The sequence below is a fragment of the Streptomyces sp. CNH287 genome (genome assembly GCF_000424825.1).
This window is the reverse complement of sequence record NZ_AUKQ01000022.1, coordinates 1-54,545: the sequence shown is the minus strand read 5'-3', so window position 1 is coordinate 54,545 and position 54,545 is coordinate 1. Positions and strand designations below refer to the sequence as shown.

At 71.9% G+C, this 54,545-nt stretch carries 57 protein-coding genes, 1 rRNA gene and 1 pseudogene (1 of these 59 running past the window's edge); 32 read left to right on the top strand and 27 right to left on the bottom strand.

The window, feature by feature from the left end; all coding sequences use genetic code 11:
- Together H299_RS0121270 and abc-f are read right to left on the bottom strand one after the other, a co-directional pair.
- Positions 1–368 carry the beginning of a Vgb family protein gene (locus H299_RS0121270; protein WP_486587357.1) on the bottom strand. 577 nt of this gene lie to the left of the window's left edge, so only the first 368 of its 945 coding nucleotides appear in the window; it begins with the start codon at positions 366–368; the stop codon falls past the left edge of the window.
- On the bottom strand, positions 365–2,062 hold the full coding sequence (abc-f, locus tag H299_RS35390; RefSeq protein ID WP_051262687.1) for a ribosomal protection-like ABC-F family protein: 1,698 nt from the start codon (positions 2,060–2,062) through the stop codon (positions 365–367). Before abc-f ends, H299_RS0121270 begins: the two co-directional genes overlap by 4 nt.
- Positions 2,063–2,183: 121 nt before the next feature.
- Between abc-f and H299_RS35385 the strand changes: the two genes are divergently transcribed.
- The 4 genes from H299_RS35385 to H299_RS0121245 all read left to right on the top strand — a co-directional run bounded on the left by H299_RS35385 (position 2,184) and on the right by H299_RS0121245 (position 5,651).
- Positions 2,184–2,852: a TetR/AcrR family transcriptional regulator gene (locus tag H299_RS35385; RefSeq protein ID WP_051262686.1), complete on the top strand. Its 669-nt coding sequence runs from the start codon at positions 2,184–2,186 to the stop codon at positions 2,850–2,852.
- A gap of 175 nt (positions 2,853–3,027) precedes the next feature.
- A complete protein-coding gene (locus H299_RS0121255) occupies positions 3,028–3,585 on the top strand; it encodes a hypothetical protein (RefSeq protein ID WP_027750054.1) in 558 nt (185 codons plus the stop codon).
- 177 nt (positions 3,586–3,762) lie between these two features.
- Positions 3,763–5,052, top strand: coding sequence for a DUF6745 domain-containing protein (locus H299_RS35380; RefSeq protein ID WP_486587356.1), 1,290 nt, complete (start codon positions 3,763–3,765; stop codon positions 5,050–5,052).
- A gap of 95 nt (positions 5,053–5,147) precedes the next feature.
- The gene (locus H299_RS0121245; RefSeq protein ID WP_199782478.1) at positions 5,148–5,651 is read left to right on the top strand and encodes a hypothetical protein; all 504 of its coding nucleotides are present in this window, start codon (positions 5,148–5,150) and stop codon (positions 5,649–5,651) included.
- Positions 5,652–5,721: 70 nt separating this feature from the next.
- Here H299_RS0121245 and H299_RS0121240 read toward each other — a convergent pair whose 3' ends face one another.
- A complete protein-coding gene (locus H299_RS0121240) occupies positions 5,722–6,225 on the bottom strand; it encodes a YfbM family protein (protein WP_027750052.1) in 504 nt (167 codons plus the stop codon).
- Positions 6,226–6,428: 203 nt separating this feature from the next.
- Here H299_RS0121240 and H299_RS0121235 point away from each other — a divergent pair, with 203 nt between their 5' ends.
- Positions 6,429–7,058, top strand: a complete 630-nt coding sequence (locus H299_RS0121235) for a TIGR03086 family metal-binding protein (protein WP_027750051.1) — start codon at positions 6,429–6,431, stop codon at positions 7,056–7,058.
- A 19-nt stretch (positions 7,059–7,077) separates the two neighbouring features.
- Here H299_RS0121235 and H299_RS0121230 read toward each other — a convergent pair whose 3' ends face one another.
- Complete coding sequence (locus tag H299_RS0121230; RefSeq protein WP_027750050.1) at positions 7,078–7,971, bottom strand: hypothetical protein; 894 nt, start codon at positions 7,969–7,971, stop codon at positions 7,078–7,080.
- Positions 7,972–8,034: 63 nt separating this feature from the next.
- Here H299_RS0121230 and H299_RS35375 point away from each other — a divergent pair, with 63 nt between their 5' ends.
- On the top strand, positions 8,035–8,343 hold the full coding sequence (locus H299_RS35375; RefSeq protein WP_486587355.1) for a GNAT family N-acetyltransferase: 309 nt from the start codon (positions 8,035–8,037) through the stop codon (positions 8,341–8,343).
- On the opposite strand, the gene H299_RS0121220 is transcribed toward H299_RS35375, so the two are convergent.
- Positions 8,324–9,049 (bottom strand): alpha/beta hydrolase, encoded by a 726-nt coding sequence (locus H299_RS0121220; RefSeq protein WP_027750049.1) that lies wholly within the window; start codon positions 9,047–9,049, stop codon positions 8,324–8,326. The genes H299_RS35375 and H299_RS0121220 overlap by 20 nt on opposite strands.
- Before the next feature lie 79 nt (positions 9,050–9,128).
- Entirely contained in the window at positions 9,129–10,016 is an 888-nt protein-coding gene (locus H299_RS0121215; protein ID WP_027750048.1) for an imine reductase family protein, read from the bottom strand.
- Positions 10,017–10,074: 58 nt separating this feature from the next.
- Here H299_RS0121215 and H299_RS0121210 point away from each other — a divergent pair, with 58 nt between their 5' ends.
- Positions 10,075–10,425 (top strand): winged helix-turn-helix transcriptional regulator, encoded by a 351-nt coding sequence (locus tag H299_RS0121210; RefSeq protein ID WP_027750047.1) that lies wholly within the window; start codon positions 10,075–10,077, stop codon positions 10,423–10,425.
- Between the two features lie 123 nt (positions 10,426–10,548).
- On the opposite strand, the gene H299_RS0121205 is transcribed toward H299_RS0121210, so the two are convergent.
- The 7 genes from H299_RS0121205 to H299_RS0121175 all read right to left on the bottom strand — a co-directional run bounded on the left by H299_RS0121205 (position 10,549) and on the right by H299_RS0121175 (position 16,612).
- Entirely contained in the window at positions 10,549–11,481 is a 933-nt protein-coding gene (locus H299_RS0121205; RefSeq protein ID WP_027750046.1) for an RNA polymerase sigma-70 factor, read from the bottom strand.
- Complete coding sequence (locus H299_RS0121200) at positions 11,478–12,410, bottom strand: NAD-dependent epimerase/dehydratase family protein (protein ID WP_027750045.1); 933 nt, start codon at positions 12,408–12,410, stop codon at positions 11,478–11,480. The genes H299_RS0121205 and H299_RS0121200 overlap by 4 nt, the downstream gene beginning before the upstream one ends.
- A gap of 163 nt (positions 12,411–12,573) precedes the next feature.
- The gene (locus tag H299_RS0121195; RefSeq protein WP_027750044.1) at positions 12,574–13,167 is read right to left on the bottom strand and encodes a DinB family protein; all 594 of its coding nucleotides are present in this window, start codon (positions 13,165–13,167) and stop codon (positions 12,574–12,576) included.
- A gap of 64 nt (positions 13,168–13,231) precedes the next feature.
- Positions 13,232–13,456: a hypothetical protein gene (locus tag H299_RS0121190; protein WP_027750043.1), complete on the bottom strand. Its 225-nt coding sequence runs from the start codon at positions 13,454–13,456 to the stop codon at positions 13,232–13,234.
- Positions 13,457–13,624: 168 nt separating this feature from the next.
- Positions 13,625–14,473, bottom strand: coding sequence for an NAD(P)H-binding protein (locus H299_RS35370; protein ID WP_486587360.1), 849 nt, complete (start codon positions 14,471–14,473; stop codon positions 13,625–13,627).
- 219 nt (positions 14,474–14,692) lie between these two features.
- Positions 14,693–15,067, bottom strand: coding sequence for a hypothetical protein (locus H299_RS0121180; RefSeq protein WP_027750042.1), 375 nt, complete (start codon positions 15,065–15,067; stop codon positions 14,693–14,695).
- A 450-nt stretch (positions 15,068–15,517) separates the two neighbouring features.
- On the bottom strand, positions 15,518–16,612 hold the full coding sequence (locus H299_RS0121175) for a protein kinase family protein (protein ID WP_486587354.1): 1,095 nt from the start codon (positions 16,610–16,612) through the stop codon (positions 15,518–15,520).
- A gap of 151 nt (positions 16,613–16,763) precedes the next feature.
- On the opposite strand from H299_RS0121175, the pseudogene H299_RS35365 reads away from it, so the two are divergent.
- Positions 16,764–17,099: pseudogene (locus tag H299_RS35365) on the top strand (Rossmann-fold NAD(P)-binding domain-containing protein); the annotation flags it as partial.
- Here the strand turns inward: H299_RS35365 and H299_RS0121165 are convergent.
- Positions 17,063–17,971, bottom strand: a complete 909-nt coding sequence (locus H299_RS0121165; protein ID WP_027750040.1) for an aminoglycoside phosphotransferase family protein — start codon at positions 17,969–17,971, stop codon at positions 17,063–17,065. The pseudogene H299_RS35365 and the gene H299_RS0121165 sit on opposite strands and share 37 nt — an antisense overlap.
- 287 nt (positions 17,972–18,258) lie before the next feature.
- Here H299_RS0121165 and H299_RS35360 point away from each other — a divergent pair, with 287 nt between their 5' ends.
- The 3 genes from H299_RS35360 to H299_RS0121150 all read left to right on the top strand — a co-directional run bounded on the left by H299_RS35360 (position 18,259) and on the right by H299_RS0121150 (position 19,964).
- Positions 18,259–18,714, top strand: a complete 456-nt coding sequence (locus tag H299_RS35360; protein ID WP_078512914.1) for a helix-turn-helix domain-containing protein — start codon at positions 18,259–18,261, stop codon at positions 18,712–18,714.
- Positions 18,715–18,778: 64 nt separating this feature from the next.
- Positions 18,779–19,525, top strand: a complete 747-nt coding sequence (locus H299_RS0121155; protein WP_027750039.1) for a hypothetical protein — start codon at positions 18,779–18,781, stop codon at positions 19,523–19,525.
- Positions 19,526–19,628: 103 nt separating this feature from the next.
- The gene (locus tag H299_RS0121150; protein WP_027750038.1) at positions 19,629–19,964 is read left to right on the top strand and encodes a DUF2516 family protein; all 336 of its coding nucleotides are present in this window, start codon (positions 19,629–19,631) and stop codon (positions 19,962–19,964) included.
- A gap of 51 nt (positions 19,965–20,015) precedes the next feature.
- On the opposite strand, the gene H299_RS0121145 is transcribed toward H299_RS0121150, so the two are convergent.
- Positions 20,016–21,290 carry a fused response regulator/phosphatase gene (locus H299_RS0121145; protein WP_027750037.1) on the bottom strand — a complete coding sequence of 425 codons (1,275 nt, stop codon included), beginning with the start codon at positions 21,288–21,290 and terminating at the stop codon, positions 20,016–20,018.
- A 678-nt stretch (positions 21,291–21,968) separates the two neighbouring features.
- The gene (locus H299_RS0121135; protein WP_027750036.1) at positions 21,969–23,036 is read right to left on the bottom strand and encodes a C40 family peptidase; all 1,068 of its coding nucleotides are present in this window, start codon (positions 23,034–23,036) and stop codon (positions 21,969–21,971) included.
- 532 nt (positions 23,037–23,568) lie between these two features.
- On the opposite strand from H299_RS0121135, the gene pstS reads away from it, so the two are divergent.
- The 4 genes from pstS (at position 23,569) to pstB (ending at position 27,854) form a co-directional block, all read left to right on the top strand.
- Positions 23,569–24,696, top strand: a complete 1,128-nt coding sequence (pstS, locus tag H299_RS0121130; protein ID WP_027750035.1) for a phosphate ABC transporter substrate-binding protein PstS — start codon at positions 23,569–23,571, stop codon at positions 24,694–24,696.
- Between the two features lie 226 nt (positions 24,697–24,922).
- On the top strand, positions 24,923–25,936 hold the full coding sequence (pstC, locus tag H299_RS0121125; RefSeq protein ID WP_027750034.1) for a phosphate ABC transporter permease subunit PstC: 1,014 nt from the start codon (positions 24,923–24,925) through the stop codon (positions 25,934–25,936).
- Positions 25,933–27,015 carry a phosphate ABC transporter permease PstA gene (gene pstA / locus H299_RS0121120; RefSeq protein WP_027750033.1) on the top strand — a complete coding sequence of 361 codons (1,083 nt, stop codon included), beginning with the start codon at positions 25,933–25,935 and terminating at the stop codon, positions 27,013–27,015. Before pstC ends, pstA begins: the two co-directional genes overlap by 4 nt.
- Positions 27,016–27,077: 62 nt before the next feature.
- Positions 27,078–27,854 (top strand): phosphate ABC transporter ATP-binding protein PstB, encoded by a 777-nt coding sequence (pstB, locus tag H299_RS0121115; RefSeq protein ID WP_027750032.1) that lies wholly within the window; start codon positions 27,078–27,080, stop codon positions 27,852–27,854.
- A gap of 180 nt (positions 27,855–28,034) precedes the next feature.
- Here the strand turns inward: pstB and H299_RS0121110 are convergent, their stop codons facing one another.
- Complete coding sequence (locus H299_RS0121110; RefSeq protein WP_027750031.1) at positions 28,035–29,027, bottom strand: inorganic phosphate transporter; 993 nt, start codon at positions 29,025–29,027, stop codon at positions 28,035–28,037.
- A gap of 6 nt (positions 29,028–29,033) precedes the next feature.
- Complete coding sequence (locus tag H299_RS0121105; RefSeq protein ID WP_027750030.1) at positions 29,034–29,654, bottom strand: DUF47 family protein; 621 nt, start codon at positions 29,652–29,654, stop codon at positions 29,034–29,036.
- Positions 29,655–29,869: 215 nt separating this feature from the next.
- On the opposite strand from H299_RS0121105, the gene H299_RS0121100 reads away from it, so the two are divergent.
- Positions 29,870–30,238 carry a metal-sensitive transcriptional regulator gene (locus H299_RS0121100; RefSeq protein ID WP_078512913.1) on the top strand — a complete coding sequence of 123 codons (369 nt, stop codon included), beginning with the start codon at positions 29,870–29,872 and terminating at the stop codon, positions 30,236–30,238.
- 631 nt (positions 30,239–30,869) lie between these two features.
- On the opposite strand, the gene H299_RS35355 is transcribed toward H299_RS0121100, so the two are convergent.
- The 3 genes from H299_RS35355 to H299_RS0121085 form a co-directional block, all read right to left on the bottom strand.
- Positions 30,870–31,109 (bottom strand): hypothetical protein, encoded by a 240-nt coding sequence (locus H299_RS35355; protein ID WP_051262691.1) that lies wholly within the window; start codon positions 31,107–31,109, stop codon positions 30,870–30,872.
- A gap of 798 nt (positions 31,110–31,907) precedes the next feature.
- Positions 31,908–32,642: a phosphatase PAP2 family protein gene (locus H299_RS0121090; RefSeq protein WP_027750028.1), complete on the bottom strand. Its 735-nt coding sequence runs from the start codon at positions 32,640–32,642 to the stop codon at positions 31,908–31,910.
- Between the two features lie 298 nt (positions 32,643–32,940).
- The gene (locus H299_RS0121085) at positions 32,941–33,918 is read right to left on the bottom strand and encodes an NlpC/P60 family protein (RefSeq protein ID WP_027750027.1); all 978 of its coding nucleotides are present in this window, start codon (positions 33,916–33,918) and stop codon (positions 32,941–32,943) included.
- A gap of 120 nt (positions 33,919–34,038) precedes the next feature.
- On the opposite strand from H299_RS0121085, the gene H299_RS0121080 reads away from it, so the two are divergent.
- The 5 genes from H299_RS0121080 to H299_RS0121060 all read left to right on the top strand — a co-directional run bounded on the left by H299_RS0121080 (position 34,039) and on the right by H299_RS0121060 (position 36,722).
- Positions 34,039–34,347: a hypothetical protein gene (locus H299_RS0121080; RefSeq protein ID WP_027750026.1), complete on the top strand. Its 309-nt coding sequence runs from the start codon at positions 34,039–34,041 to the stop codon at positions 34,345–34,347.
- Positions 34,348–34,533: 186 nt separating this feature from the next.
- Positions 34,534–35,067 carry a hypothetical protein gene (locus H299_RS0121075; RefSeq protein ID WP_027750025.1) on the top strand — a complete coding sequence of 178 codons (534 nt, stop codon included), beginning with the start codon at positions 34,534–34,536 and terminating at the stop codon, positions 35,065–35,067.
- Positions 35,068–35,190: 123 nt separating this feature from the next.
- Complete coding sequence (locus tag H299_RS0121070) at positions 35,191–36,006, top strand: maleylpyruvate isomerase family mycothiol-dependent enzyme (protein ID WP_027750024.1); 816 nt, start codon at positions 35,191–35,193, stop codon at positions 36,004–36,006.
- A gap of 63 nt (positions 36,007–36,069) precedes the next feature.
- Entirely contained in the window at positions 36,070–36,294 is a 225-nt protein-coding gene (locus H299_RS0121065) for a DUF397 domain-containing protein (RefSeq protein WP_027750023.1), read from the top strand.
- Positions 36,295–36,407: 113 nt separating this feature from the next.
- Positions 36,408–36,722 (top strand): hypothetical protein, encoded by a 315-nt coding sequence (locus tag H299_RS0121060; protein ID WP_027750022.1) that lies wholly within the window; start codon positions 36,408–36,410, stop codon positions 36,720–36,722.
- Between the two features lie 74 nt (positions 36,723–36,796).
- On the opposite strand, the gene H299_RS0121055 is transcribed toward H299_RS0121060, so the two are convergent.
- From H299_RS0121055 to H299_RS35345, 3 genes are all read right to left on the bottom strand, one after another.
- A complete protein-coding gene (locus H299_RS0121055; protein ID WP_027750021.1) occupies positions 36,797–37,714 on the bottom strand; it encodes a GNAT family N-acetyltransferase in 918 nt (305 codons plus the stop codon).
- A gap of 200 nt (positions 37,715–37,914) precedes the next feature.
- A complete protein-coding gene (locus H299_RS35350; RefSeq protein WP_037759902.1) occupies positions 37,915–38,439 on the bottom strand; it encodes a hypothetical protein in 525 nt (174 codons plus the stop codon).
- Between the two features lie 157 nt (positions 38,440–38,596).
- Entirely contained in the window at positions 38,597–39,577 is a 981-nt protein-coding gene (locus H299_RS35345) for a class I SAM-dependent methyltransferase (RefSeq protein ID WP_078512911.1), read from the bottom strand.
- A gap of 124 nt (positions 39,578–39,701) precedes the next feature.
- On the opposite strand from H299_RS35345, the gene H299_RS0121040 reads away from it, so the two are divergent.
- Both H299_RS0121040 and H299_RS35340 read left to right on the top strand, forming a co-directional pair.
- Positions 39,702–40,133 carry a pentapeptide repeat-containing protein gene (locus H299_RS0121040; RefSeq protein ID WP_027750020.1) on the top strand — a complete coding sequence of 144 codons (432 nt, stop codon included), beginning with the start codon at positions 39,702–39,704 and terminating at the stop codon, positions 40,131–40,133.
- 425 nt (positions 40,134–40,558) lie between these two features.
- On the top strand, positions 40,559–41,188 hold the full coding sequence (locus tag H299_RS35340; RefSeq protein WP_051262683.1) for a TetR/AcrR family transcriptional regulator: 630 nt from the start codon (positions 40,559–40,561) through the stop codon (positions 41,186–41,188).
- 46 nt (positions 41,189–41,234) lie between these two features.
- Here the strand turns inward: H299_RS35340 and H299_RS0121030 are convergent, their stop codons facing one another.
- Complete coding sequence (locus H299_RS0121030) at positions 41,235–41,876, bottom strand: hypothetical protein (protein WP_027750019.1); 642 nt, start codon at positions 41,874–41,876, stop codon at positions 41,235–41,237.
- A gap of 278 nt (positions 41,877–42,154) precedes the next feature.
- On the opposite strand from H299_RS0121030, the gene H299_RS0121025 reads away from it, so the two are divergent.
- The 5 genes from H299_RS0121025 (at position 42,155) to H299_RS0121005 (ending at position 49,366) form a co-directional block, all read left to right on the top strand.
- On the top strand, positions 42,155–43,051 hold the full coding sequence (locus H299_RS0121025; RefSeq protein WP_027750018.1) for a membrane protein: 897 nt from the start codon (positions 42,155–42,157) through the stop codon (positions 43,049–43,051).
- Entirely contained in the window at positions 43,041–44,369 is a 1,329-nt protein-coding gene (locus H299_RS0121020) for a hypothetical protein (protein ID WP_037759901.1), read from the top strand. The genes H299_RS0121025 and H299_RS0121020 overlap by 11 nt, the downstream gene beginning before the upstream one ends.
- Positions 44,366–45,952: an SCO6880 family protein gene (locus tag H299_RS0121015; protein WP_027750016.1), complete on the top strand. Its 1,587-nt coding sequence runs from the start codon at positions 44,366–44,368 to the stop codon at positions 45,950–45,952. The genes H299_RS0121020 and H299_RS0121015 overlap by 4 nt, the downstream gene beginning before the upstream one ends.
- A 67-nt stretch (positions 45,953–46,019) precedes the next feature.
- On the top strand, positions 46,020–47,477 hold the full coding sequence (locus H299_RS0121010; protein WP_027750015.1) for an ATP-binding protein: 1,458 nt from the start codon (positions 46,020–46,022) through the stop codon (positions 47,475–47,477).
- 2 nt (positions 47,478–47,479) lie between these two features.
- Complete coding sequence (locus tag H299_RS0121005; protein ID WP_027750014.1) at positions 47,480–49,366, top strand: hypothetical protein; 1,887 nt, start codon at positions 47,480–47,482, stop codon at positions 49,364–49,366.
- Positions 49,367–49,540: 174 nt separating this feature from the next.
- Here the strand turns inward: H299_RS0121005 and H299_RS35335 are convergent, their stop codons facing one another.
- The gene (locus H299_RS35335) at positions 49,541–50,116 is read right to left on the bottom strand and encodes a GNAT family N-acetyltransferase (RefSeq protein WP_051262682.1); all 576 of its coding nucleotides are present in this window, start codon (positions 50,114–50,116) and stop codon (positions 49,541–49,543) included.
- A 190-nt stretch (positions 50,117–50,306) separates the two neighbouring features.
- On the opposite strand from H299_RS35335, the gene H299_RS35330 reads away from it, so the two are divergent.
- The 4 genes from H299_RS35330 to H299_RS0120980 are packed head-to-tail and all read left to right on the top strand — an operon-like array spanning position 50,307 to position 54,164.
- Positions 50,307–51,278, top strand: a complete 972-nt coding sequence (locus H299_RS35330; protein WP_051262681.1) for an ATP-binding cassette domain-containing protein — start codon at positions 50,307–50,309, stop codon at positions 51,276–51,278.
- On the top strand, positions 51,275–52,093 hold the full coding sequence (locus H299_RS0120990) for an ABC transporter permease (protein ID WP_027750013.1): 819 nt from the start codon (positions 51,275–51,277) through the stop codon (positions 52,091–52,093). The genes H299_RS35330 and H299_RS0120990 overlap by 4 nt, the downstream gene beginning before the upstream one ends.
- A gap of 27 nt (positions 52,094–52,120) precedes the next feature.
- Positions 52,121–53,476, top strand: a complete 1,356-nt coding sequence (locus H299_RS35325; RefSeq protein ID WP_486587353.1) for a sensor histidine kinase — start codon at positions 52,121–52,123, stop codon at positions 53,474–53,476.
- 4 nt (positions 53,477–53,480) lie between these two features.
- The gene (locus H299_RS0120980) at positions 53,481–54,164 is read left to right on the top strand and encodes a response regulator transcription factor (protein WP_027750012.1); all 684 of its coding nucleotides are present in this window, start codon (positions 53,481–53,483) and stop codon (positions 54,162–54,164) included.
- Positions 54,165–54,237: 73 nt separating this feature from the next.
- Here the strand turns inward: H299_RS0120980 and rrf are convergent.
- A 5S ribosomal RNA gene (gene rrf / locus H299_RS0120975) occupies positions 54,238–54,354 on the bottom strand.
- Positions 54,355–54,545 lie beyond the last annotated feature (191 nt).

Genomic DNA, 54,545 nt, shown 5'->3' with positions numbered 1-54,545 from the left:
GCGATCCCGTACGGGCCGCACTCCGCCGTCGGCAGGGCGTACGACGTGGCGCGCCCGTCGGTGGTGATGCGGCCGATCCGGTGGTCACGGAACCGGGTGAACCACAGCGCGCCGTCCGGACCGTGCGCCAGGAGCGACGGGCCGCAGTCCGGAATGTCGAGCGGGTGGCGGTCGAGGCGCCCGTCCGGGGCGAGGCGGGCGATCTCCCCGGCGTGGACGAGCGTGATCCACAGGGCGCCGTCCGGCGCGGCGGCGAGCGCGTACGGGCCCGCACCGGCGGGGGCGACGGGGTGCAGCGTGCACCGGGGCTCCGCCGGGGGCGGGCCGGGCGGGGGCGGGGTCTGCGGGGGCGGGGTCTGCGCGGTCATCGGGCACTCTCCTCTTGTACGTCACTGCGGTCTCCCCCGGTGTCCGGCGGCGGCTCCGACCCCGGCCACGGCCCCGGCAGCGCGTGGTGCGCGCCCCGCCACCGCTCCCGCAGCCTGCGATCATGGCTGACGACGACGAGCGTCCCGTCGTACGCCGCGAGCGCCGCCTCCAACTCCTCGACCAGCGCGGGCGAGAGGTGGTTGGTCGGCTCGTCCAGCAGCAGGACGTCCGCCGGTTCGCTGAGCAGCCGGGCCAGCGCGAGGCGCTGCCGCTGCCCGGTGGACAGCTTCCCGACCTGCACATCCAGCCGTTCGGGCCCGAACAGCCCCAGCGCCAGCAGCCGTTCGGCCTGCGCCGCCTCGTCCGCCAGGCCGCCGCGGCCCCGCGCGTACGCCTCCAGCAGCGTGTCCTGCGGGCGCGGGACCGGGGACTCCTGCGGCAGGTATCCGACCCGGCCGCGTACGGCGAACCACCCGCTGTCGGGCGGGAGTTCACCGGCCAGGACGCGCAACAGGGTGGACTTCCCCGCGCCGTTCGGCCCGGTGACCAGCAGCCGGTCACCCGAGGCGAGGCGCAGGCCCGTCGGCGCGAGGCGGCCGACGACGGTGACGCCGTCGGCCTCCAGCGCCCCGGCCCCGGCGGCGCGCGCGGCACGCGGCGGCGGAGGGGTGAAGCGCAGCGGCTCGGGCGGCTCCGGCACCGGGTCCGCCAGCAGCCGGCGCAGCCGCTCCTCGGCGTTGCGCACCCGGCCGGCGAGGGACTGCTGCACCCTGCCGCCCGCCCGGTCGTACGCCATCTTGTTGCCGTCCTTCATCGCCCGCCCCGGCGCGACCCGCCGCGCGGTGGTGGCGGCGGCCTCGCGCAGCCGCCCGAGGTCCGCCTGCCACTGGGCGTGCGCCTGGACCCAGCGCTGCCGGGCGGCGGACTTCTCGGTGAGATAGCCCGCGTAGCCGTTGCCGTAACGGGCGACGGTGCGGCGGTCGGCGTCCACCTCCAGCAGGCTGGTGGCGGTGCGCTCCAGGAAGACGCGGTCGTGGGAGACGGCGACGGTGGTGCCGCGCCGGGTGCGCAGGTGGTCTTCCAGCCAGGTCAGCGCGTGGTCGTCCAGGTGGTTGGTCGGCTCGTCCAGCAGCAGCACCTCGGGGCTTGCGGAGAGGAGCGCGGCCAGCCGCAGCCGGACCTGCTCGCCCCCGGAGAGCCCGCCCACCGCGCGGTCGCGGCGCAGCGAGGTGAGGCCGAGCCCGTGCAGGGCGCGCTCGACGCGGGCGTCGGCGTCGTAGCCGCCGCGCAGCTCGAAGACCGTCAGCAGGTCGCCGTACTCGGTGAGGAGGCGGGCGTGCGCGCGGTCGGCCGAGGCGCTCGCGGCGATGGCCGCCTCCAGGCGGCGCAGCCTGCTCTCGACGGCGCGCAGTTCGCTCAGCGCGTGGTCGATGACCTGCTGGATGGTCAGCCGCGGCGGCAGCGGCTCGTCCTGCGCGAGGTAGCCGAAGCCGCCCTCGGCGCTGCGGACGATCTCGCCCCGGTCGGGCTGCTCACGCCCGGCGAACAGTCGCAGCAGGGTGGTCTTGCCGGAGCCGTTCTCGCCGACGATTCCGGTGCGTTCGCCCGCGCCGACGGAGCAGCTGACGCCGTCGAGGACGACGCGGCCGTCAAAGGACTTGGTGACGTGGAGTGCGGTGAGCTGAGTAGGCAAGGGGATGCTCCGAGGCATTCGGGGAGGGAGCGGCCACGAGGGGCCGCGGGGCCGGGCGAATGCTGCGGAAGAGCATCAAGGGTCTCCACTATTGCGACGTCAGTTGCGTTAACATCTTGGCATGACGCCGCATTCCAGGTCAACGGAGATTCCGGCACCGCCTGCGGCCCCGGCCCCGGCCACCGCTCCGGCCCCCGCCACCGCCCGCAGGCCAGGGGGCCGCAGCGCCCGCATCCGCGCACAGGTGCTGGCGGCCGTGCGCGCGCAGCTCGTGGAGCGCGGGTACGACGAGCTGACCGTCGACACCGTCGCCGCCCGCGCGGGCGTGCACCGCACGACGGTCTACCGGCGCTGGCGCGACGTCGGCGGACTGCTCGCCGACGTCCTCGACGCCGCGGCCGACGACGGCTGGCAGCCCCCGGACACCGGCACCCTGGCAGAGGACCTGACCGCGCTGAACCACGAGATCCGCACGTTTCTCACCGACGGTCCGTCGCTCACCACCGCCCTGATCGCCGCCTCCTTCCGCTCCGCCGAGGCCGCCCGCGCCCTGACCCGTTTCTGGGAGGACCGCTACGCGCGCTGCGAGGCCGTCGTCAGCCGGGCCGTATCGCGCGGGGAGATCCCGGCGGGTACGGACGCGCGGCGGCTGCTGGTCGCCGCCACGGCACCGCTCTACCACCACCTCGTGCTGCTCCGTACGCCGGGCGACCCGGCACCGCTGGCCGGACAGGCGGCGCACGACGCGGCGGTGGCGGCAGCGGCGGGCGCGTTCGCCACGGCGCCCTGACGCGGATGCCCTGACGAGGGCGCCCTGACGGGGAAGAAGCCCTGGTGGCGCGGCCTGCCGTACACCGGGTGCGACCACGGGATGAACACCGGCGTACGGGAGTCAGACCGGCGGCGTACGCGGGCGCGACCGCTGGCTGACGACCGGTGCCCGCCGTCCCGGAACGCTGGTGACCATGAAGACGAACACCGCTCCGTCCCCCGTCTCTCCCCCCGGAACCCTCCACCCGGTGCCGAGATGGGCGGAGAGAACCGCCCACCTGATCCCGATCCTCCTGCTGCCCCAGTGCCTGTGGCGGCTGCCGTTCGCCCTCAACTTCGACATGGGCATGGAGGGCCCCGCACAGATGCCCGCCTGGTGGATCGGCGTGCCCTACATCCTGGCGCTCAGCCTGATCACCGAGGCCCTGGCACTCCTGTGTTTCGGCCTGGTCCGGCACTGGGGCGAGGTCGCCCCGGCGTGGCTGCCCATGATCGGCGGCAGGCCGATCCCGCCGTATGCGGCGCTCATCCCCGCGACCCTCGGCGGCCTTGGCGCCACCGCGTTCTGGGCGCCCCACTGGCTTGCCTGGGTGAACCTGGCCCCCGACGGCGTCGGTTTCGACAACGGCTGGTGGGAGGCGCTGGCGACGGTGTGCATCACGCCGGGGACGTTCTTCGGACCCCTGGTGCTGGCGCTCACCTACGCCTACTGGGTCCGCCGCTGCCGCCCCGCCGGCCGCCAGGAGCGCTGACCTGGCCGGAGGGCACGCGGCGGCGCCGTACCGGACACCCGGGACAGCGCCGCACGGCAAGCGCCCTGCCCCGCAACCTCCTTGCCTCCCAAGGACCTTGCGCATCCCGGCCGGGCCGTGCCACGATCCGTGCATGACCTATGGAAAGGCGGACACCGCCACCCTCCGGTGAGCCCGGTGATCCCTTCGCGCGTGCCGAGCGAGCCGCGCCCCCTCCACGACGACCCTCCCCGTACACCGGAAGCACGCGTCCGGCACGCCCGCGTCCTGCGCGACGAGTGGCTGGCGTACGGCCTCGCCGCCCGCCCCGCGGACCGGCCCGCGGCAGAGGCCGCCGTCACCGCCCTGTACGCCCTGGTCGGCGCCCCCGCGCCGGAGTTCCTCTGGGTGCCCTCCCCGGCCGCCGCACAGGCGGCCCGGCTGGAGAGACCACCCGGCGGCGGCCCGCGCGAGGACCAGCCCCCGCCGTTGCGGGCCTGGTCGGCACCGGCCAAGGGCGCCGACTGGCCCCTGGCCGCCCGGCTGGCCTCCCTCCAGTCGGACCTGCGCGTCCGCCTGAGCGCCCGCATCAGCTACCGCCACGCCACCTGGAACCCGTCCGCCGTCGGCCTCGGCCAGGCGCGCGTCCTGGAGCCCGAGGAGGCGCTCGCGGCCGGTGCCCAGTTGCACAGCGTGCTCAGGGCCGCGGTGCACGAACCGCTCAGCGCGACGCTGCTCGACGCGGTCTGCGCCCCGCTGCGTACGGGCCTGCTGGGCGCGTCCGCCCCCGGCACCGACCGGCCGCCGCCCGGCCGCACCTGGTACGGGCAGCACGAGGCCCACTGGATCGCCCACTACGACGTGCACTCCCGTACCGGCGCCACCACCTACCTGCCCGACGACGACCGCCAACTCGCCCTGTGGGCCTGCCTCGCCCGCTCGACCGGCTGGTGGTGGCCGGACGAACACCGCTGCGTGATGGCCGAGCGGCCGACCGAGGTGCACACCGAACCACTCGGCTCGGGGCCGCATGGCACGGTACGGCTGCATCACCCCAGCCGCCCCGCCGTCCGCTACGCCGACGGCACCGCGCTGCACGTCCTGCACGGGACTCCCGTACCGGACTGGGTGGTCGACGAGCCGACGGTGGCGCGCATCCACCGTGAGACCAACGTGGAAGTGCGCCGCTGCGCGATCGAGCACATCGGCTGGGACAGGTACGTCGAGGAGTCCGGGCTGCAACTCGTCGCCGACGCCGCCGATCCGGGCAACCCCGGCTCGGCGCTGCGGCTCTACCACCTGCCGCGCCAGGTCTGGGGAAGGCCCGCACGCGTCCTGCTCGTCGTCAACGGCTCGGTGGAGCCGGACGGGCGGCGCCGACGCTACGGGCTGAGCGTCCCCGCCGACCTCGACGACCCGGTCTCGGCCGCGGGCTGGTCGTACGGCCTCACCGGCAGCCAGTACGCCCGGCTCGCCCGCCGCACCTGAACCCGCGGGGGCGCGCCCCTGCGCCCGTACCGGCCAGACCCCTCACCTGCCAGACCCCTCGCTCGCCAGACCTTCACACACCAGAGGTGACCTCCATGAGCATGACCCTGCCCGCACCCGCTTCCGCGCCCCTTTCCGCGCCCGCCGACCTCACCCTCGCCCAACTCACCGCCCGTACCGGCCTCGACGTCCTCGGCCATCTGGAGCGCGAGGTGACGATCCCCGTCGTCGACGGGCTCCAGGCACAGGGCGACCTGATCGTCATCCCCTGCGCGCTCCTCGACCAGGTCAGCGAGGCGCCGCACGCGCACTGGCGGTACGTCCCCGCCGCGGGCGTCGAACTGCTGCGCAGCGCCGCGGGCGGCAACCCGCACACGCTGGCCGCCGACCCCCGCACCTGCCGGTGGACCACCGGTGTGTACGACCGCCAGGGGCTCGCCCTCGGCATGATCGACACCACCGCGGTCGCCTACCTCATCCACCCCGAACACGGCGGCACCGGCATCGCACCCGGCCGCTACGTCGTCCGGCGGCAGCGCGAGCGCACCAACACGGGGCCCGGCCGCCTCCGCAGCGACAGCCGCCTGATAGCCGACTGACCGGCGGCGCCGGGCCCCCGGGGACCCGGCGCCCTGCCCGGTTTGGACGCAGACCGCTGGGCCGTGCCGGTCAGTCGAGCCAGATGAGCATCGCTTCGCCGTCCCGCGCCGCCGCCGCGAAGAAGGGGGTCAGCGACTCGTAGTAGTCCCGTACGTAATCCAGGGACTCGCCGCGCTCCCAGATGATGCTCGGATAGACGTCCGCACGGAACAGCTCCTCCGGCCCGACGCCCTCCACCAGGCTGGCGCCGGAGACCTGGGCGAACGCCTCGGCGGCCACCTTCACCCGCTCCGGCGTCAGATAGCGGGGCGGCCCGTAGCCCCAGTCCTCGGCGCCGGGCAGCGCCTCCTCCCCGTGCACCACGTCGACGGGGAAGGCCACCCGGCGCAGCAGGAAGCCCAGGGCGTCCCACGCCTTGTCGGTGTCCAGCAGGCGCGCCTCGGACGGGTCCGGCTGCTCGTCCGGCTCCGCGTCGATCAGCTCGTCGACAAACGCCTGCGCCCACTCCGGATCGTCGATGGCCCGGTCCAGCTCGGCCGAGGTCACTCGCGCGTACTCTCCGATCATGCTCATGGGCGGGATGTTATGGGGGAGCACTGACATCGGCCCACTTTCCGCCGAACCGGCCGGAGGCGGAGACCTCGCTGCCGACGCTGCCCCGCACGGCACCCCGACGGCCGCCGATGAGTTTCGGCGGCCGGAACGGTCTGCCTTCATGAGGCTGAGGACCCGCGCGTACGCGGGTACCCGGGTACGCGACGAACGGAAGGCACACCATGAACGACCAGCCCGCTCCGACCGCCCCGCTCGACCTGGGACCCGCCGCCGGGCGGGTGGCCCGGCTGCTGGACGGGGTGACCGACGACCAGCTGGCCGCGCCGACGCCCTGTCCGGAGTACGCCGTACATGCCCTGCTCAGCCACCTGCTCGGCCTGAGCGTCGCCTTCCGCGACGCGGGCCGGAAGGCGCTCGGCCCGACCACGTCCACCGCGCCGGAGGGGGCGCCGCCCGCGCTGCCCGCCGACTGGCGGCTCCTGCTGCCGCGCCGGCTCGACGAGGTGGCCGACGCCTGGCGCGCACCGGCGGCCTGGGAGGGCACCACTCAGGCGGGCGGGGTCACCCTGCCGGGCGAGGTGGCGGGCCGCGTCGCGCTGAACGAGATCGTGCTGCACGGCTGGGACCTCGCGCGCGCCACGGAGCAGCCGTACGAGGCCGACGAGGCGAGCGTGCACGAGCTGATCGCCTTCCTGACCCCGCCGGACGACGCGTCGACGGACGAGCCGGCGCCGGACGACGCGCCGGACAGCATCTTCGGCCCGCCGGTCCCCGTCCCGGGCGACGCCCCGCCCCTCGACCGCCTCGTCGGCCTGTCCGGCCGCGACCCCCACTGGCCGCACCCTCACTGAGGGGTGCTCGCGGGTGCCCTCAGCTCACCTCGTCGAAGAGGGCGTCCACGCCGGAGACGTGGAAGGCAGCGTCCAGCCAGCGCCCCAGGGTGTCCAGGTCGCTGCACGAGGTGACCCGTTCCCGCGCCTCCGGAGCCACCGGAATCCCCCGGTTCTCCAGCACGCGCAGCACCATCTGCGCCCGCTCCTGTACCCGTCCCCGGGCCTCGCCCTCCTGGAACGTCTCCTCGATCACCGTGCCCCGACCGGGGAAGTAGGTGCGTGGGCTCATCAAGCTCCTCCAGATCTCTCTCGCCCTGGTTTCACCAAGGCCGATCTCCAGCAGTTCCGAGTAGTACGCGACGGATTCGGGGTCGGCCACTCCCAGCGCCTGAGCCAATGCCTCCAGTATGGCCGGAATCTCCCGGTCCCGGCCATGAGTCATGGCGGAAAAGGTCGCCAGTGCCAAGTCCTCCGCGGCTTCCCCGGGATCAGTGATCACCGGCACGTTCCCCGGGCCCAGAACCAGGGGCCACACGCACAGCGACGTCCAGCCCTCCGTCCCGAGCCGGAACGGTCCGGACGCCCACGCGGCGGTGGCCTCGTCCTGGCACACCACCAGCAGCAATGCCGGACAGTCGTACTTGGCCTTCAGATACGACAGGTAGTACGCCCAACTGCCCGCCTTCCCCGGATCGCGGCGCCCCTGGGCCTCGATGGCGAGAAGAAAGCTGTCGCTGCCGTCGCTGGGCTCGATCCGCAGCACGCTGTCCACCCGCCGCTCCAGCGGCCGGATCTCCGTGGTGTCCGCAGTGAGCACTTCGACGGCAGCCTTGGCCGGGAGCGGGACTCCCAGAAGCCGGAACACGGGCGCGAGCAGTTGGGGGCGGTCCTGAAAGATCCGGTGCGCTGCCTCGTGTCGCGATGTGACCATGCGGTCACGCTAGATCCAGAGCTGGGACGGATCGGGCCTGCTGCCGACGATTCGCCCATCCGGGTGAAGCGGAGCGGGGGCGGCAGCGGCAGTGCCGCGCGGGCGGAAATGCCGGTGTGGGCGCCCGGCGGCGACAACGAGTCGACGGCCACCGTGATCGCCCGAGTGCTCCCGCCCCATCGCGGTCAGGGCTTCGGCGGACACCTCTACGACCGGGGACTCGCCCAGGCGCGAAAGTGGGCCCCGACTCGGTCGAGACCGTCGTCCAATCCGGCCGGGCTGCGCTTCGCGCTGGGGCGCGGCTTCGTCGAGGTCGGGAGGCATCTGCTGCCGGGCGGCGCCGTGCCCTGGATCACGCTGCGACTCCCCTGAGCCGCGTCAGAATCCGCGCCAGTTCGCGCGGCTGGGAGAACATCGGCCAGTGGCCGGTGTCCATCTCCACCAGGTCCCAGCGCTCGCCGGGCAGCAGGGCGGCCACGGCGGCGGGCGGCTCGGCGCCGTCGAGCAGGCACTTGACGTACGTCGCCGGAAGCTCGCCGAGCGGGCCCGCCAGCACGGCGGGCTCCGTCAGCGCGGCGCCGGGGTGCGGGACGGCGCCGCCCACGAAATGCGCGATCTGCTCGTCGGTGAGCCCCTGGCCCTCGCAGTCGGCCGCGGTGGGCCGTGCCCAGAAGCCGCCGTTGCCCGCCAGTTCGGCCTCGAACGCCGCCTGGCCCGCCCACCAGGCGGAGGCGAACGACTCGCCGTCCGCCGGTACGATCGCGTCGACGAAGACCACGCGGGTCAGCCGGTCACCGATGCGCGCGGCGGCCTGACCGACCGGAATCCCCGAGTAGCTGTGCCCGACCAGGACGACATCGCGCAGATCGCGGCGCTCCACCTCCCCGACGATGTCCCGCACATGCGTCTGCTGGCCGACGGGCGGACCGGGCCGGCCGCCGGGCCCGCCCTGCCCGTCACCGAGCCCGGACAGCGTCAGCGGATGCGCGCCGTGCCCGGCCGCCCGCAGTTCCGGCACCACCTCGTCCCACGCCCACGCACCCAGCCACGCACCTGCCACCAGCACGAATTCGCTCATGCGGGCAACCTAGCCCGGAGGTCTGACAACGCCGCCCGCGTCGGTCCGGCCGCACCGCACGCAGCACGCCGCGCTCTCCTCAGCGGCGGCCCAGAAGTTCCGTGACACGGGTGAGGCCGTCGCCACCGTGGCCCAGGCCGATGGCCTGCCGGGCCAGGCCCTCGGCCGCCCGCATCACGCCCGCGTCGATGCCGTGCGCCTCGGAGGTGTGGATGATGTGCGCCATGGACGAGGCCGACGAGGTGATCGGGTTGACCTCGCCGGAGTGGATGCCGTCGTCCACGTCCGCCGCCAGCCCCTGGAAGACCGGCGGGAGGATGGCGCCGATGCCGGCGGCGAACGGCGCCAGCTCCCGCGCGGTCACCCCTTCGGCCCGCGCCACCGCCAGGGCGTGCGTGTAACCCGTCATCGCGGTCCAGAAGATGTCGAGCAGCGCGATGTCGTACGCCGCCGCCCGGCCGATCGCCTCGCCCAGGTGGGTATGCGTGCCGCCCAGCGCCTCCAGCACGGGGCGGTGCTCCTGGTAGAGCGCCTCGGGACCGCTGTGGATGAAGACCGCCTCAGGCGTGCCGATCGTCGTGGTCGGTGTCATGATCGCGCCGTCCAGGTACCGGATGCCCTGCTCGGCCGCCCAGGCGTCGGTGTCCCGTGCGCGGTCGGGGACGTCGGCGGTGAGGTTCACCACCGTGCGCCCCTTGAGCGCGGCGGCGACCTCGGCGCGCCGCAGCACGGCGTCCGACGCGTCGTAGTGCGTCACGCAGACGACGATCAGCTCGCTCGCGGCGACCGCTTCCTCGGCCGAGGGGGCGCTGACCGCACCCCGCGCGACCAGTTCCCCGTCCCGGCCGGGCGTCCGGTTCCAGACCGTGGTGCGCAGGCCCGCGTCGAGGAACGCACCCGCCAGGGCCCGACCCATGGGCCCCATCCCGAGCACGGTGACGGCAGACTGTTGAGTGTGCGAGGACATGGTTCAACTCCCGTAGAAATATGAGAAGCAAGCAACAAAGGGAAAAGAAGGTACGAAAATGACGCGCAGCCGCGCCCAGGACCCGAACGTGTGCGGAGTGACCGCCGCGATCGCCGTGATCGACGGCAAGTGGAAGACCGTGCTGCTCTGGCTCCTGGAGTCCGGTCCGCAGCGCCCCGGCGAGCTGCGGCGAAGACTGCCGGACCTCAGCGAGAAGGTGCTGACCCAGGCGCTCCGCGAGATGGAGGCCGACGAGCTGGTCCACCGCGAGGTGCACGAGGGGCTTCCGCTGAAGACCGTCTACTCCCTGACCGCCTTCGGCCAGGATCTCGCCGACGCCCTGACGCCCCTCTCCGACTGGGGCCACCGCCGCCTGGAGAAGCTGGCCGAGGCCCCGGCAGCGAACTGACACCGCACGTCCTCACCCCGCCTCCCTCCGGTACGGCGGCCTCCCGGCCGCACCACCAGCCTGGCCGCCACGGCGTCCGCAGCCAAGTACCCACAAAAAAGTGGCTACGGGCCGGGGCGACGGTCACCCCCCGGCGGGCCGGCGCGCCTCGTACGCCTCGCGGAGGACCGCCCAGGCGTCCGCCACCGGGCCCATGTGCCCGAGCTTGTCGGGGTTGATCACGGTGCGGATCGTCTGGATGCGCCCGTCGAGTACGTCGAGCGTCCAGGCGTTGAGCACCCGGCCGTCCCGGTCGCGGAAGAGCGCGCCCGGCTGGCCGTTCACCTCGCGCGGCTCCACGCTCCCCCCGATCCGGGCGAACCACGGAAGGGTCGCGGTGAGCATCCGGATCACCTTCTCGCCACCGAAGACGCCCCTGCCCCACTGCGGCGCCTTGCCCCCGGCGTCCCCGACCAACTGCACGTCGGCGGCGAGCAGTTCCCGCAGTCCCTCGACGTCGCCCTCGCGGAGCGCGTCGAAGAAGCGCGCCGCCAACTCCTCCCGCTCCTCCCGGTCCGCCTCGAAGCGGGGACGCCCCTCGTCCATGTGGCGGCGCGCCCGCACGGCGAGTTGGCGGCACGCCGCCTCCGAGCGCCCCACGGCCGCCGCGACCTCCGGGAAGCCGAACCCGAACACCTCCCGCAGCACGAAGACCGCGCGCTCCAGCGGGGTCAGCCGCTCCAGCAGGAGCAGCGCCGCCATCGACAGCGAGTCGGCCAGCTCCGCCGAGCGCTCGGGGTCCTGGTACGGATCGGTGAGCAGCGGCTCGGGCAGCCACTGCCCCACGTACGTCTCCCGCCGGTGCCGGGCCGAGCGCAGCACGTCGATCGAGATGCGGGTGACCACGGCCGAGAGGAAGGACTTGGTCGACCTGCGGGGCGTCGGGGACAGCTCGTACCGCAGCCAGGTCTCCTGCACCGCGTCCTCGGCCTCGCTCACACTGCCCAGAATCCGGTAGGCGATGGAGAACAGCAGCGGTCGCAGCTCTTCGAACTCGTCGGCCGGGGTCGCGGTCATGCCAGCTCTTCCTTGAAGCCCTGCCGCCACGAGGGGTAGCGCAGCTCCCAGCCCAGCTCCCGCTTGGCCTTGGCGTTGGAGAAGGCGCGCCCCTCGGTCATCATCACCACCGGCACCTCCCCCGCCAGCGGCCGGGCCAGCCACGCGGGCAGCCGCAACGGCGGCTTGGCGCCCGCGCACTGGGCCAGATAGGGCAGCCACTGGTTCACCGGGGCGGGCTCGTCGTCGACGATGTTGAACACGCCCTTCGCCCGCTGCTCCAGCGCCAGGACGGTGGCGCCGGCCGCGTCGTCCAGATGGACCCACGAGGTGTGCCCGGAGCCGCCGCCGACGACCGGGAGCTGTCGTTTGCGCACCATCGCGGCCTGGTCCTCCATGGCGCCCGGCCCGTAGAGCCAGCCGTACCGCAGGGCCGCGCCGCCGGCCCGGAGCACCACGTCCTCGAGGTGGCTGATCGCGGCCATCCCGGGGGCGGCGGGCGACCCCGCGTGGGCGTCCAGCGCGTCCGCCTCAGACTTGACCCAACCACCCTCGCGGATGCCGTTCCAGCTGGCGTAGCTCTGCGCGACGAAGTGGGGCACGCCGGTCGCCTCGGCGGCGGCCAGCAGGTGGTCCGTACCCTCGGTGCGCAGCCGGATGGTGGTGGCGAACCAGCGGTCCATGTGCTTCATGTCGGGCTTGCCCGCGTGGGCCACGGAGATCGCGGTCATCTGGTGCGCGATCGCCTCCGGCGCCGCCTTGGCCACCGCCTCGCCGACCGAGGCCGCGTCCAGCCCGTCCATCACGACCGCCTCGGCGCCCAGCTCCTCCAGCAGGCCGAGCCTGGCCGCGCTCGTCGTCGTCGCCGTCACCTGGTGCCCCCGCGCCACCAGCTGCGGCACCAGCCGCCGCCCCAGAACCCCGGTCCCGCCTGCCACGAACACCCGCATGACCTTCACCTTCCCGCTGCCCGTCACTGTGCCGTCGCGGTCTCTGCCGCTGTCTACGGACCCTGGGACGAGACAGCCCGGTCGCCTGTGACATCGGCGGCGCGGAATCCTCCCGCGCGCCGTCCACCGCCCGGGAGGGGCAAAGCAGAGAGCGGGGCGAGGCTCAGGCGTCCCGGGCGGCCTCCCGTGCCACGTCCTCCAGGTGGCTCCGGTAGCCCTTCCACCACGTCTGGTCGTCCGTCGGCAGGCTGGTGTTGCCCTCGTTCATCCCCACCGCACCGTCCAGGAGTTCCCGCAGGATGTCGGCGTGCCCGGCGTGCCGGTGGGTGTCGGCGATCACCCGCACCACGGCGTGGTGCAGCGTCACCTCGTTCCGCTCGACCGGCCACCACGGCACGGTGCCGACGGTGTCCAGCGCCAGCGCGTCGATCGTCGCGTCCGCGTGCGCCCAGGCCCGGCGGTAGAGCCCCACGATGTCCTCGCGTGTCTCCTGGGCGGTGGCCCACATCTCGTCGTTGGCCTCCGCGCCGTCCTCGAACCAGGGCAGCGCCTCGCCGGACGGGCGCCCGAAGGTGTCCCCGAGGTAGCCCAGTTCCACGCTGGCCACGTGCTTGACCAGGCCCAGCAGATTGGTGCCGGTCGGCGTCAGCGGGCGGCGTACGTCGTACTCGGAGAGCCCGTCGAGCTTCCACAGCAGGGCGTCCCGGGCGGACTGGAGGTAGAAGTGCAGATCGGCTCTGGCGTCGGTGGCGTTCATCGCCTCAGTCTGCCCCGGTACGATCTTCGCCCGCCACCCGCCACCCGCCACCCGAGAAGGCCGGTCACACCTCGTCGGCGGCGAACAGTTCGAGGTGCCCGCACTTGGGGCAGCGGAAGGCCTCGATCTGCCGCCGGAGCCGGCCCCGCCGCTTGGCACCCCCGAATGCCCCCCGCTCCAACGCGCCCTCGATCCAGCGCGCGTACCCGCGTGAGTGCTCGCCCGCGTCCTCGATGAACCCCTCCGACAGACCGACGTTCCCGCAGTGGGTGCACACGTAATCGTCCATCCGGCGAGTGTAGGAACCCCCCACCACGGCTGGAACGTCAGGATTGGCGCCGCCGCCCCCGCAGTTGCGTCAGCTCGGGCAGCACGTCGTCGGCCCACTCGCTCGCCTGCTCGGCGTGGAGGCGCCGGGGCAGCCCGACGCGGGCGGCGAAGCCCGTGCCCGGCTCCCTCAGCGGTGTGCTGACAGGACGCCGTGGAGGGCGAGGGGGTCGCGGCCGGTCAGCCGGGTGTAGTCGCTGCTGACTCGATCCCAGCGCTGCTCGCGCACCGAGGCGAACATGGACGAGAAGGCGTAGAGCCACCAGGGGTCCATGCCGTCCGCCGCCGTCTCCGCGCAGTACGTGTCCGCCGGGATGTCCACGTAGGCGACGGGCGTCTCCCACGCCTTTGCCGTGATCGCGGCGACGCCTGCCAGGTCCACCGCTTCCGGTCCCGTGATGTCATGGTGACGGCCGGTCGGCCCGCCCAGCGCGAGGGCGGCGAGGGCGCGGGCCACGTCGTCGCGCGCCACCAGGGAGATCCGGCCATCCGCCGCCGGGAGCCTCAGCAGCCCGGTCGCGCGCGCCCGGGTGAGCCAGCCCTGGAAGAACTCCATGTACAGCGAAGCCCTCGCGAACGAGCACGGGATTCCGGAGTCCGCAAACAGCTCCTCGGTGAGCCGGTTGACCACGGCGTAGCAGAACGGGGACGCCGTGTCGGCGTCCACGCTGCTCAGCGCCGCGACATGGCCGACGCGCTCGGCCGACGCGGCGGCGGCGACGTTCCGGTGGTGCAGCAGCACCTGCACTTCGGGCCCGTCGCTGGAGACCAGGACCAGCGTGTCCACGCCCCGCAGCGCCGCACGCAGAGCGGGCGGATCGGCGTAGTCGGCGACGGCGACCCGCACCTGCGGCGGGAACGCCTCGGCGGGCTGCGTCCGCCTGGTCATCGCCACGACGTCCACGTCGGCCCGGTCCGCGAGCAGCCGCACCACCCGCCCGCCGAGGCTGCCCGCCGCTCCCGTCACCGCGATGCGCATCGTCACCCCTGTCGCCTTGTCGCCGCTCTCACCACTGTAGCCAGCCAGGTGCGGCAGAGGCGTAGAGGCGCCGAAGCGCTCAGCGGGCTAGGACACCGGGGCGCTTGGGTGAGCCTTGGGTAGCGCAAACAAGGGCGCCCGCTGCCCTTGGAGCTGGCTGCGGGCGCTTCTTGCGACTCCAGGCCCCCTGTCCGTTCTCCGGCAGGGGCACCCCGTGGGTCAGGCGGTGACGGTGAACTCGCCGAGCTTCTTCATGCTTGAGCCCTTGACGGAGTACACCCAGAATTCGATCTTCTTCCCTTCCTTCACGGCGTAGTTGCAGGTCTTGCTGCTCTTGCCCCAGGTGCCGCAATGCGGCGTCAGGTACTCGTTCGTGCCCACGAACTGGCCCATCGTGTATATGTACCGGCCGTCGTTCTTGGTGTCCTTGACGGTGAGGATCTCGCCCTTGGCGGACCACGAGATCTTGGCCCCGGGGTAGGTGAACGTTGCCGCCTGAGCCGAGCCGGCAGAGACGCCCACGAAGGCCAGCGCCAGAGCGCCGGCAGCCAGGGGCATGGTCAGGTGCTTCTTCAGCTTCTTCAGCTTCTTCAACGCGTCTTCCTTTGCGATCGGGAACATCCCGGTGCTTAGGTTCTCACAAGCCACTCGCGACACCATGGCCGGGGGACTCGGCGGATACCGTGCTTGCCTGACAGCGGGCAGCGCCGCCTGACCTGCGTAAATCGCCTACGGAGGCGAGCTGACCAGCGCACCGGCCAACCGACCGGTCCCGGGGCGCAGCACGCGACCGTCCACGCCCTGTTCAAGACAGGGCATCACCGCCGCCCGGCCCAGCGGCAGCTCGAAATGACCTGCCGTACCGTCAAACAGTCCGCCGACACCAGGAGACGGGAGGATCTGTTCAACGGGCAGTGGCAGAACCGACCCTCCGTCCTCGACGACCGCTGGGGTGAGGGCCGCACCAACGCCTGGCGATCGACCGGAGAACCTCACGTGGAGCCCGTGGACATGCCTGACACCTCAGGACAAGCGGGGCATTGCTCAGCTGCGGCGTGACCTGTCTCTGCGGAGGGCCTGGCGGAGCGCCTCCAACGGGTACGGGGTCTCCCTGTCCTCGTCCTGGATCTTGACGTAGAAGTCCGTCATCACCGCAGCGAGCGGTGCATGGCGGGAGAGAATCGCCCTGGCCTTCTGCGGTCCGTCCGGCGGGTCCTCTCCTTCCGCGCATGCACGGATCAGCGCTTCGCGCTCCCTCCGCCCGTATCCGTAGAGCTTCGTGATCAGCCTGTTCACCAGCCAGCTGCGCGTGTAGCAGCGGTCGTAGGTCCGGTGCAGTTCGAAGAAGCTGCTCTCGGACGGTGACAGAGCGAATCGCGACGAGAGGGCGAGGCCGTAGTCGGCGAAGTAGAGGCGTCGGCCGTCGACCAGGATGTTCTGAAAATGGGCGTCGAAGTGCAGAAGCCCGCGAGCGTTCATGAAGGACGTGCCGGTCTCCAACTCGCCCTCCACCAAGGAACAAGCCCGGTCGGCGGGCTCTTCGCCAGCCTGTATCTGCTCGGTGAGCCACTCGTCCAGCGTCTGAGGGATGTACTCCAGGAACAGCGCGAGGCTCGCAGAGGACTGCTGAAGCGCCTCGATACGACGGCGCACCTCCGGGCTGCCTCCCCAATAGGCCACAACCCGGTCCACATCCGCGAGTTCCTCGGGAAGCACGGCCGTGTCCGGCAGTACGCGCCAGTGGTACATCATCGGGAACCCTGGGTACTCCCCTCCGAGCACCCAGTTCGTCGTCATGGTGTGAACGGCCAGCTCCCGCCATGCCCCGAAGCCAGGCCCCCCACCGACGCCGTACTGGCAGAAGGCGGGAATCCCGAACAGATTGGCTGTGGATCGTGCGTGCTCCGGCAGCCGCTCCCTGTCCGTGAGCGGCACCCGCTTCACGAAGACCGGCTTCCCCTCAACCTTCAGCAGCGCAGACCGTCCGCCGATACCGGAGCCAAGCGGTATGGCGGCGTCAACCAGCTCGCCCAGCCGACGATCACTTTGCAGGGCGAGGGACGTGGAGACTGCGCTGTAGGCGGCCAATCGGGTGCTTTCCGGCATATCTGGATGCACGGCCACTACCTGCATGGCCATGCCGACCTCGTTTCACCGTGAACGCGACTGCCCCGGACGCTGCCTGCGCACAGTACGCGAAGGCTGACGGGCGGGCAGGGGAGTGTCTTCGCCGCGCGATGCCCGTAGGCGTCCCGTCCCGTTCGACATTCTCGCCCCGCGCCTCGGTGACCAGGCCCTGCCCGATCTCTTCGGACAGTGGGCGGTACTGCGGCCCTCGTGGTTCATGCAGAACTTCACCGGCACGCACACGCACGCTCGCAGCATCCGGGACGAGGGCATCATCTCGACCGCCACTGCGAGCGGTCGGGTCGGCTTCGTCGACGCCGAGGACATCGCGGCCGTCGCCGTGCGCGCTCTCACCGACGAGCAAGCCCCCAACACCGGTCTCGTCCTCACCGGACCCGAGGCACTCAGCCACGACGACATCGCCGCGGTCATCACCGAGGTCACTCCTGGGGTCGGGCTGGTTCACCGCACGCTCGCAGCCTCCAGGATCGCGCGGAGACGCGAGAGGCATTCGTTGACGAAGGCGGGATAGGTGGCCCAGTAATACGACACTCCGCTGACGCCGACCGCGATGGCCCACGCCCGGGCACGCAGCCAGGTCTCGTTGTCGAGACCCATGGCGTCCCAGTACGCCTGTCGGGCCCCGGGTGGAAGGTCCCACAGAGGCGAGTGCTCGGCGTCGGGGAAGCCGACTGAGAGGGCTCCGAAGTCGATGACCGCGTGCAGCCTTCCCTGCTGTACCAGGAGGTTGCTGGGCTTGAGGTCTCCGTGGAGCCACACCTGGTGGCCGGATGGCTCGGGCAAGGCGAGCGCACCCTGCCACAGGTGTCGCAGGTGCTCGATGTCGAGGTCGAGGCCCTCGATCATTCGGCAGTTGTCGAAGCACTCGCTGATCCACCGGTCACAAGCCTGCAGGCCACCTCCGCGGTACCAACTGAGCTCGCCCTGACGAGTGGCTCCCATGAGGGGGGTGGAGTGCAGGCTCTGCACGATCGCCGCCAGGTCGGCCCCGAAGGCGGGCCAATCGGTGACCGACCCCGGACCGGCTTCATCGCCGTCGATCCAGCGGTACACCGACCAGGCGAGCGGAAACGCGGAACTCGGGGTGCCGACGTGCACTGGCTCCGGGATGCAACAGGGAACCTGTGGCGCCAGCCGCGGCAGCCATGTCTGCTCTTTACGTACGGCCTTCGCGTTGTCCGGGGTGCGCGGCAACCGCATGAGCAGTTGGTCGCCGAGCCGGTACATCCTGTTGTCGGTGCCCTCGCCGGCCGGTGAGATGGGAAGGGCGGACCACTCCGGTTTCTGCTCCCGCAGCAGCGACCGGACGACCGCCTCATCCACACGGATCTCGTTCTCATGAAGTGTCACGCTGAGAGCCTTCTGCCCGGGCCTCGCCGCCGCCAGTGATTTTCGAGGCGGTCGCCGCTCAGAGCATGATCCGCCATGTCATGTGAGACCGAGTGAGAATCCGCCAGCATCAGCGCGTCAGGGCACCCGTCACGGCTCACCGCTCGAAGACCACGGACGGCTGGTGACAGAAACCCCTGCGAAGTGACAGTTATCGCTGCGAGTCGCAGTGCTCCGTCACAGTGGGGAGGGACACATTTGCAAGCGGGTGCTTGCAAAAGTTAGCAGCGGTTGGGCACAGTGGGGGCATGGCTTCCCTGAACGTCGGTGATCTCGGCGAGTTCCTGCGGGAGCAGCGGCGCCACGCGCAGCTGTCCCTGCGTCAGCTCGCGGATGCCGCAGGGGTGTCCAACCCGTATCTGAGCCAGATCGAGCGCGGGCTGCGCAAGCCGAGCGCGGAGATCCTCCAGCAGTTGGCCAAGGCGCTGCGGATCTCGGCGGAGACGCTGTACGTGCAGGCCGGGATTCTCGACGAGCCCGCCCGCGACCGGGACGGCCTCGGGGTGACCGCCGCGGTGCTCGCCGACCCCTCGATCAGCGCGCAGCAGAAGCAGGCGCTGCTCCAGATCTACGAGTCCTTCCGCAAGGAGCACGGCCAGCAGGCGGCGCCGCCGCCGAAGCGGCCGAGGCAGGCCCCGCGCGCGAAGGACCCGAAGCACCGAGCCGGGCCGGCCGGGCCGGAGGACACCGCAGGTCAGGCGTAGCCGCAGTACGGACAGTCGCACAGGGACGCACCACGTCACCGCAAGGCCCCGGAGGGGATTCGTCATGCCCATCGCCGATGACATCCGCAAGACACTCACCGACCCGAAGCCGCTCTACTTCGCCGCCGGCGTGCTCGACAAGATCCGCGAGGAGGCCCCCGAGCGCCTGGCCGCCGTACGGGAGACCGATCCCCGCGAGGTCCAGGCCAAGGTCACCGCCCAGGCCAAGGAGACCCAGGCCAAGGTCTCCGAGGTGCTCGGCAACGTGGACACGGACGTGAAGAGGCTGCGTGAGCAGGCGCAGGGGCTCGCGTTGCAGGGTCTGGGGGCGGCCGTCGAGTACGCGGTCAAGGCGCGCGAGTCGTACGACGAACTGGCCGAGAGGGGCCGGGGCGCGGTGCGGCAGTGGCGCGGTGAGGAAGAGGCCGAGGTGCCCGAGGTCACGGTCGAGCGGGCGCCGATCCGGGTGGCCGAGCCCCCGGCCGAACCGCGGTCCGCTGCCGGTGCGGCGCCGGCGGCGGCCCGGAAGGCCGCGCCCAGCAGCGCGCCCAAGGCCGCATCCACGAGCACGGACACGGGCACGAACGCGGGCACGTCCACGGGCGCACCCACGAGCGCACCCACGAGCGCGGACAAGCCCGCGCCGAAGGCGGCGAAGGCCAAGCCCGCCACCGCGGCCGGGGCCGAGAGCGGGGCGGGTACGAAGGACGAGCCGGTGGGCGAGGCGAAGGCCAAGCCCGCCGCGCGGAAGCCGACGGCCCGCAAGAGCCCTGCCGCGCCGGGGAAGTCGGCCCCCGCCTCGGACAGCTGAACCGAACGGGCCGGGCACAGAACGCGTGTCCGGCCCGTTGTACGGGTAGCGTGGCCGCAAGGGGCCGCAGACGGCGATCGCAGCGAGCGAGGGTGTGAGCACCATGTTGATGCAGGGCTTCGGGACGCTGGTGTGGATCATCGGTCTCGTGATGCTCGGGATGGCGGTGTTCGCCTTCATCGACGCGGCCATGCGCAGGCCCGACGCCTACCCGGCGGCCAACAAGCAGACCAAGCCGTTCTGGCTGATCCTCCTGGGCATCACGGTGCTGGTCAACGCGCTGCTGCCGATGCTGTTCCTCCAGATCATCGGCCTCATCGCGACGATCGTCTACATCGTGGACGCGCGCCCCGCGCTCAAGGAGGTCATGGGCGGCCCGCGCCGCCGGGGCGGCAGCAGCAGCGACGGGCCGTACGGGCCGTACAACGGCGGTCGCTGAACGGTCCGGCCGCCCGTCGGCGGGGGGTTCAGTCCCGCTCCCGGCGGGGGTTCAGTCCCGGTCCAGCAGCAGTACGGCCACGTCGTCCGTCAGCTCCCCGCCGTTGAGCCCCCGGACCTCCGCCATCGTCGCGTCGAGCAGCCGCTCGCCGCGGAGCCCCTCCCGCAGCCGCCGGGCGACGATGTCGACCATGCCCTCCTGGCCCAGTCGCCGCCGCCCCTGGCCGATGCGGCCCTCGATCAGCCCGTCGGTGTACATCATCAGTGACCAGGAGCGGCCCAGCTCCACCTGCCGGCGCGGCCAGCGGGCGTTGGGCAGCAGCCCCAGCGCCGGGCCGCTCTCGTCGTACGGCAGCAGGCGCGGCCCCCCGCCCGCTCCGCCCGCGAACAGCGGCGAGGGGTGTCCGGCGAGGCAGACGCCCGCGCGCCGCCCGTCCACGGCGATGTCGACGGTGCACAGGGTCGCGAAGATCTCGTCGCTGGCGCGCTCGTGTTCGAGCACCTTCTGGAGGGTGCCGAGCAGCTCGTCCCCGCACAGTCCCGCGAAGGTCAGCGCGCGCCAGGCGATGCGCAGCGAGACGCCGAGGGCGGCCTCGTCGGGGCCGTGCCCGCACACGTCGCCGATCATCGCGTGCACGGTGCCGTCGCTCGTACGGACGGTGTCGTAGAAGTCGCCGCCGAGCAGCGCACGGGAGCGCCCGGGGCGGTAGCGGGCGGCGAACTTCAGCGTGCTCCCGTGCAGCAGCGGGGTCGGCAGCAGCCCGCGCTCCAGGCGGGCGTTCTCCTGGGCGCGCAGCCGCGACTCGGTCAGCTGGCGCTGGGCGAGGTCGGCGCGCTTGCGCTCCACCGCGTAGCGGATGGCGCGGCCGAGCAGGCGGCCGTCCAGCTCGTCGCGGAAGAGGTAGTCCTGCGCGCCGACGCGTACGGCCGCCGACGCGCGCTCCGCGTCCGCGCCGTCGGTCAGGGCGAGCACCGCGTGCCGGGGGGCGAGCCGCAGGACGTGGCGCAGGGTGTCCAGCTCGTCCTCGCCGCCCGGCCCGCGGGCGGTGTCGGCCGGGGGCAGGGCCAGGTCGAGGAGGATGCAGTGCACGTCGTCGGTGAGCAGCCGGGCCGCCTCGGTGAGGTTGCGGGCGGTGCGGGTGCGGATGGGTTCGGCGGGAGCGCCGAGCAGGGCGGGCACGCTGACGGCGCCTGTCGGGTCGTCCTCGATCACCAACAGGGTCAGTCCCGCACCTTCGTGCTCCTCCCCGGTGGGTTCGCCCTGGTGCGGGATCGTCGCGAGCAGCGACGAGGCCGCCGTGTCCTCCCGTGGCACAGGTGCCGGCATGGCTAGGTTCCTCTTCCCTCCCCCCGAGGGGGCGGCGCACTGGTCGTGTGGCACCGCAGGCCGACCTTAGCGCTCCGCCGTACCCCGGCGGAATGCCTGTCGGCAACATGCCTATGGCATATGCCACGCACCTTGGGCACCATTCCGTTCCCCCCTGTGAAGGCCCGGGGAAGGGGGCAATCGGCGGGCGGGGATCTCGGCGGCCGTAGCGGGGGCGAGGGCCACTCCTCCCCGCAGCGGACGGGCCGAGCCCTCGGCGCGCCCTGCCGCGCCCGGGCGCACGCCCCCCGGCCGGCACGCTGCGCACACGCGCGTCGGCCCTGGTGCCGCCGCCGCCGAGGCCCGTACGAGGCGCGGCGGGCGGAGGGCGCCACGCGGGCCGCCGACCCCCGCACGACGCCCTCCGCCGACCCCGTCCGGAGGAGGCGGAGGCCACCACCGCAGTGCCCGGCGGCCGTTCGCGTCCGCAAGCCGCCCTGCGGAGCGGCGGAGGAACCTGTCGGACAGATCACCGCCGCACGGCCGCACAGGCAGTACGACGGACCGGGCCGCCGGGGGCGCGGCGGCCACTCCGCGCAACCGTGGAGGGCACGAACAGCGCCGCACCGACGGCACCTCACCCGGCAGCGCCGCCCCGGAACGCACCCGGCACGCACCGCCCCGGCGGCAAGCCCTCCGCTACGGGCGGACCACACCCAGGACCGGCATCGTGCCCGCCCCCTCCACCGAGACCGAGCGCCCGGTACGCGGCGCGTGCACCATCATCCCGTCGCCCAGGTACATCCCCACGTGGCTGGCGTCCTTCTGGTAGATGATCAGATCCCCGGGCCGCATCTTCTCCACCGACACCCGCCGCAGTTCCTTCCACTGCCCCTGCGAGGTGCGCGGCAGCGACTTGCCCGCCGCCTCCCACGCCCGCATCGTCAGGCCCGAGCAGTCGAAGGTCTTCGGCCCGTCGGCGCCCCACTGGTACGCCTTGCCCACCTGCGCCTTGGCGAACGTGATCGCACGCTCGCCCGTCTCGCTCGCCTCGGCCCCGGACTCCCCGGGCGCGGTGTCCGCGACCCACTTCGCCTGCCGGGCGCGGGCCGCCTGCGCCTCCAGCTCCTTCAGTCGCGCGCGCTCGTTCTTCTTGAGCCTCGACCGCAGCCTCTCGGCCCTCTCCAGTCTGCTCTCTATGTCCTTCTTCGCGGCGGCCTTCGCCTTCCGGCTGCCCTCCAGCCGCTTGTACTCGCGGGAGGCCGCCTTCGTGTCACCTGTCAGCCGCTTCTCGGTGGACCGGAGCGAGCCCATGAAGGTGCTGGTGGCCTGCTGGCCCTCGCGCACGAGCCCCGCGTCGCGCAGGAACTGGGCCGGGTCCTCCGCCAGCAGCAGCCGGGCCGCGTCCGTCATGCCGCCGCTCTGGTACTGGGAGCGGGCCATGGCGCCCGCGCGGTCGCGGAGGGCGGCCAACTCGGCCCGGGTGGTGCTGGTGCGGCGGTTCAACGACGCGAGCCGCTTGCGCTGGGCGGCGGCCTTCTCCTCGGCGGCGTTGTACGCGTCCGTCGCCGATCCGGCCTGGCTGTGCAGCGCGTCGATCTCCAGCCGGACCTGCTCCAGGCTCTGCTTGCCGTACCCCGCGCCGCCCGGCCTGGGCGCGGGCTCCGGCGGGGCGGCGTACGCGCTGCCCGCCCCCGGTGCTGCCAGCACCCCCAGCACACAGGCCACGGCCAGGGTCAGCCCGGCCGCGCGCCTCCTTCGCGTCATGGACCTCGCATGCCTCCGCGCCACGGTCGCGCCCCCTCTCGACTCCGCCCGATCCCCGCCAGCCCCGCCGAACCCCTGTCGGCCCGCTGATCCCCCCGCCGGTCCGTGTCACTCGTGCCACCCTCGCGGATCGTGCCACGCGGGTGGGGCAAAGCCAACAGGGCATCACGCGCTCCAGGCGCCCCGGCCGCCCCGCACGATCCCGGCGGACCGGGCATGCGGACGGGTGCCGCAGGCGGGTGACGGAGACGGCCGAAGGTGGCTCGCGGTGGCCTGCCGTACCCGCAGCGTGGCCAGGTCTCGGCCAGGTCACGACGGCTACCGCACTGACCGCCGAGGTTCACTTCGCGTTCACTCTTGGCCATGGGCCGCTTCACCTGATCTGCCTAATTTCGGCCTTACAACGAGCGCGCCGCGCCGAAGGGCAAGGTTCGCGCGAAGGAGCTGAAATCAGCTCCGAAGATGTCAAGATCTCCCAATTCTCATCGCGCGCCGCCCCCATCGGCGGGCCCCAGGAAGGAACTGAACGAACGTGATGCTTCAGCGCACGACCCGGCTTCGCACCCTCGCCGCCGGCGCTCTCGCGGTCACCGGCGCCCTCGTCCTGACTGCCTGCGGCTCGGACGACAACTCGGACACGGGTGACGGCGGCGACTCCAGCAAGGCGGCCAGCAACATCAAGTGCGAGGGCAAGGGCAACCTGCTCGCCTCGGGCTCCAGCGCACAGAAGAACGCCATGGACGTCTGGGTCAAGAACTACCAGGCCGCCTGCGGCGACACCCAGATCAACTACAAGGACACCGGCTCCGGTGCCGGCATCCAGGAGTTCCTCCAGGGCAAGACCGCCTTCGCGGGCTCCGACTCGGCCCTGGAGCCGGCCGAGGTCGCCGAGTCGAAGAAGGTCTGCAAGAGCGGCCAGGGCATCGACCTGCCGCTGGTCGGCGGCCCGATCGCGGTGACGTACAACCTCGCCGGCGTGGACGACCTGGTGCTGGACGCCGCCACCCTCGGCAAGATCTTCGACTCGAAGATCACCAAGTGGGACGACGAGGCCATCGCGAAGCTCAACCCCGACGCGAAGCTGCCGTCCACCAAGATCCAGGCGTTCCACCGCTCGGACGACTCCGGCACGACGGACAACTTCACCAAGTACCTCAACAGCGCGGCCCCCGAGGCGTGGAAGTACGAGCCCGCCAAGAAGTGGGCGGCCAAGGGCGGCCAGTCGGCCGACGGCTCCGCCGGCATCGCCACCAACGTCAAGCAGAACGACGGTGCGATCGGTTACGTCGAGCTGTCCTACGCCACCGGCAGCAACACCCCCACCGTGAAGCTGGACACCGGCGGCGACGCGCCCGTCGAGGCCACCACGGAGAACGCCTCGAAGGCCATCGCCGAGGCCAAGGTCGTCGGCAAGGGCAAGGACCTGGCGCTCGAGCTGAACTACACGACCAAGGCCGCCGGCGCCTACCCGATGGTCCTGGTGACCTACGAGGTCGCCTGCGACAAGGGCAACAACCAGGAGACCCTCGCCGCCACCAAGTCCTTCCTGACCTACGCGGCCAGCGAGGACGGCCAGAAGGCCCTCGCGGACATCGACTACGCGCCGATGCCCGAGGAGATCATCACCAAGGTCCGGGAGACCATCAAGGGCCTTGCCTGACGCCTGCTCACCGCGACGTCGCCACGACGCGACGTGACGTACACGGTGACGCCGTAGCACCGGGGCCCGGCTCAGCCCGGCAGTCCCGACAACTCAAGCGTCCCGTCCCGTGGTCCGCCCGCCTCCCCGTGCGGCGGACCACGGGATCGGCGCCCACCATCCGGTGCACCGCCGCCCGGGAACCCCGCCCTCTTCGGACGAGGCTCCCACTCAGACCGGAGAAACCATGAGCACTGACACCGCACCCGCCTCTCCACCACCCCCACCACCGTCCCCGGCGAAGGAGGCGGGGAGCATAACCTCCGGCAAGGACACCCGGGCGGGAGACCGCGTCTTCCTCGGTCTCGCCCGCGGCTCCGGCATCATCCTGCTGGTCGTCATGGGCGCCATCGCGGTCTTCCTCGCCTGGCAGACCTCCATCGCCCTCGCCGAGAACGAGGGCAACTTCCTCACCACCTTCGAGTGGGACACCAACGCCGACCCGCCGGTCTTCGGCATCGCCGTGCTGGCCTTCGGCACGATCGTCAGCTCCATCATCGCGATGGTCATCGCCGTCCCGATCGCCGTCGGCATCGCCCTGTTCATCTCGCACTACGCCCCGCGCAAGCTGGCCGCGCCGCTCGCCTGGGCGGTCGACCTGCTCGCCGCGGTCCCCTCCATCGTCTACGGCCTCTGGGGCGCGCTCTTCCTGGTGCCGCACATGACCGGCCTCTACGAGTGGATGGACGACTACTTCGGCTGGACGGGCGTCCTGGAGTACAACGGCGGCGCCGCGCGCTCGCTGTTCACCGTCGGCATCCTGCTGGCGATCATGATCCTGCCGATCGTCAGCAACGTCTCCCGCGAGGTCTTCAAGCAGTCCCCGAAGATGCACGAGGAAGCCGCGCTGGCGCTCGGCGCCACGCGCTGGGAGGTCATCCGGATGTCGGTGCTGCCCTTCGGGCGCTCCGGCGTCATCAGCGCCTCGATGCTCGGCCTGGGCCGCGCGCTGGGCGAGACCATGGCCGTGGCCACCGTCCTCTCGCCGAGCTTCCTGATCGCGCCGAGCCTGCTCGACCCGGGCGGCGGCACCTTCGCGCAGAACATCGCCGCCTCCTTCAAGGAGGCCTCCCCGGGCGGCATCGGACGTGAGGCGCTCATCGCCTCCGGTCTGGTCCTGTTCGTGATCACCCTGCTGGTGAACGGACTCGCCCGGCTGATCATCGCTCGCCGCAAGGAGTACTCGGGGGCCAACGCATGACCGACGCCGTCCTGGACAAGGCACCTGTCAACGACACGCCGCCCCCGCCCCACGCGCCGCTGCGGCAGCCGCGGCTCCCGCGCTGGGCGCCGCTGGGCATCGCCGCGCTCTCCGTCGCGCTCGGCTGCGGCATCGGCCTGGTCAGCGGGCTGGAGAGCCGCATCCAGTGGGGCCTGATCTCCGCCGCGCTCTACGTCATCGTCAACTACACGCTGGCGAGCGTCGTCGAGGGCACCCGGCAGGCCAAGGACCGGCTGGCGACCAGCATCGTCTGGGTCTGCTTCCTGGCGGCCGTGGTGCCGCTGGTCTCGCTCATCTGGGAGACGGTCGCCCGCGGCTCCAACGTCATGGGCGTCGACTTCCTCTCGCACTCCATGAACGGCGTGGTCACCCTCCAGGAAGGCGGCGGCGCGTACCACGCGCTGATCGGCACCATCGAGCAGGTGGCCCTCGCCAGCGTCATCGCGGCGCCGCTCGGCCTGCTCACCGCCATCTACCTGGTGGAGTACGGCCGCGGCAGGCTCGCCAAGGCCGTCACCTTCTTCGTCGACGTGATGACGGGCATCCCGTCGATCGTCGCGGGCCTGTTCATCCTGGCCTTCTGGATCATCCTGCTGGACTTCGACTACTCGGGCTTCGCGGGCGCGATGGCGCTGGCGATCCTGATGCTGCCCATCGTCGTGCGGTCCACCGAGGAGATGCTCAAGCTCGTACCGAACGAGCTGCGCGAGGCGTCCCTCGCCCTGGGCGTGCCCAAGTGGCTGACGATCCTGCGGGTCGTGCTCCCCACCGCGATCGGCGGCATCACGACCGGCATCATGCTGGCCATCGCCCGTATCGCGGGGGAGACCGCGCCTATCCTGCTGCTGGTCTTCGGCTCCCCGTCGATCAACAACAATCCCTTCGAGGGCGCCCAGTCCTCCCTGCCGTACTACGTCTACGAGCAGTGGAAGCTGGGCAATGACGCCTCCTTCGACCGCGCGTGGGCCGGCGCTCTGCTGCTGATCGCCTTCGTGATGGTCCTCAACCTGGTGGCCCGCGGGATCGCCAGCTGGAAGGCACCGAAGTCCGGCCGCTGACGGCCCCGAGAACCAGCCTGCTGGGGGAGACCCCCCAGACCCCCCGAGGAGTGATCCGAATCATGGCCAAGCGCATCGACATCAGCGGCCTCTCCGCCTACTACGGCTCCCACCGCGCCATCGACGACATCTCGATGAGCGTCGAGCCCCGCTCCGTGACGGCCTTCATCGGCCCGTCCGGCTGCGGCAAGTCCACCTTCCTGCGCACCCTCAACCGCATGCACGAGGTCACCCCCGGCGGCCGGGTCGAGGGCAAGGTGCTGCTGGACCAAGAGGACCTGTACGGCCCCGGCGTGGACCCGGTCTCCGTACGCCGCACCATCGGCATGGTCTTCCAGCGGCCCAACCCGTTCCCGACGATGTCGATCTACGACAACGTCGCCGCCGGCCTCCGGCTGAACGGCAAGTACAAGAAGTCCGAACTGGACGGCGTCGTAGAGAAGTCCCTCAAGGGCGCCAACCTGTGGAACGAGGTCAAGGACCGGCTCAACAAGCCCGGCTCCGGCCTCTCCGGCGGCCAGCAGCAGCGGCTGTGCATCGCACGGGCCATCGCCGTCGAGCCCCAGGTGCTGCTGATGGACGAGCCCTGCTCGGCCCTCGACCCGATCTCCACGCTGGCGATCGAGGACCTGGTGGGCGAACTGAAGTCGAAGTACACCATCGTCATCGTGACCCACAACATGCAGCAGGCCGCACGGGTCTCCGACCGCACCGCGTTCTTCAACCTGGCGGCGGTCGGGCAGCCCGGCAAGCTGATCGAGATCGACGAGACGGAGCGGATCTTCTCCAACCCGTCGGTCCAGGCCACGGAGGACTACATCTCCGGCCGCTTCGGCTGATCCGGCCGCCCGGCCGCTTCTCCCGTCGGCCGGTCCGGGCCGGGGGGCCGGGCCGGCAGGCCGATCCGCAGACTCCTCGCGGTGCTGCATGGCGGTGCCACCGCGAGGCCACGGGCCCGCCCCCGGACTCCGGGGGCGGGTCCCGCCGTGTCGGGGTGTCAGCTGCGTGTCAGCTGCGTGTCAGATGAACAGGGCGATGGCCCCATAGCAGAGCGCGGCGACCACCGCCGCCGCAGGCATGGTGATGAACCAGCCCATCACGATGTTCTTCGCGACGCCCCAGCGCACCGCCGAGACCCGCTTCGTCGCCCCCACGCCCATGATCCCGGACGTGATCACGTGCGTGGTCGAGATCGGCGCGTGGAACATGAACGACGCGGTGTACATCACCGAGGCGGCCGTCGTCTCCGCGGCGAAGCCCTGCGGCGGGTCCAGCTCGATGATCCGGCGCCCCAGCGTGCGCATGATCCGCCAGCCGCCGGCGTACGTACCCAGCGACAGCATCAGGGCACAGCTGACCTTCACCCAGACCGGGATCTCGTCGTGGTCCTGCACGTCCGCGATCGTCAGCGCCATGACCACGATGCCCATGGTCTTCTGCGCGTCCTGGAGGCCGTGCCCCAGCGCCATCGCGGCGGCGGAGACCGTCTGGGCGATACGGAAGCCGCGCTTCGCCTTGTGCGGGTTGGCCTTCCGGAAGATCCACATGATGGCGAGCATCACGAGATAGCCCAGCAGCAGTCCCACGAGCGGGGAGATGAACATCGGGATGACGATCTTCTCCATCACCCCGGACCAGTAGACCGCGATCCCGCCTGCGAGCGCCGCGCCGACCATGCCGCCGAAGAGCGCGTGGCTGGAGGAGGACGGCAGCCCGAAATACCAGGTGATCAGGTTCCACGCGATCGCCCCGACGAGCGCGGCGAAGAGGATGGCCATGCCGCCGGAGCCGTGCGGGGTCTCGATGACACCCTCGCTGACCGTCTTGGCGACGCCGCTGCCCAGGAACGCGCCCGCCAGGTTCATCACCGCCGCCATCGCCAGCGCCGCACGCGGGGTCAGCGCCCGGGTGGAGACGGAGGTGGCGATGGCGTTCGCCGAATCGTGAAACCCGTTGGTGTACGTGAAGAAGAGCGCGACCCCGATGGTCACGACGAGCCCGAACGTGTCCACTGGAGGTCAGGACTCCTTGACCGCGATGGTCTCAACCGTGTTGGCCACGTGCTCGAACGCGTCCGCGGCCTCCTCCAGGGAGTCCACGATCTGCTTGAGCTTCATGACCTCCATGGCGTCGTACTTGCCGTTGAAGAGGTGCGCCAGCAGCTTGCGGTGGATCTGGTCGGCCTGGTTCTCCAGCCGGTTGACCTCGATCCAGTACTCGGTGAGGTTGTCCATCGTGCGCAGGTTCGGCATCGCCTCGGCCGTCAGCTCCGCCGCCCGTGCCAGCACCTCGATCTGCTGCTCGACGCCCTTGGGCAGCATCTCGATCTGGTAGAGCACGACGAGGTCGACGGCCTCCTCCATGAAGTCCATGATGTCGTCGAGCGAGGAGGCCAGCTTGTAGATGTCCTCCCGGTCGAACGGCGTGATGAAGGAGGAGTTCAGCTGGTGGAAGATCGCGTGCGTCGCGTCGTCCCCCGCGTGCTCGGCAGCCCGCATCCGCTCGGCGATCTCGGCGCGCGCGGAGGGGTCCGCCCCGAGCAGTTCCATCAGAAGCTTCGAGCCGGTCACGATGTTGTCCGCGGAGGCGGCGAACATGTCGTAAAAGCTCGTCTCCTTGGGGGTCAGGCGAAAGCGCACTGGGAATCCTCGGTGTGCATCGGTTTCTGGGGGGCGGGTCTCGTTGATGCTAGGCGCATCATCCGGCCACAGCGAACCGGCGTTCCCCAGTGTCACCCATGAGCTTTCGGGCGCGGCACAGGGATCGGAAGAATCGGGTACAGTATACCCAGAGGGGGTATAAAGCCCGCTCTAATTCCATAGTCTTCCCCTCTCCACCCGTTCGGGAGAACCTCATGACAACGGCTGAGAACGTCCCTGCCGCCACCGTGGTCGCCGACCCGAGCGCGGCTGAATGTTGCTCTGCTCACGCCGCGACCGGCGAGCACGGTTACAGCAAGGACAAGGACGCGCACCTCAAGCGGCTACGCCGTATCGAGGGACAGATCCGAGGTCTCCAGCGAATGGTGGACGAGGACGTCTACTGCATCGACATACTCACCCAGGTCTCCGCCTCGACCAAGGCCCTCCAGTCTTTCGCGCTCCAGCTCCTGGAGGAACACCTGCGACACTGCGTCGCGCACGCGGCGGTCGACGGCGGGGCCGAAATGGACGCGAAGGTCGCGGAGGCGACGGCCGCGATCGCCCGGCTGCTGCGCACGTAGCCTGCGGCGCCGCGACCCGGGCGGACTGCGGGCGGGGCGGAGCTGCGAGCGCGCTGCGCCGCGCGTCGGCACGGACAGCCGCGGAGGAGCGGCCGGGACCAGCCACCGGCCGCGCCGAGACACCGAGCGTCCCGCGCGGACAGCAGAGCCTCGGCCCGAGCCAGGCGTGGGCGGCGGTCAGCGCGGAGCCCGCCCTCGGTCGTGTCTGACCCATGGCGGCGTCCGGTGCGCTGCGCTCGCTTCGTCTCGGCTCCTTCTCCCGGCCCCCGCGCAATGCGGAGGGCCGCCCCGTACCGTTCGCGGAGGGTTCGGGCAACGCCCCGGGACGAGGGGGCTCCCCAGGCCGGACGCATGCCCGGCGGCCGCACCTCCACCCCGGCGCGCCTGCGCGGGGCAAGCGTACGACGGGAACCGGCGCCGTCCGACGCGGCGCCGCGTCGGACGGCGGTCAGCGGTCAGCGGTCACCGCAGAACCCGCCCCGGCCCGGACGCCGTACACCCGCCCGACGCACCTCCACCGCCGCGCGCGCCCGACGCACCTCCACCGCCGCGCGCGCCCGCGCAGGGACACCCGCGCACCGGACGACAAGAACCGGTCACCGTCCGCCCCGGTACGACGGCACGCCCGGCGTCAGCGCGGGCAGCCGTGGGTCCGGCCGTGGCGACGGTTGAGCGGCGGGTGGGCGGGCTCGTCCCCGTACACCGCGGCCACCCGCAGGATCTCGTCGATACGGGCCGCGCTCAGCCGCTCCTCGCCCGCCCGCTCCGCCGCCGAGGCCGCGATCATCAGTTCACCGCACAGCTCGATCTCGGCAAGGGCCACCGAGTCGTGGACCCCGCCGCCCCGCGATCCACGAGCACTGCCGGACAGGGACGCTGACGCCGGTACAGATGCAGGCACACGCACCACCTCCTCGTGTTCCGAAGCTCCGAAGCGACGGACCCGGCACGCCGGAATCCCGCATTCCCAGAGTAGGGAGAGGTGCACCTTCTGCGCATGGCACGTCCGAACCATTTCGGAGTTGCCGAAGGGCTGTCCACGACTGGCTACGGCGCGGCGGTTTCCCCCGTGCGGATGTCCTCCGGCGCGGGCATCCCGGCGCCTGCCCCTTCGGGATCGGAACCTCTCCGTCCGCCGACGAACGGGTGCACGGACCGTCACGCCCTGGGCCGAGGACGGTACGGTGAAGGGGTGCGCCTTGAGGAGAGTGCCGGCGGTACGGGGCACCGGACCGCCGAGGAACTGCCCGGCCCGCGCAGTCCGGGCCAGACCCGTCCGACTCCCGGCCCGGTCACCTCCCGGGCGGCTGTCCCGGCACCGACCGCGCCCTCGGCCGTTTCACCGCCCGCACCACGGTCCGCACCACCTCCCCCGGCCCCGCACGAGACCGCGACGAAGGAGCAGGGCTCCTTCTCGCACGCCCGGTGCAGCTGCGGCTGGCGCGGCCCGGCCCGCCGCTCGCGCGACCGGGCGCGGGCGGACGCCTCCGCCCACCCGCCCGCCTGACCGGCCCGCGCGCGCCAGGCGTACGGACCCGCAGGGTTGCTGACGCGAGGCCACCCTCGTACCGGGCGGACGTGGAGGTGCCCACAACGCAGCGAGCCGGGGTCTCCCCAGGGCCAGGGGCCGCGTGCCTTCGCACGCCAGGCGCCATGCGCCGGACAGCGCCTACGCCGCGAGGTCCCGGTCGTACGCCCGCGTCGGCCCCTTCGCTCCGTCCGGCCCCGGGGGGCCGCCCGCCTCGTCCGGCACAGCCGAGCCGTGTGTCTCGCCCGCGCCCCCGGGCGAGCCCGCCCAGATGAGCCCGCCCGCCCGCGGCGACCCGGCGACCGTACGCACCAGGGGCGTCAGCAGCCAGAGCGCGACGGGGGCGAGCAGCAGCGTCACGGCCGTGCCGAGCGCGAGGCCGCCGATGACGTCCGTCGGGTAGTGCACACCCATGTAGACGCGGCAGAAGCCGGCAATCGCCGCCAGCACGAGGCCCACGAGCCCGATTCTGCGGTTGACCATGAAGAGGCCGACCGCGAGGGCCATCGCCATCGTCGCGTGGTCGCTGACGAAGGAGAAGTCCTCCTTGCCCTTGACCAGGACCTCCAGGCCCTTGTGGTCCTCGAAGGGTCTGGGCCGCTCCACCAGCGCGCGGATCGGAACGTTGACCAGCACCGCGACCCCGGCCGCGAGCGGCGTCCACACCAGCGCCGCCATGGCGGCGACCGCCTCCTCCCGGTTTCCGCTGCGCCGCCGCAGGCACCACCAGGACCACAGACCGAGCAGGACGAGGGCGGCCAGCGTGCCGTACTCCCCGACGTACTCCATCGTGTGGTCGGCCCAGCTGGGGGCGTCCCTGGCCAGGCCGTTGATGTCATAGAGCAGATCGACGTCGGGGTTGTCCCAACCAGCCATCGGTACGGCCCCTTCACTTGTCTGCCGAAAAGCTCTGACGACCCCCGTGCCCCCGTACCCGCGCGGTCGTGCTGCGTGGAATGCCTCTGATCGGACATGCCCATTCCGCTCAGGAGAACGCTTCGGCCCCCGCTCCGCGTTCCTGTCTCCACCGAAAGATCACCCCCACGTTATCGAAGGGTGACCCGTCTCCGCAGTTCAGGGCACTGCCTCACGGAGAGTTCACGGGACCGTGCGGGACCGCTCATCTCGTCCACCCGCGCGCCTTGCACTCGCTCATCACTCACCCGCTCGTCGTTCACCCGCTCGTCGGACGCGTCGCCCCGAAGTAGTCCGGGGAGTCGATCGGGTCAAACCGGATCTTCGACCCGGTATAGGGCGCATCGATCATATGGCCGCCGCCCACGTAGATGCCCACGTGCCGGATGGACTGCGGGTCCTCCAGGTCGTTCGCGAAGAAGACCAGATCGCCGGGTTGCAGCTCGTCCCGCTTCGGGTGCGGTCCGGTGTTCCACTGCTTGCTCGCGACCCGGGGCAGCTCGACGCCCACCGACTCGTACGCCGCCTTCGTCAGCCCCGAGCAGTCGAACCGGCCGCCGTCCTCGGACGTGCCGTCGCCACCCCACAGGTACGGGGTGCCCAGCTTCGACTGCGCGTACGAGATCGCCCCGGCCGACTGCTTCGACGGGTCGACGCGGCCCTTCGAGACGGCGAAACTCTTCTCCAGCTTGCGGATCACCTTGACGTAGTTCTGCGTCTCCTCGTAGGGCGGCACACCGCTGTACTGGATCACCCGGTACGCGCCCGCGTTGTACGCCGCCAGCATGTTGTTCGTCGGATCGCCCGGCACGTCGTCCACGTAGCCCGCCAGCGCGCAGTCGTAGGAGGCGGCCGAGGGGATCGCGTCCTTCGGGTCCCAGACGTCGCGGTCGCCGTCCTTGTCGCCGTCGATCCCGTGGGTGGCCCAGGTGCCGGGGATGAACTGGGCGATGCCCTGCGCGTCGGCAGGGCTCTCCGCGTCGGCGCGCCAGCCGCTCTCCTGGTAGAGCTGCGCGGCGAGCAGGGCGGGGCTGATGGCCGGGCAGAGCTTGCCCCACTTCTGCACCAGCGTCTGATACTTGGCCGGAACCGAGCCCTTGGCGAGCCCCTGCGGCTTCCCTCCCCCGACCCCGCCCATGAGGCTGGCGGCGGCGGAGTACGTACCGATGACCAGCAGCGCCATGAAGCCGGACATCAGCATTGCGCCAACTCCCACACCCACCCAGGCTTTCCGCACCCGTCCACCCTCCCCCAGATACTCCGAGATGTCACAAGTCAGCGGTACAGTCAGAGGTGCGCGGAAGAGCCGCGCACGGGCATGGTCACGCAAAAGCGCGAGCGGGGCGGTGAGTTACACATGATCCTGGCAGCCGAGAAGGGTGACATCACCACCATCATCGGTGGAATCGCCCCCGACTGGGGGCCGTTCGGGTCACTGGGCAACGAGGCACGCGTGATGATCGAGGTGGTGATGGCCGTGGCCATCCTGCTCTGCCTCGGCATCGCCATCTGGGGCGCGGCCAAGCAGCGCATCGGCGCCACGGCCCTGCGCGACACCTTCAGCGCCGAGCAGGGCAAGGGGCTGATCGTCGCGGGCCTGACGGGCGTCTTCATCATCGGGTCGCTGGGCACGCTGTTCACGATCGTCTACGGCATGGCCGTGTAGCAGCCGGGCAGCGGCGGCGCACGGGCGCGGCCCGGGGGCGCGGTGCGGCGCACGGGTCGCGTGGGCGGCGGGTTTGCCGGCGCCAGGGCTGCGCGGCGGAGGCCGGGAGCGCCGCCGTGTCACAGTCCCGCGCCAGGCAGCACGGAAAAGGCCGGAACTTTTCGGTCCGCCCCTAGCGTCCTCGCCATGTCGCTCAGAAACCGCCGGATCACGGCCGCCTCGTTCGCGATCCTCGCCCTGTGGATGATCTACACCCTCTTCTCGGGACCCACCTACGAGTTCGACCAGGGCTACGGGTCGCAGGAGGAGGACCCGGCCTTCGACATGCGCTGCGAGCCCCTTCTCTGGCGTACCAGCTGGGGCAGGCAGTGGCACGCGGCCGATCCGGGCTACACCCACGCCTCGTACGACATCACCAGCGGCCTGGAACCGCGCAGCGAGGCGTTCCTGTCCCGGGAGCGGGCACGGCGGGCGGAGTCCGGTGAGGACACCGGGGAGTTGGAGCTGGCGGAACTACAGGACTACGCCGACCCCGAGATGACCACCGCCCTGAACGAGCTGTGTGCCAACGGGCGGACCGGGCAGGCGGGGTTGCTGGCGCTGGTGGCCGTGCCGACCGCGATCCTGGGCGCCGTCACGTTCGTGACCCGACGGCCGCGCACGGAGGGGGACGCGGAGCCGGGCGCCGAGTCGAGCACGAAGGGGAGCGCGGCGCCGTGACCGAGCGCCGGGACGGCGCGGGGACGGGAGGCGGGGGGGGCGGGGCGAGGGCCGGGGCGGGGCACTGGGGGGCGGGCGCCAATGTCCCGTGCGCCCCCACCTGCACGCCCGTACACTGCGTGCATGCTGAACCCTCCCGATCACGCGCGCTACTGCGCCGCGCTTCTCCACCAGACGGAGCTGCTCCGCAAGACCCTCACAGGCGCGGATCTCGACGCGCGGGTGCCGACCTGCCCCGACTGGAGTCTGCGCGAACTGGCCGTCCACGTGGGCGGCTCGCACCGCTGGGCGGCCGAGATCGTGCGCACCCGTGCCGTCGAGGAAGTGGAGGAGGAAACGGTCCTGCTCTTCGACGGCCCCCCGAAGGAAGCCACGGCGGGCGGCGACCTGGACGACCACGCCGCCCTCGACCGCTGGCTCGCCGAGGGCGCCTCGCTGCTCGCGGACACGCTGCGGGAGGCCGGACCGGAGACCTCGGCGTGGACGTGGGCCGGACCCCCGCGGGCCGGTTTCTGGGCGCGCCGGATGGCCCACGAGACGGTCATCCACTACGCCGACGCCTGCTCCGCCACCGGGGCGGACTTCGAGGTCGCGCCGGACATCGCCGCCGACTGCCTGGACGAGTGGCTGGAGATCCTCGCCAGCCCGGAGATGCAGGAGGACGACGAGGAGTTGCGCGAGCTGCGTACCCGCGCCGGGGAGAGCCTCCACCTGCACGCCACCGACACCGCGGACGCGGCCGAGTGGCTCATCGAGCTGGGCACGGACGGCATCAGCTGGCGTCACGCCCACGGCCAGGCGACGGTCGCGCTGCGCGGACCGCTCAACGACGTGCTGCGGGTCTTCTACCGGCGGCTGCCCTCGGACAGCGACCGCGTCGAGGTACTGGGCGACGCGGAGCTGCTGGACTTCTGGCTGACGCGCGCGTCCTGGAGCTGAGCCGTCCCGTGGCTCCCGGCAGGTTCGGCCCACCAGGAGTCACGGAACACTAGGCTTCCGGGCATGGCCGACATGAGCGAGCTGAACTGGATTCGAGCCACGGACGACCCGGACGCCGCGTGCATCGAGGTCGCCACCGGCGAGGGGGGCCTCGTCCACCTGCGACAGAGCGACGAGCCGGACAACATCGTCACGACCACGCAGGCCAAGTGGGACGCATTCGTGCTCGGTGTGCAGAACAACGAGTTCGACCACTTCGTCGAGGGCGTGGAGATCGACGGCCGGTAGCGGCGGGCCGGGGAGGACGGCAGCAGGCCAGGGCCCAGGCTGAGTACGTACGCGGGCGAAGGTGAGTACTTCCGCCGAGGTGCGGGGGCACGGGCGCGCCTACGTTGGCCCACATGAGCGAGCACCCCGGTCCCACGACCGCCCCGGCCCCCGGCACTGCCAGCGACACCGCCGGCACTGCTGGCGCTACCGGCACCGACACCCAGGGCACCGCCGACGCCGCAGGCGGGAGCACCAGCACCGTGCAGAAGGTGGTGGTCAGCGTGCTGCTCACCGTCGGCGCGGTGCTGCTGGCCTTGTTCATCGCACTCGCCCACGTCGTGTCGGAGCTGCAACGCGACATCGACGAGGGGTACGACCGGGACCCGGTCTCGCGGGCGGGCGTGGACGCGCCGAGGGCCCCGGGTGACGAGGCGCGCCAGTCGTGAGACGGGGCCGGGGCCGACGGGGACGTGACCGCGCCCGTACCGGCACCCCGCGCGGGGTGCCGGTACGGGCGCGGTCACAGGTCGAGCTGGTACTCCAGCGTGCGGTGCGTCGCGCGGTAGCCGAACAGGTCGTTGATCCGGCGCATCCAGCCGTTGCTGTCGGCCGTGTCCGTCAACAGCCCCGACAGATCAGGGTGTCGCGCGGCGACCTGGCGTATGGACTCGGCCTTCATCCAGGCGCCCAGGCCGTGGCCCCGGTGCTCGGGCAGTACGCCCGTCCCGTAGTGCTGCCCGTCACCCTTGCCGTCGCCGGGCACCACCAGTTCGGTGAATCCGGCGAGGGAGCCGTCCGACTCGTCGACGGCCGCCACCGTGTACAGCAGGTCGCCGCGCCGGGCGATCGCCGCCGCCGCGTCCCGTACGCGCTGGACGTCCCAGGTGACAACGCCGTAGTCGGTGTCGTCCATCGGCATGTCGTCCATGGCGCGGCGCGATGCGGCGAAAGTGGCCGCCAGTTCGTCCGGCACGGTGCCGGACCAGGAGGTCAGCCGGTAGCCGGGGTGCTCGCGCGCGGCCCTCGCGTACACCGCGTCGAGGTTGGTGCTGGCGCCGTCGCCATCGCCGTCGCCCTGACGGAGCGGCAGCCGGGCGTACGTGAGCGCGAGGACCGTACGGAAGCCGTGCCCGGACAGGAACAGGTCTCCCGGGGACCCGGCCTCGGCCTGGGCCAGTAGGCTGCGCCGCCCCCGGGCGCGCGCGGCGGCGACGGCCGGGGCCAGCAGCTGGGAGCCCACGCCGTGGCGCCGCTCGGCGGGGTGGACGGTGAGCGTCAGCTTCGCGAGGTGGTCCTGCCCGTCGCGGGTGAACAGGCGCAGCGCGGCGCTGCCCAGCGGCGCGCCCTCGGCCTGCGCGTCATCGGTGGCGAGCCACAGCAGTCGGTGGCTGTCGGGGGTGGTGTCGGGGTGGGTCAGTGCGGTGAGGCGAAGTGGCACGGTGTCTCCGTGATCATGAGGAAGTGGCTGTCGTCGTCACGCGATTCCAGAGCCTCAGCACTCGTGCGCATGAGCCGTACACCTCCTCATGAGCGCCGCCCCGTGGGGCAGCGCGGCAGACCAGTCTGCCGTTCGGGCCGGCCGGTCGCAGCACTTCACCGGCGGCGGGCAATCCACACCCTGTGGATGCGCGGACCATGTTACGTGGCAGCCGTCGGCGTCCCCGGCTGCGGGCGGTGGCGACGCGCGTAGGCGAGGGCCACGAAGGCGAGCAGCGGCCCCCATGCGAGCAGCGGGAGATAGCAGGCCTGCATGAGCCAGAACCACCCGCCGCGCAGTTCGCCGTCCCCCGCGCCCACGACGAACACCTGCACCACGGGAAGCACGGTGAACAGCAACGTCAGCAGCACCGCGCCGGTCATCGCCGCGCGCACCACCACCCGCGGGCGGACCGTACGTCCGCCCGCGAACGGCACCCAGCGCGGCACGGTCTCCCCCCACGGCCGCACGAGCCCGAGCGTCAGGTAGGCCAGCACCTCGGCCAGCAGGCTCAGGCCCAGCAGGTACACCGAACCCCAGCCCGGCGCCTGGAAGTTCTCCCGCATGGCCTCCGCGCTGTGACCCAGCGGCACGCCGAACGCCAGCAGTGCCCGCCACACACTGGACGGCAGCACGCACCACACCACCAGGCGGGCCGCACGCGCCGCCGCCACCGAATCGTTCACCGTTGCCGTCTCCGCTGAGTTCACCCCGTGATCATGCGCGTGGAGGGCGCGAGGCGGCATCATTCTAGAGGGCAGTCTCCAATAGTCCTGCGGGAGGATGAAGACCTCCGGGGAGCGGCTCAGAGAAGGACTCGGGGAAGGGCTCGACTGCTCGGATTCAGCCCGCTTCGGCGGTGACCAGCCAGCAGGTGCTGCGCAGCCGGACGGCGCCGTAGGGGGAGTGCAGAGCGGCGGCTTCCGGGGCGGACTCACGGCGGGGCTCCCGCTCGTACTCGCGCAGGGCCTCGACCAGGGCCTGGCGGGCGCGCTCCCGGACCTCCGGGCCGACCCCGGCGGTCAGATGGCGCCCGGGGCCGGAGTCCAGCAGGAAGTCGGCCGCGTCCGCCGCGTCCCGGCCCCAACTTCCGTACACCTCCGCGCTTTCGACCGCGACCCCGGTGAACCCGGCTGCGGCCAGCACCTCGCGTATGCGCTCCGGGTCCGACAGGGAGAACATGCCGGGGCCACCCGGCGCCCCGAAGCCGCCGAGGGCACCAGGACCGCCGGCACTGCCGACGGGCAGATGCGGGCGGAGCGCGGCCATCGCACTCAGCCACTCGTTGCCCTCCGGCTCTGCCCCGCAGACGAACGCCAGCCGGCCACCGGCCCGCAACGCCACCGCGAGATTGGTGAAGGCGGCGACGGGGTCGGCGAAGAACATCACCCCGTGACAGCTGATCACCTTGTCGAAGGTGCCGGGCTCGAAGGAGTGGGTCTGGGCGTCACCGCGCTCGAAGGTGACGTTGGCAAAGCCCCCGGCCTCGGCGGACTCGCCCGCGCGGGTCAGCATCGGAGCCGACAGGTCCAGGCCCATGACCCAGCCCCGGGCGGCCCGGCGGGCGGCGAGCCGGGTCGTACGGCCCGCGCCGCAGCCCACGTCCAGCACGCGATCCCCCGCGCCGACGGCGGCGGCGGTGAGGAGAGGCTCGTCGAGATCCGCATTGACGGCGTCCCAGCGGTCCTGGTGTCGGGCCCAGTGGGTGCCTTCGTAGCCGTTCCAGGCGGCCTCCTGGGCGGGGTCCGCAGGGACGGCGGAACCGGGCTGGTCGGAAGGGACGGAAAGGGCCGAGGGGGTGGCCGGGCGGGGTGCGTTGCGCATGGGGTGCCTCCTGACGAACGGGACCGCGGCCAGTATGGGCGCGTGCCCATACTGTATGGGCACGCGCCCATACTGGCAAGTCCCAGCTTCCGCGGCGCGGCGGCAGTCGCCTGGAAGGACACGGATGAGCAGCTTGCGGCGCGACGAGTTGGCAGACCTCGTACGACAGGGCCCGCAACCCTTCTACGCCTGGCGGTTCACGCACCCGGAGGCCGAAGCCGACGACGTCTTCCTGTGCGGCGCGCACCTGACAGGCGCCGACCTGTCCGGCGCGTCCCTGCGCGGGGCCACGGTCGCGCTGTCCCCGCTGGGCAAGCGGATCATTCACGGCTGCGACGTGTCGACGCTCGATCTGCGCCGCGCCAGTCCGGCCAGGGCACGGATGACGGCCGAGGGCCAGGACTGCGCGAAGGCCCTGGCCGAACAGGGCAACGACCACTACTGGCAGAGGGACCACACCAGTGCGGCACAAGCTTGGCGCCGAGCAGCCGAGCAGCCGAGCAGCCGAGGACGGAGACGTCGAAGCGATGAACAAACTCGGCATCCGCCCCGATGAGCCTGGCGAGTACACCGAAGCGACGCGATGGTGCGAGCGGGCTGCGCAGCGTGGCCACGCCGACTCGATGTACGGCCGCGCAAGCGCGGGGACGTCGCGGGAGCGGAGGGCTGGTATCGCGGGCGTTCGACGCCGGGTACACCAGGGCCGGGTTCCACTGAGCCGGCTGACTCACGCGCGCCACGACACGGACCAGGCGCCCGGCTGGCCCCGGCCCAGGGCGGCGATGTGGACTCGATGGATGTGCTGGCCACACTCGCTTCCACGCGGGTGATCCTCCGGAGGCGCGGTCCTGGGGCCTGCGGGCGCGCACGGGCGCGGAGGAGCACGCTGCTCCGCCGCTGCCCCATGCCCGGCCGCCTGTGGCCGCCGACCGCCCGAGGGTCGTACCTTGGGCCTGTGCCCAAACCCGGAGAGGCGGCCCTATGTCCCCGCGCGGAGTGACGATTCCCGACGTACGCGAGCGGCTGTTCAGCGCCGCCGAACGGGTCCTCGCCCGCGAGGGGCCCGGCGGGCTGACCGGCCGGGCGATCACGGGCGAGGCGGGCTGCGCGAAAGGGCTGCTGAACGCCCACTTCGCGGGGCTGGACGAGTTCCTGGCCGAGCTGCTCCTCGACCGGTTCACCCGCGCCGCACGTCAGGCCGACGACCTCCCGGCCCGGGCCGGACAGGGCACCGTCGCGGGCAACCTCCGCGACGTCACCGACAGCCTGCTCTCCTCCGCCGGGCCGACCATCTCCGGCCTCACCCTCGCCCGTCCCGCCGCCTCACAGCGGATTCGCGCGGCGCTGCAGGACGGGGCGCCGGGCTTCACCTCGATCGAACGCTCGATCGCGGCCTATCTTGACGCCGAACGGGAACGGGGCCGCGTCGCGGCGGACGCGGACACCGACGCGGTCGCCCTCGCGCTCGTCGGGACCGTGCACCACCTGCTGATGACGGAGGGCTGGACGGGTCCGACGGACCCCGCCGGGCAGGCGGACCAGCTCGTCGCGATGCTCGCCGGAGCGGTCGGGACGGCGGCGACGGCCGGCGGGGCGGCGGCCGGGACGTGACGTGACCGGCGCGCCCGCACCACACGTGCGCGCGGCGGCGAAGCCGTCAGTGGGTCTTCACGGGGTAGATGCAACCGGTCTCCGGGTACGGCCCGTTCGCCTCGGCCGCCACCCGCGTGGCGTCGACCATCCCGGTCACGCAGGCGCTGCCGCCCACCCGGATTCCGTACATCGAACCCGGCTGCGCCACCCAGTCCGTCCGGGCGTTGTCCCACTCCGAGTGGGGCTTCCGTACCAGCAGGTCCTCGGCACGGAAGCCCAGTCCGAGCAGGGCGGCACGCACCTCGGCGGGGGCGATGCGGCCTCGGGTACGTAGCTTCTCGAGTGCGGGCCTGATCCGCGCGGCGTCGGCGCGTGCCACCTCCTCGTCGGCGGGGGTCATCCGGCCGGGGCGGCGGGCGACGTTGTTCTCCCCGTGGTGCGGGGCACCGTCGATGACGCCCGGCTCGACGTAGGGGCTCGCCGGGGCGGTGGGTGACGACGGGGCGGGCGACGAGCCGGCCGGGGACCGGAGGGCAGGGGACTGCGGGGCCGAGGGCGAGGAGGCCGACGACGAGGCCCGCCCGCCGGGCTCTTCGCCCGCTCCCGCCGCGCCGCTCCCCTGGTTGAGGGCGCACCCGCCCAGCGAGGCGGTCAGCAGGAGAACGGCCAGCGCGGTGGACGCGCGGGCGCGCCTGTGCGGCAACATGGGCGTGAGCCTGCCACAACGCCCCGCACTCCCGCCTGAGTACGCGTACTCACCGGCGGCTCGCATCGACTCCTGTGCCCCGTCAGGGCCGTCCCGTGGGACAGGTGCGAAGTGAGGTGCGGTTGGGGGCACATGACGGGTATCTCTTCCTACGAGATGGTCGCCGCTGTGGATGACGGGACCCACGCAACCGGTCCCCCGGCTAACGTCGTGTGAGGGGACAATGCACTGACGGCGGTTGACGGCTGTGGGCTGAGGGTTGAGGAGGCACGTCCGGCATGAGCATCGGCGGCGACGACTACGACGAGCGCGGTCGTCCGGGCGGCGCGGGCCCGTCCACGGGACGCGGCTCGGCCCGCCACGGGACGCGTACCAGACTGCCGGGCGAGGACGGTGACGTCTACGGCGTCGGCAAGCGCCCGGCGGCGCGGCCGGGGCGGAGCCTGCTCACGGTGCTGAGCGTGGTGGTGCTGCTCATCGCGGCTATCGCCTTTGCCAACCGGGGCGGCGACTCCAACTCCGGCCCGGACGGCGGCAACAGCGATTCCCGAGGTGAGGACGCCAAGGGAGGCGACCCTCAGCCCACCGCACCGACGGGCGAGCAGCCTGTCCAGGACAAGGACGGCACGACGGGCATCCCGTCCGGCTTCCCCCAGTCCGAACAGGGCGCCCAGAGCGCAGCGACGAACTACGCGGTGGCGTTGGGCGGGGAGAAGATGTATGCGGATGATGCCCGAGAGGCCATCATCTCCTCCGTCTACACTCCCGACGCCGCCGCAAAGCACCGGCCAGATCTGGACAAGGTCTACACCGACCCGGAGTTCCTCGGGCGGATCGGGCTGAAGGAAGACGGCACTGCCCCGGACGGGATGCTGTTCGTCTCCCGCACGAATCCGGTCGGTAGCAAGATCGTCGAGTTTGACAAGGACAGCGCCAAGGTCGCCGTCTGGTACTCGACACTCTTCGGGCTCTCCGGCGAGGGCTCCAAGAAGCCCGTCACGGAAAGCTGGTACACCAACACCTTCGATCTCGCATGGGTCAACGGTGACTGGAGGGTGGACAGCTTTGAGCAGAAGAACGGTCCGACTCCAGTCGGCAGGGACCAACGCGCTTCCCCCGCGAAGGAGATGAGTGATGCCGTCGAAGACTTCGGGGGGTACACCTATGCCCGCTGACAAGCGCCGGACACTGACCTTGCTCGGCATCTTCTCGAGTGTCCAAGCCGCTTCCCTGCTCTATGCGACCGGCACCTCCGCCGCACCGAACGACGAGGACTGCGACAACGTCGCCAGTCCCGCCAAGGCCCTCTGCGAGAACGGCGACGACGGCGGCTCCGGTGGTGGTGGGAAGGCGCCCGAGCCCGAGTACCTCGTCGATCCGCTTTCCTCCCTCGCCAAGGGCTTCGCCGAGGCCGCCGCCTGGACGGTCAACCAACTCTCGGACCTGGTCAACGAGACCTCCAACGTCGACTTCACCAACAGCTCCTTCCTCCGCCAGTACGCCGTCGTCTTCGCCGCGTCCACCATCCTCACGCTCGTGCTGTGGCTGCTCGCCGTGGCCAAGCGGGCGGTGCGCGGCGTCCCGTTCATGGAGGCGTTCACCGAGGCGATCGGCTTCCTCTGGCTGGTCGTCCTGGCGTCCGCGTTCACACCGCTCGTCCTCTACACCGTCGTCTCGGCGACGGACTCGGTGACCGAGGCGGTGGCGACAGGCACCCGCAGCGATACCGACGCCTTCTTCGGCACGTTCGCGGAGGCCCTGGAGAAGGGCGAGGACGTCGGGGGCGGCCCGGTGATGCTCATCCTCGTCTCGCTCGTCTCGGTCCTCGCCGCCGGTGTGCTCTACCTGGAGCTGGTCATCCGCGCCGCCCTGCTCTACGTGGGCGCACTCCTGGGCACGGCGGTGTACGCGGGCCTGGTGGACAAGAACCTCTGGGGCCACGTACGGCGCTGGGTGGGCATCATGATCGCGGTGATCCTGGTGAAGCCGGTCATCATGATCGTGCTCGGGCTGGCCGGCGCGCTGGCGGCGGACGACGGTCCGAACGCCTTCTCCGCGATCGTCTCCGGTCTCGCCATCATCGTGCTGGCGATCTTCGCCTCGGCCATGATCTACCGCTTCGTGCCCGGCTTCGGCGACGAGATCGTCAGCCACCGCAACGCAAGCCGGGACGCAGCCTCCCGTACGGCGGTGGCGGCCGTCGCCTCGCCCGCGACCATGCTGCGGCAGGGCATCAACACGCACGGCGCCCGCAGCGGAGGAGGCGGTGGCGGGGACGGCGGCGGCGGTTCCGGCGCCGCCCGCCCGGCGGGCGGGATGTCCGGCGGCATGGCCGCGCACAGCGCCCGTGGAGGCGGCGGCACCGGTGGGGGCGGCGGCAGCGCCCCCACCCCCTCCGCACCCCCCAAACCCAGGAACGTCGGGGACAACACGGGTTCCCGCACACCACACAGCAACCGCACCAACCGCACCACCGGAGGTGATCGCGGGTGACGACGCCTTCCCACACCGCCGCGCCGCGCCGTACGTACATGATCGGCCGCGCCCGGCCGAACGCCATCGTCGGCAAGAACCGGGAGACCGGCGAGATCGCCGTGATCATCGCCGGTGCCTTCATCGGCATGATGAGCGGCCTGCTGGTCCCCGTGCTGGTGGTACGGATTCCGGCGCTGGTCGGCTTCCCGATGCTCGCACTGGCGGCCGTATACGTGCCCTACCGGGGGCGCACGCTCTACAAGTGGTTCGAGATCGACCGCTCCTACAAACGCATGGTGCGGCGCGGCGCCCCGTACCGCTCGGGTGCCGCCGAAGCCGGTACGCGGCTGGACGGCCGGGAGGTGGAGGTCGGGCCGCCGCCCGGGGTGGGGCGGATCAACTGGCTGTCGGCGCCCTTCGGCCCGGACGAGATCGCGGTGCTGCTGCACGCCGACCGCCGTACGGTGACCGCCGCCATCGAGATCGAGGGCCCGGGAGTCGGGCTCCGCGACAGCGAGGACCAGGAGGCACTGGTCGACCGCTTCGGCACGCTGCTGAAGCACGTGGCCAACGGCGACGGCTTCGTCTCCCGGCTCCAGATCCTGGCCCGTACGCTACCGGCGGACCCGGACGCGCACGCCAAGGACATCGCCCAGCGCGGCGACGACCGCGCGGCGCCCTGGCTCCAGGCGTCGTACGAGCAGCTCCAGTCGATGGTGTCGACCTCCAGCGAGCAGCACCGCGCGTATCTGGTGGCCTGCATGCACTACGGTCGCGAGCTGGCTGCCGAGGGGGCCACACTGGCCAAGGCCGCGCGCGTCGCCGCCCGCGCGAACGGCGGCCGTCGCGACGGGGCGGGCAGCGCCCGCAGGATGACCAAGGACGAGGGCCTTGCCGTCGTCATGGCCCGTGAGCTGACGGACATCTGCGCGCGGTTGGCGGAGGCGGACATCAGGGTGCGGCAGCCACTGGGCCAGGCCCGGATGTCGTCGCTGATCCACTCCATGTACGACCCGGACCACCCCATCGACCACATCCAGGCCATGACGAAGCGGAACGCCTGGCCCGCCGAGCTGGACGCGATGGAGCCGACGTACCTGCGGGCGAAGACCCGCGAGTCGGTGACCCGCGCGCCCTGGTGCCACTCGACGGCGTGGATCAAGGAGTGGCCGATGACCCCGGTAGGCGTCAACTTCCTGGCACCGCTGCTGGTCCACACCCCGGACGTGATCCGTACCGTCGCGGTGGTGATGGACCTGGAGCCGACGGAGCTGGCCATCGAGCGGATGCTGACGGAGAAGACCAACGACGAGGCGGACGCGAACCGTTCGGCGAAGATGAACCGCACGGTCGACCCGCGCGACGTCGCCTCGCACGGCCGCGTCGACCAGCGCGGCGAGGACCTGGCCAGCGGCGCGGCGGGGGTCAACCTGGTCGGGTACATCACGGTCTCCTCCCGTACGCCCGAAGCGCTGGCGCGCGACAAGCGGACGATCCGCGCGTCGGCGGGCAAGTCGTACCTCAAACTGGAGTGGTGCGACCGCGAGCACCACCGGGCGTTCGTCAACACCATGCCGTTCGCGACCGGCATACGGCGCTGACGGGCGGCGCCCGCGCTCCGGCCCACCCGTTCCCCGCACCCGTCCCCGAGAATCCGGAGGTAGTGGCATGGCCGCACGAGACCCCCTGACCATGGTCACCGACGCCTTCACCGGCTTCCTGTTCGGCAAGACGGAGACCACGCGCCTTCCCGTCCGCACCTCGACCGGCCAGGCCCAGGCCGTCTACCTGCCGACCGCCGCTCCCGGCCTCGGCGACTCCGGCGTGATCATCGGGCGTGAGGTCTACAGCGGGAAGGGCTACATCTACGACCCCTTCCAGCTCTACGGCCAGCAACTCCCCGCCCCGCACTGGCTGGTGCTCGGTGAGTCGGGCAACGGCAAGTCGGCGCTGGAGAAGACCTACGTGCTGCGTCAGCTGCGCTTCCGCGACCGGCAGGTGGTGGTGCTGGACGCCCAGGGCGAGGACGGCGTCGGCGAATGGAACCTGATCGCCGAGGAGATGGGCATCACTCCCATCCGGCTCGACCCGACCGCCGCCCTCGACCAGGGCATACGGCTGAACCCGCTGGACCCGGCGATCACCACGACCGGCCAGCTGGCCCTGCTGCGCACCATCATCGAGGTGGCGATGGGGCACGGCCTGGACGAACGCTCCGGCTTCGCGCTCAAAGTCGCGCACGCCTTCGTGAACTCCACCACCGGCGACCGGCAGCCGGTTCTGATGGACATCGTCGAGCAACTGCGTCACCCGGAGCCGGAGTCGGCGACCGCGATGAACGTCGCCCTGGAGGACGTACGCGCCTGGGGCCTGGACGTCGCGCTGGTGCTGGACCGCCTGGTCGACGGCGACCTGCGCGGCATGTTCGACGGGCCGACGACGGTCGGCATCGACCTGGACTCCCCCCTGATCATCTTCGACCTCTCGCACATCGACCGGAACTCCATCGCGATGCCGATCCTGATGGCCATCGTCGGCGTGTGGCTGGAACACACCTGGATTCGCCCTGACCGCAAGAAGCGGATCTTCCTGGTGGAAGAGGCGTGGCACATCATCAACAGCCCGTTCGTGGCACAGCTCTTCCAGCGGCTGCTGAAGTTCGGGCGACGGCTGGGCCTGTCCTTCGTCGCGGTCGTGCACCACCTCTCCGACGTCGTCGACGGCGCGGCGGCACGTGAGGCCGCCGCCATCCTCAAGATGGCCTCCACACGGACGATATACGCGCAGAAGGCTGACGAGGCGAGAGCGACCGGCAAGGTGCTGGGGCTGCCGCGCTGGGCGGTGGAGATCATCCCGACGCTCTCTCCCGGCATCGCGGTCTGGGACGTCAACGGCAATGTGCAGGTGGTCAAACACCTGGTCACCGAGGCGGAACGCCCCCTGGTCTTCACCGACCGCGCCATGACCGAAGCCTCCGTCGTGCCGCCGCCCGCGCCCCTGACCCCGGCGTCCCTGGAGCAGGCGCTGGAGGCGGAGACGGAGGCCCGCGCGCTGGCGATGGAGTACGGCAGTACGGCGCGCGGGCCCAGGACATCCGGCGGCCCGAACGCCTCCACGGTGGCCTGACCGTGGCCTACCAGCGGACGGGAGGGCGGGGCGGCGAGCGCGGGCGGGCCGAACGAGGAGTACCGGACGGCCTGCTGGTCGGCGGGCTCGCGTTCGTGCTCGGTATGGCGGTCCTGGTCTGGACGGCGACGGGGCTGGCGGGAATCTTCTCGCACGGCGCCTGGCCGGACGGGGTGCGCTTCACCCGGACGCCCGAGGCGATCCGCGCGCTCCTGGCCGAGCCGCACGACCTGGCAGCCGCCTGGCCAGGGACGCCGCGCGGGGAGTTGCCCGGGTACGGGCTGTTCTGGGGAATCTTCATCAGCCAGCTGATGGTGCTCATCGTGGTGGCGGTCTTCGTCCTGGGGACGGTGACCCGCTGGCGCGCCGTCCGCCGTGCGGCGCGGGAGGGCGGGGCGCCGCCAGGCGCGGAGCGGCGCGAGGGCGAGGGGGCGCCCGGCGGTCGGCGCGGCAGCCCGCCCAGCGGGCCGTACGACGGCCCGGGCGGCACCAGTGGCACCAGCCAAGCTGCCGAGCAGGCGCGGGAGTTCCGATCGGACGGCGGTTACGGCCGCCACCCCGGCGACCGCGGCGGGCCACCCGCCGAGCACCGAGCCTACGAGCACCGCGCGTATGAACCGCGACACAGCACACCGCACGAAGGAGCGCCGTACGACGACCGCCACGCGCACGAGTCCGCGCCCGCGCCACCCCTCAGGCCGGACGGTGCGCGCTTCCCGCACCAAGAGGGCGACGGCACGCCCCCACCCACCCGGCCGCCGTACGCTCCCGACCCCGCCACGCCGCCACCTGGCGACGGCACGGATGGAGTCGGCACAGGCAGAGGCAGCACGGGCAGAGACAGCGCAGACAGAGGCAGCGCAGGCAGAGGCAGCGCAGGCAGCTTCAGCTCAACGAGCCTCGGTGCGACCAGCCTCGGCGCAGCGGCCATGGGCGCAGCGGGCTTCGGCGCCACCGGGCAGGAGACGTACGGCCGTCCCCACTACGCCCCGCACCCCCATACCGCCTGCGAGGCGGTCCACGAGGCGGCGGGCCCCGCTCTCGTCGTCACCGCCGACCCCGCCCTGTACACCGAAACCGTCGGCGCCCGCAGCAAGCTCGGACCCGCGCACGTCTACGACCCGGCCCAGCTGACCAGCACCCCGAACCGCCTGCGCTGGGCGCCGCACCGCGGGTGCGAGGAGATGCCCGCCGCCCGGCTGCGCGCAGCCGCGCTGCTCGCGCCCGTACGCAGCCCCGCCCTCGCCGACCGGGCCGTGCAGGACGCCGCCGAGACCCTGCTGCGCTGCTGGCTGCACGCGGCGGCCGTGGCCGGAGAGCCGTTCCGCCAGGTCCACCGCTGGGCGTTGAACGGATCGTCGAAGGACGCCGTACGCATCCTGCGCACGCACGGCGGGGCGACCTCGGGCGCCGCCGGGGAGCTGGAAGCCACCCTCACCGCCCACCCCGAGCGGCGCGAGGCGGCCACCGCGATGGTCCGGCGCGCCCTGGGAGCGCTGGCCCAGCTGCACATCCGCAACGCCTGCACACCCGGGCGCGCGGATCGGGTCGCATGGGAGTCGTTCATCCCGGAAGGGGGAACGCTCTATGTGGTGGGCGAGGCCATAGAAGCACCGCGCCGCGGTGACCCCGCCGCGATGCCGCTGCTCACCGCGCTCACCTCAGCCGTGGTCGAGCACGGCCGCCGCATGGCCGAACGGTCATCCTCCGGCCGGCTCGACCCACCACTGACCCTCGTGCTCGACCACCCGGCGACGGTCGCGCCGCTGCCCGAGCTTCCCGCGCTGCTCGCCGACGGCGAAGCGGCGGGCCTCCACCCGGTGGTACTACTCCGCTCGGAGGAGCAGGCCCGTGCCTGGTGGCCGGAGCTGGCCCGCCGTACGCACTGACCATCAAGCCGCCGCCCGTCATACGGTGCCCCCGTCATACGGGGGATCTCGGCGAGGTGCGCGGAGTCCGGTCCGAGGAGGGGGTAAAGGGCATGCCCGCATGAAGCAGTGCCACGCCCCATCCGGAAGGCCCACCGAGCACGGCCCCCGCCGCCCGGCCGCGCGTGGCGTGGTTCACGGCGATGACGAGGGCGCCCCAACTGCTCGCCCCCGGCGCTCACGGGCACCCGGACGCGGCAGCTCGTACACGTACGCCCGGCCGTACGGCGGCTTGGGGTGAGCGTCGGAGGCACCCGTCGGCCGGAACCCCCACCGCACATAGAACGCGCGCGCCCGCTCGTTCGCCTCGTGCACATGCAGGCACAGCCGCTCGACCTCGGGACGGGCCCACCCCCACCGGGCCACCGCCTCGAACAATCCACCGCCCAGGCCCGAACCCCGCTGCTCCGGCCGGGTGTACACCCCCACGATCCACGCCGCGCCGTCCACCACCCGCCCCGTCAGCATCCCGGCCCAGGCGTCATCGGCCGCGACCGCCACGAACGTCGTGCACGGCAGCCCTTCCTCCGCCTGCGCCGCCCGCCGCCGCCAGAACTCCTCCGGCTGGGCCAGCGCCGACTCGTACGACTCGGAGAACGCCACCGCGGAGACCGGATCGGCGAGTGCCGCCAACCGCAGCTCACGCAGCCTCCGCCAGTCGGCACCGCGCACTTCCCTGATCACATACGTGTCGTTCGCCCTCTCGCTCATCGCACCATCCTGGCTCGCTCCCCCTCATGCTGCCCCCGCGTTTCCCCGCACCTCTCGTACCGCTGCCTCTCGTACCGCGGTACCAAGGTGCCCGGCCCGTTGGGTGCCGCGGTACGACGCCTCGCCCGGCCCCGTTCCCTAGCGTCGGAAGCCACACCCCAACCCCACCCGACGCAGGGAGCCCGGCGAGATGATCGAAGCACGCGGCCTGACGAAACGCTACGGAGACAAGGCAGCGGTCAGCGGCCTCACGTTCACCGTGCGGCCCGGCACCGTCACCGGATTCCTCGGGCCGAACGGCGCGGGCAAGTCCACGACGATGCGCATGATCCTCGGCCTGGACTCCCCCACCCGCGGCAGCATCCACGTCAGCGGCCGGCCGTACGCAGCACACCGCGCCCCCCTGCGCGAGGTCGGGGCGCTGCTGGAGGCACGTTCCGTGCATCCGGGCCGGTCCGCCCGCAGCCATCTGCTCGCCCTCGCCCATACGCACGGCATACCCCGGGCACGGGTGGACGCCGTGCTGGAGATGGCGGGCCTGCGCGAGGTGGCGGGCAAGCGGGTCAGGAGCTTCTCGCTCGGCATGGGTCAGCGCCTGGGCATAGCCGCCGCCCTGCTGGCCGATCCCGCGACGGTCCTCCTCGACGAGCCGGTCAACGGCCTCGACCCCGAAGGCGTGCTGTGGGTGCGCAACCTGCTCAAGTCGCTCGCCGCCGAGGGGCGTACGGTCCTGGTCTCCTCCCACCTGATGAGCGAGATGGCCCTCACCGCCGAGCACCTGATCATCGTAGGACGGGGCCGCATGCTCGCGGACACCACGGTGGAGGCGTTCGTACGGGACGCCGGACTGGGCACGGTGAAGGTCGTCTCGCCGGAGGCACCCTGGCTGCGCGAGCTGCTGCGCGCACTGCCCGGCGTGGAGACCGCCCTCGACCCGCCGGACACCCTCCGCGTCAGCGGCACGGACGCCGCGCACATCGGGCGTACGGCGGCCGAGCATCGCCTGCCCCTGGCGGAACTCACCCCGCACACCGCCTCCCTGGAGGAGGCGTTCATGGACCTGACGCGGGACTCCGTGGAATACCGGACCGGCAGCACCCCGGCCGGAGGGCAGGCAGCCGGGCAGCACGCAACCGCACAGCCGGAAGGAGCCCCCGCATGACTTCCCCGGCCGCCCCCGCCGCCTCCCCGCCGCACGCGCCCCCGGCCGTCGCCGACTGCGAGCTGCGCCCACTCCGTGTCCTGCGCGCCGAGTGGTTCAAACTGTGGTCCCTCCGCTCGACCTGGATCTCGCTCGCGGTGGCGAGCACGCTGACGCTCGCCTTCGGCCTGATCGTCGCGGCCCAGTACACCCCGGAGGACAGCGGCGACGTCGACCCCGTCCAACTGACGCTGCTCGGTGTGCCGCTCGCCCAGGTCGTGCTCGCGGTCCTCGGCGTCCTGGTGACCGCGGGCGAGTACTCCACGGGCATGGTCCGGGCCACGATGGCCGCGGTGCCGCGCAGACTGCCGGTCCTGTGGGCGAAGGCCGCCGTTCTCGGCACCGTGGCCTTCGCGCTGCTGCTGGTGACGGTGTTCCTCACCTTCTCACTCGCCCAGCCCTTCCTCTCCGACACCCCCATGGCGGCGGGGCTCGGCGACCCGGGCGTCCTGCGCGCCCTTCTCGGCAGTGCGGCGGCTCCGGCCCTTGTCGCCGTCCTGGCGCTGGCCCTGGGCTCTGTGCTGCGCAGCGTGCCGGGCGGCATCGTGGCCTACATCGGCGGCGTGACCGTCCTGCCGGAGGTGCTGGCAGATCTGCCCTTCGACGTGATGGCCGACCTCGTGCAATTCTTGCCGGTCAGGGCAGGGGATGCGTTGTCCATGATCTCCCCGGGAGAGGACGCGCTCTCGCCCGGCGCGGCACTGCTCACCCTGTGCGGGTGGGCGGCGCTCGGCCTCGGTGCCGCGGCCATGGCGCTCACGCGGCGCGACGTGTGAGCCCCGGCCGAGGAGGGGGATGAAGAGGTGAGCGCGCAACCAAGGCTCGGGCCAGGCATCGAGCCCGCCGGGAGACCCGGCACACCTTCCACGCCCGCTCCCCTGCTGCACTGGTCGTACGGCACCTCCACCGCGGCCCGCCTCATCCGCCTCACCCTCGCCCGCATACGCGCGTCCCACGCCCGCCGCCCGCGGCTCTGGGACGTACTGCTGCCCGTCGTGCTGCTCCCGGCCGCCCTCGCCGACCTGGGCCCCTGGCGGAGCACCGCAGCCGACCCGGAAGCCCCGGCGCTGATCGCCTGGTTGGTCAGCGGTGGATTCCTCGTCCCGCTGCTGTGGCGGCGCACGGCTCCCGTCGCGGCGCTGTGGGCCGTCTCCGTCACCGGCTTCGTGGACGCCTGGACGGGGGTGTACATGGAGATCGGGCTGACCCGCCTGGGCATCACCTATCTCATCGCGCTCCGCCAGCCGCCGGCCCAGCTGGGCTGGGTCGCCGCCCTGATGATCGGCCAGTCGCTCGTGATGGGTCTGCGGTGGCCGCAGGAGAGCTTCGACCAGACCTTCGTTCCGCCCCTGGTGGCCTTCGCGTTGGCGGCCCTGCTCGGCATCGCGGTCCGCAACAGGCGCGCCTACACCACGTCCCTGGTCGAGCGGGCACAACAGCTGGAGATCGAACGCGATCAGCAGGCCCAGCTGGCCGCAGCCGCCGAGCGGACCCGTATCGCACGTGAAATGCACGACATCATCGGCCACAATCTGTCCGTGATCACAGGACTGGCAGACGGCGGCAGCTACGTGGTGACCAAGAACCCGGAGCGCGGGGCCCAGGCCCTCGAGGCGATCGGCACGACGAGCCGCCAAGCTCTGGGCGAACTGCGGCGGCTGCTGGGCGTGCTGCACGAGGACGCCCGTCCCGCGGAGCCGAGCCTCGTCCCGCAGCCCGCCCTCGCCGACTTGGAACGCCTGCTGGACGGCGTCCGCGAGGCGGGGCTGCCGGTGAGCTGCACCGTGCGCGGACCACTCCCCGAACTGTCGGCCGGGCGCCAACTGACGGTGTACCGCGTCGTGCAGGAGGCCCTGACCAACATCCTCAAGCACGGCGGACACGGAGATCCCCACGGCGACCCCAGCCCTCCCCGAGCCTCCGCGCAGGTCACCGTGTCGTACGGGGAGGACGGCGCGGTCGAGGCCGTCGTCCTGGACTCGGGCAGTCCACCCGGTGACTCCGGGACGAGCCGCGCCAGGAGACCGGAAGGGCAGGGAATCAACGGCATGCGGGAGCGCGCCGCGCTCTACGACGGCACCCTGGAGGCGGGCCCGCAGCCGGGCGGCGGCTGGCGCGTCCGGCTCCGGCTCCCCGCTCCGCCGCACTTCGGCGGGTGAGGCAGTGACGACGGTCCTCATCGCGGACGACCAACCCCTGCAACGTCTGGGCTTCCGGATGCTCCTGGAGAGCCAGGACGACATGGCGGTGGTCGGCGAAGCCTCGAACGGCACGGAGGCTGTCCGCCTGTGCGCCCGGCTCCACCCGGATCTGGTGCTCATGGACGTCCGCATGCCGGGGCTGGACGGCATCGAGGCCACACGCCGGATCACCAACTCCGGGGGCCGCTCCCGCATCCTGATCCTCACCACCTTCGACCTCGACGCCTACGCCTACGCGGGGCTGCGGGCCGGTGCGAGCGGCTTCCTCGTCAAGGACGCCCTGCCCGAGGAACTGCTCTCCGGCATACGCGCCGTGGCATCCGGCGACGCGGTGGTCGCTCCGGCTCTGACCCGCCGACTGCTCGACGCCTACGCCCAGCATCTCCCCGACGGCGAGGGCGGCGGGGCAGACCCGAGCCCTGCGCCGGAGGCCGATCCCCGGCTGTCCGCACTCACCGCCCGGGAGCTGGAAGTGCTCACCGCGATCGGCCGCGGGTGGACGAACGCTGAGATCGCCGAAAATCTGGTTCTCGCGGAATCCACGGTGAAATCGCACGTCGGCCGAGTCCTCGCCAAAATCGGGGCACGGGACCGCATCCAGGCGGTCATCACCGCGTACGACACGCAGTTGGTCCGCCCCTCGTGAAGCGTTGGTGCGGCGCAAAAAAAGAGGGTCGGGTTCTCTGAAATGAATTCAGAGAACCCGACCCACAATGATTGTTCGGCGGTGACCTACTCTCCCACACGCTCCCGCATGCAGTACCATCGGCGTAACAAGGCTTAGCTTCCGGGTTCGGAATGTAACCGGGCGTTTCCCTCACACTATGACCACCGAAACACGGTGAAACACACACCAGCAGCACCACACCACCCACCCCAAAAAACAGATAGCAGTGTGTGCCGGCTTGGTTGTGGTCTCAGAAACCACACAGTGGACGCGAACAACTGAGGACAAGCCCTCGGCCTATTAGTACCGGTCAACTCCACCCCTCACGAGGCTTCCATATCCGGCCTATCAACCCGGTCA

What these genes read in the sequence shown, in the direction of transcription:
- H299_RS35385 (WP_051262686.1), top strand. Translation starts at nt 2,184, where the DNA reads ATGACGCCGCATTCCAGGTCAACGGAGATTCCGGCACCGCCTGCGGCC.
- H299_RS0121255 (WP_027750054.1), top strand. Translation starts at nt 3,028, where the DNA reads ATGAAGACGAACACCGCTCCGTCCCCCGTCTCTCCCCCCGGAACCCTC.
- H299_RS0121245 (WP_199782478.1), top strand. Translation starts at nt 5,148, where the DNA reads ATGAGCATGACCCTGCCCGCACCCGCTTCCGCGCCCCTTTCCGCGCCC.
- H299_RS0121240 (WP_027750052.1), bottom strand. Translation starts at nt 6,225, where the DNA reads ATGAGCATGATCGGAGAGTACGCGCGAGTGACCTCGGCCGAGCTGGAC.
- H299_RS0121235 (WP_027750051.1), top strand. Translation starts at nt 6,429, where the DNA reads ATGAACGACCAGCCCGCTCCGACCGCCCCGCTCGACCTGGGACCCGCC.
- H299_RS0121230 (WP_027750050.1), bottom strand. Translation starts at nt 7,971, where the DNA reads ATGGTCACATCGCGACACGAGGCAGCGCACCGGATCTTTCAGGACCGC.
- H299_RS0121220 (WP_027750049.1), bottom strand. Translation starts at nt 9,049, where the DNA reads ATGAGCGAATTCGTGCTGGTGGCAGGTGCGTGGCTGGGTGCGTGGGCG.
- H299_RS0121215 (WP_027750048.1), bottom strand. Translation starts at nt 10,016, where the DNA reads ATGTCCTCGCACACTCAACAGTCTGCCGTCACCGTGCTCGGGATGGGG.
- H299_RS0121210 (WP_027750047.1), top strand. Translation starts at nt 10,075, where the DNA reads ATGACGCGCAGCCGCGCCCAGGACCCGAACGTGTGCGGAGTGACCGCC.
- H299_RS0121205 (WP_027750046.1), bottom strand. Translation starts at nt 11,481, where the DNA reads ATGACCGCGACCCCGGCCGACGAGTTCGAAGAGCTGCGACCGCTGCTG.
- H299_RS0121200 (WP_027750045.1), bottom strand. Translation starts at nt 12,410, where the DNA reads ATGCGGGTGTTCGTGGCAGGCGGGACCGGGGTTCTGGGGCGGCGGCTG.
- H299_RS0121195 (WP_027750044.1), bottom strand. Translation starts at nt 13,167, where the DNA reads ATGAACGCCACCGACGCCAGAGCCGATCTGCACTTCTACCTCCAGTCC.
- H299_RS0121190 (WP_027750043.1), bottom strand. Translation starts at nt 13,456, where the DNA reads ATGGACGATTACGTGTGCACCCACTGCGGGAACGTCGGTCTGTCGGAG.
- H299_RS35370 (WP_486587360.1), bottom strand. Translation starts at nt 14,473, where the DNA reads ATGCGCATCGCGGTGACGGGAGCGGCGGGCAGCCTCGGCGGGCGGGTG.
- H299_RS0121175 (WP_486587354.1), bottom strand. Translation starts at nt 16,612, where the DNA reads ATGGCCATGCAGGTAGTGGCCGTGCATCCAGATATGCCGGAAAGCACC.
- H299_RS35360 (WP_078512914.1), top strand. Translation starts at nt 18,259, where the DNA reads ATGGCTTCCCTGAACGTCGGTGATCTCGGCGAGTTCCTGCGGGAGCAG.
- H299_RS0121155 (WP_027750039.1), top strand. Translation starts at nt 18,779, where the DNA reads ATGCCCATCGCCGATGACATCCGCAAGACACTCACCGACCCGAAGCCG.
- H299_RS0121150 (WP_027750038.1), top strand. Translation starts at nt 19,629, where the DNA reads ATGTTGATGCAGGGCTTCGGGACGCTGGTGTGGATCATCGGTCTCGTG.
- H299_RS0121145 (WP_027750037.1), bottom strand. Translation starts at nt 21,290, where the DNA reads ATGCCGGCACCTGTGCCACGGGAGGACACGGCGGCCTCGTCGCTGCTC.
- H299_RS0121135 (WP_027750036.1), bottom strand. Translation starts at nt 23,036, where the DNA reads ATGACGCGAAGGAGGCGCGCGGCCGGGCTGACCCTGGCCGTGGCCTGT.
- pstC (WP_027750034.1), top strand. Translation starts at nt 24,923, where the DNA reads ATGAGCACTGACACCGCACCCGCCTCTCCACCACCCCCACCACCGTCC.
- pstA (WP_027750033.1), top strand. Translation starts at nt 25,933, where the DNA reads ATGACCGACGCCGTCCTGGACAAGGCACCTGTCAACGACACGCCGCCC.
- pstB (WP_027750032.1), top strand. Translation starts at nt 27,078, where the DNA reads ATGGCCAAGCGCATCGACATCAGCGGCCTCTCCGCCTACTACGGCTCC.
- H299_RS0121100 (WP_078512913.1), top strand. Translation starts at nt 29,870, where the DNA reads ATGACAACGGCTGAGAACGTCCCTGCCGCCACCGTGGTCGCCGACCCG.
- H299_RS0121090 (WP_027750028.1), bottom strand. Translation starts at nt 32,642, where the DNA reads ATGGCTGGTTGGGACAACCCCGACGTCGATCTGCTCTATGACATCAAC.
- H299_RS0121080 (WP_027750026.1), top strand. Translation starts at nt 34,039, where the DNA reads ATGATCCTGGCAGCCGAGAAGGGTGACATCACCACCATCATCGGTGGA.
- H299_RS0121075 (WP_027750025.1), top strand. Translation starts at nt 34,534, where the DNA reads ATGTCGCTCAGAAACCGCCGGATCACGGCCGCCTCGTTCGCGATCCTC.
- H299_RS0121070 (WP_027750024.1), top strand. Translation starts at nt 35,191, where the DNA reads ATGCTGAACCCTCCCGATCACGCGCGCTACTGCGCCGCGCTTCTCCAC.
- H299_RS0121065 (WP_027750023.1), top strand. Translation starts at nt 36,070, where the DNA reads ATGGCCGACATGAGCGAGCTGAACTGGATTCGAGCCACGGACGACCCG.
- H299_RS0121060 (WP_027750022.1), top strand. Translation starts at nt 36,408, where the DNA reads ATGAGCGAGCACCCCGGTCCCACGACCGCCCCGGCCCCCGGCACTGCC.
- H299_RS35345 (WP_078512911.1), bottom strand. Translation starts at nt 39,577, where the DNA reads ATGCGCAACGCACCCCGCCCGGCCACCCCCTCGGCCCTTTCCGTCCCT.
- H299_RS0121040 (WP_027750020.1), top strand. Translation starts at nt 39,702, where the DNA reads ATGAGCAGCTTGCGGCGCGACGAGTTGGCAGACCTCGTACGACAGGGC.
- H299_RS35340 (WP_051262683.1), top strand. Translation starts at nt 40,559, where the DNA reads ATGTCCCCGCGCGGAGTGACGATTCCCGACGTACGCGAGCGGCTGTTC.
- H299_RS0121030 (WP_027750019.1), bottom strand. Translation starts at nt 41,876, where the DNA reads ATGTTGCCGCACAGGCGCGCCCGCGCGTCCACCGCGCTGGCCGTTCTC.
- H299_RS0121025 (WP_027750018.1), top strand. Translation starts at nt 42,155, where the DNA reads ATGAGCATCGGCGGCGACGACTACGACGAGCGCGGTCGTCCGGGCGGC.
- H299_RS0121020 (WP_037759901.1), top strand. Translation starts at nt 43,041, where the DNA reads ATGCCCGCTGACAAGCGCCGGACACTGACCTTGCTCGGCATCTTCTCG.
- H299_RS0121010 (WP_027750015.1), top strand. Translation starts at nt 46,020, where the DNA reads ATGGCCGCACGAGACCCCCTGACCATGGTCACCGACGCCTTCACCGGC.
- H299_RS35335 (WP_051262682.1), bottom strand. Translation starts at nt 50,116, where the DNA reads ATGAGCGAGAGGGCGAACGACACGTATGTGATCAGGGAAGTGCGCGGT.
- H299_RS35330 (WP_051262681.1), top strand. Translation starts at nt 50,307, where the DNA reads ATGATCGAAGCACGCGGCCTGACGAAACGCTACGGAGACAAGGCAGCG.
- H299_RS0120990 (WP_027750013.1), top strand. Translation starts at nt 51,275, where the DNA reads ATGACTTCCCCGGCCGCCCCCGCCGCCTCCCCGCCGCACGCGCCCCCG.